This is a genomic window from Pseudomonas sp. NPDC078700 (assembly GCF_044542375.1).
Taxonomy (GTDB): Bacteria; Pseudomonadota; Gammaproteobacteria; order Pseudomonadales; family Pseudomonadaceae; genus Aquipseudomonas.
In genome coordinates this window covers 1-57,671 of record NZ_JBITUI010000008.1, presented here as the reverse complement: position 1 = coordinate 57,671, position 57,671 = coordinate 1, and the positions used below count along the sequence as shown (strand labels likewise).

Genomic DNA, 57,671 nt, shown 5'->3' with positions numbered 1-57,671 from the left:
GTTGTGCCTGAGGTGTAGATGATGGTTGCCAATTGGTCAGGCGCAGGGCTCGGGCTGTCCTGTATCGGCGTGCAGGCCTGCAAATTATTCCAGCTGAAGTCAAAACTACCTTGCGGATGCAGCGGCATTGCCACCGTCGGGATTGACTCGGGTATACCCGGCGCCATGCTCGGCCAGTTATCCAGCTTGCCAATAAATGCCAGCACCGACTCTGAGTGCTCAAGCACATGACTCATGGATTCGGCAGTCAGGTTGGGATAAAGCGGCACAGACACATGACCCGCCATCCATATAGCGAGGTCGCTGATAATCCAGTGTGCACAGTTTTTCGAGATGATTGCTATGTGGCTACCAGAAGGCAGCTCACGAGTTCGCAACCAATGCGCAGCGCGACGGGCCTGCTCCCCCACCTCTGCCCAGCTCAGGGACTCAACACCGCCATCAGGCAGGGGTTGAACGAGATAACGCTTATCGGGGTGCAACGCCTCTCGACGGTAGAACGCATCGAGGGGTAAACAAATCGCATCAGCCATACAGTTTCTTCCCTTGTTTTTGTTATCGGGGCCAAACCAAGCAATTGCTTGGTTTGAATATTTCATGCCCAAAGGCATCCCGCAAGAGAAGAAATGTTTCGTTGTGTAGTGCTATTTCAATTAATGATGAGCATGCACCACAGCCAATAAATCCATGGCCCCTGCAGCCACCATTGGCCCATCAAGCTCAGCCAGACTTGCGGTCATCATCGGCAAGGGTTGCTCTCGATGGCCATGAACTAGCAAGCCCACCAAATCACCGACCAGAGGCTGATGGGTAACCAGCAAGACCTCCTCATCCGCAAATACATCGAGTTGGCGAATCACATTGCGCGACTGGCTATCCGGCGTTAACCACGGCGCGGTAATGATCGGCGACTTATAACCCAACACTTCAGCCACCAAGGCCGCCGTTTGCTGGGTGCGCAAGTAGGGGCTGGCAATGATCTGGCGGATCGGCCGCCCCTCAAGTTGTAATGCTGCCTTGCGCACCTGATCCTGGCCATGGGCGGTTAATGGCCGCACAGCATCAGAGGCGGCGCTGGGCTGCGCCTCGCCGTGGCGTAACAACCATAAGCGCATTACAGTTTAGGTTCTTCGTCACGTACAGGATGCGGCGCAGGGGGCACTGAGTGCGCGGCTTCACCTTGAGGTGCTTGCGGCGTTGGCCAATCCGCGAAAGGCCATGGCTTGGCATCGGTATTAAAAGTACCAAAGCGGCCGATCTGCGCCAAATACTGGCTCAGGCTGTCGCCAAAAGACAGCAAGGTTTTGTTGGGGGCACCGTAGATCAAGCGGTAAACCAGTTGCACGACAACAGTCACGCCCAACACAACGACTATGGCTTGCCAGACGATACTAAACAGCACCATCCACAAGACTCTGAGCAACAACGACTCGCGCTCAATAACGGTATCTTTTTCAGCCATGTGATTCTCCCTGAATATTATCAACGCAGGCCCGTACAGCGCTGCCTCAAAAACCGGTGGTAGAAATAAAATCAACGTCTGTTTTGGGTTCGGCTTGCATCAACTTATCAATGACCTGACCCAAGGTTCGCCCGCCAAACAAAATGGCATACAAACCATTGACCAGAGGCATGTAAACCTCCATTTCATCTGCTTTAGCCTTAAGCACCTTGATTGTGTTGACCCCCTCCGCGACCTCACCCAAACGCGCCACAGCCTCTTCAAGACTCAGGCCTTCGCCCAATGCGAAACCGACTTGATAGTTACGACTCTTGGGGGATGAACACGTGACGATTAAGTCACCGACCCCGGCCAAACCGAGAAAGGTCATGGGGTTGGCCCCAAGCTGCACAGCAAAGCGGGTCATCTCGGCCAAGGCGCGGGTGATCAACATACTTTTGGTGTTTTCACCCATATCCAGCGCTGCGGCCATGCCGGCGATAATTGCGTAGACGTTTTTTAACGCCCCGCCCAGTTCAACACCGAAGCGGTCGTTACTGGCATAAACGCGAAAGGTCTTACCATGCAGAACCTCTTGCACGCGTTGGCACAACGCTTCGTCTTCACTGGCAACCACGGTTGCAGTTAAAGCGCCTGCAGCAATTTCTTTAGCCAGGTTTGGCCCTGAAATGACGCCGATGCGCGCTTTTGGTGCAATTTCCTCAACAATTTGGCTCATCAGTTTGAAGCTTTTAGCTTCAATGCCTTTAGTCGTGCTGACCAACATTTTGCCTTCAAGCAACGGAGCCACTGGCTCAAGCACTTGACGCAATGCGCTTGAGGGCAGCGCTACAAAAACCAACTCACAACGCTCAATCGCTGACGGCAAATCGCTCAGCGGCTCGACACCGCAATGAATCTTCATGCCTTTGAGGTAACGCGGGTTCTCACGCGTCTCCAATATAGCCTCGACCTGTGTCTCGTCACGCATCCAATGCAAAACCTGCTGACCATTTTCGGCCAACAGGTTTGCGATTGCAGTGCCGAAGCTGCCGCCACCCAAGACGGCGATAGGTTGTTGCTCTGTCATAAAAAATCCGTTGTGCGCCATTTATACTGGCATTGTGAACGCATTATACGGGCCAAAGACTCAGCGGCTAGCCCTCGCACAGCTAGAGTCATACGACGGGGCTGATCAGGCGCGGCCAAATAAGCCCGCAACGTGCCGCCAGCACAATAACCTAAGTGACCTATAGCAGCATGCAGTTACAGTTTGTCGGCCTTGATTGAAAGCCGTGCATTAAAGCGCAAGTATTTCTGCTAGGTTGAAAGCTGTAACCGGCGGCATATGGATTGCAGCATATGGATTGCAACTGAACGATTGGGTACCAAAGGCTTCAAAAACATATAGCCTGAGCTACTTGGGTCGCCCTACTCAGGCGTGACTAAAGTGCTACAGGCGGACGCTCAGCTAACAACTAAAATGTGCTTTCACGCTACAATTGACATGCAGAGTACAACTGTACACTGTAAGCTGTGACTTTCATGGCAACGCAGCAGTCTATTAGGGTAATAAAGCTGGCCTGCGCTCTGGTGCACAACAGCCCAGACGACTTGCCCAGCCATGAAGCATGGGATTATTGAGGAGCTCGCATGACCAAACAAAACGCCTTCACCTACGAAGATCTGTTGAGCTGCAGCCGCGGCGAACTGTTCGGCGAGGGTAATGCGCAACTGCCCGCCCCTAACATGCTGATGATGGACCGCATTGTTCATATCAGTGATGTCGGCGGCAAGTACGGTAAGGGCGAGATCATTGCTGAGCTCGATATCAACCCGGACCTGTGGTTCTTCGCATGCCACTTTGAAGGTGATCCGGTTATGCCAGGCTGCTTGGGCCTGGACGCCATGTGGCAACTGGTCGGCTTTTACCTGGGCTGGCAAGGTAACCCAGGCCGCGGCCGTGCCTTGGGTTCTGGCGAAGTAAAGTTTTTCGGCCAAGTGCTGCCGACCGCAAAAAAGGTCACTTACACGATTCACATTAAGCGCACCATCACTCGCTCGCTGATTCTGGCTATTGCAGATGGCACGGTTAGCGTTGATGGCCGCGAGATTTACAGTGCCGAAGGCTTACGCGTTGGCCTGTTCACCTCCACTGACAGTTTCTAAAGGATTTTTCCATGCGTCGCGTCGTAATTACCGGCCTCGGCATCGTTTCTTGCCTTGGCAATGACAAAGAAACAGTCTCCGCCAACCTGCGTGCGGGTCGTTCTGGTATTCGTTTCAATCCGCAATACGCCGAAATGGGCCTTCGCAGCCACGTTTCTGGGTCGATTGATCTGAATCTTGAAGAACTGATCGACCGCAAGCTCATCCGTTTTATGGGTGATGCGGCGGCCTACGCTTACTTGTCGATGGCTGAGGCGATCAAGGATTCTGGTCTGACTGAAGATCAGGTTTCCAACCCGCGTACCGGTCTTATCGCCGGTTCTGGTGGCGCCTCTACCGTTAACCAGATGGAAGCAATCGATACCCTGCGCGAAAAAGGCGTCAAGCGTATTGGCCCGTACCGTGTGACCCGTACCATGGGCAGCACCGTATCAGCGTGCTTGGCTACACCGTTCAAAATCAAGGGTGTCAACTTCTCGATCTCCTCTGCTTGCGCAACCAGTGCTCACTGCATTGGTCAGGCCATGGAGCAGATCCAGCTCGGCAAGCAAGACGTCGTCTTCGCCGGCGGTGGTGAAGAAGAGCACTACAGCCAGAGCTGCCTGTTTGACGCAATGGGCGCGCTGTCCACGCAATACAATGAAACGCCTGAAAAAGCCTCTCGTGCCTATGATGCCAAGCGCGACGGCTTCGTAATCGCAGGCGGTGGCGGCATGGTAGTGGTCGAAGAACTTGAGCACGCCCTCGCCCGCGGCGCAAAAATTTACGCTGAAGTCGTGGGTTACGGTGCAACCTCTGATGGTTATGACATGGTCGCCCCAAGTGGCGAAGGTGCTATCCGCTGCATGAAGCTGGCACTGTCCACGGTTGAGGATCCAATTGACTACCTCAACACCCACGGCACCTCGACACCTGTTGGTGACGTGGCTGAAATGCGTGGTGTGCGTGAAGTCTTTGCTGACAAAGCTCCGGCCATTAGCTCGACCAAGAGCCTCTCGGGCCACTCCCTTGGCGCTGCGGGCGTTCAAGAAGCCATCTATTGCATGTTGATGATGGAAGGTAACTTCATCGCTGGCTCTGCAAATATTGATGAGCTGGACCCGGAAGTTGCAGATATGCCAATTCTGCTCAAAACCCAAGAAAATGCTCAGATCAATACTGTGATGAGTAACAGCTTCGGTTTTGGCGGCACCAACGCAACACTGGTCATGAAGCGCTGGTCCGGCAAGTAAATCTGCCGCTGCTGCAACGAAAAAGGGAGCCTGATGGCTCCCTTTTTACTGCATGCGATTCAGTCAACGTACGGTAAATGTCTGCTCAGCCAGCTTACGATCTCCTTGAAAAACCATAAACTGCCACTGGCCGGGCACAATTTCGTAGGGCTCGGTAAATTCAAATGCCATGGTGTCCATCGGTGCACCGGGCACCATCTTTTGCGTGACCACAAACTTGTCATGTCGCAGGCCATCAGGGCTGTTAACGCCCGGGGTTAAATAGAGCAACGTCAGCGGCTCACCGTCAACCGTTTTACCCGCTAGATTGTAGCGCATTCCAAACTTGGTGCCCAGCTTAGCTGGGACCTTATCTGTGGTCTCGATCTCTTGGTTACTGCGCGTCAGCACTCGTTCGCCCGGTTTGAAGTCCTCATACTGAGTGGCAAATACGCCGTACTCAACCGGCCCTTCAACACGCACCTGGGCGTGCACCAGGCTCGCCATCATTGTCAGTGCAGCAGCAACTCCAATACGGGTGTAGTACATCTCGCGCTCCTTGTTTTCGATGGCGCGAGCTTATGACACCGGTATGACAAGACAATGACAGCTCAGCTGAACGACCTCACTCAGCGCTGGGCTCCTGCTCTTTCAACTCAGCTTGAACCTTGCGCGGTAACACCGACAGGAAGTTATCGCGGGCGACCTTTTGCGCAACATCTTCAGGCAGCGCATCGAGAAACGGCGCAAAGTCGCTCATGTAGTCTTTAAGGCTGTCAAACCGGCCTACGACATCAGAGCCCAACATAAAGCGCGCCGGATAGCTGCTGACCAGCTTGACCCAGTCAGGGTCCGGATTACCGTCTTTATCCAGCAGATACGGGTGCAACACCGTCCACGATAGGTCGATGTACAAATTAGGGTAGGTTTTCAGCATGCGCTCAAGCGTCGGCAAGAGAAAGTCCAACTTGGTCTGATGCCGGTGAATTTCCTTGCTGGTGCCTGCATGAGCCCAGATAAAGCGTACGCTTGGATGGTTGCGCAGCGGGTCTTCAACCTCCTGCAAGTAGAGCGGGTTGCGTTCACGTTTGGAGGTGATATTGGAGTGCAGCATCACCGGTAAATCGTATTCAGCTGCCAGATGATAAATCCGTGCCAATGCTTCGTTGTTGGCGCGCGGCGTGTCACCCTCAATAAGCGCAGTCAGGTCATCATGGCGGGTAAAAATCTCACCAATGCCCTGCCACAAGCCAGGGTCCAATTCGAGGGTTTTACGCACTAAGGCGTCGGCATTTTTATCATTGGGGTTGAAGCCTGATAAAAATGGATGAAAGCGGCGGCGCTGTTCGGCCGGCAGCTTGTTATAGGCATGGGCGATCAGGGTATCTGTAGCGCTGTACCAATAAGCGTTGGCATCGTCACCGGCGTAGTAACGCGGACGCTTGGGCTCGTTCTCGTGCCACTTTTTAGCGACAGGAATACCTGAAAGCATCACATGATCGATATTCGCGGCTGCCATATTGGCGATTAGTTCATCCAGCCCTGCGCTTTCCTGAAAGAAGTCGACAAAATGCAGGTGTGCATCGCTGTAACGATACTCACGCGCCTCCACATGGCTGGTGGTGGCAGCGGCGGCTAGTACAGCTAAACCCAGTCGAAATAATGACAAACGCAATTACTCCCGATAACGTGATTTACATAGAGTCAGTAAAGACCTAGCGAGTTCAGTCGGCAATCAGCGCCATTGTTACAAGAAGTCAGCCCCTTGATAGTTTTTCAATTCGCTTGAGCAGACCATACCTGCCCTGCCCGAGCATCGCTTGCAGTCATTTAGGAGAGCCTGTACATGAGTGAGCTCCAAGTCATAAAACCGCGCCAAGAGGATATTTCTGGCCAACCAATTCTGCGCCCCCTGCCCTCGGCAAAATGCCGCAGCGTCGGTCCCTTTGTGTTCTTCGACCACATGCTTGAGCACAGTTACTCAGCGGGTACGGGGATGAACATCAACCAGCACCCACACATTGGTCTATCAACCCTCACCTATCTATTTGAGGGCCAACTGCAACACAAAGACAGCATTGGCTCAGACCAACTGGTTCAACCGGGTGATGTCAGCTGGATGACTGCCGGCAAGCAGATCGCCCATGTCGAACGAACCCCAGACGCCGTGCTCAAATCGGGCTCGAACCTACATGGCCTGCAAGTCTGGCTGGCCCTGCCAGAGGCCAATCAACTCGACGACCCAAGCTACAGCCACCACCCAGCCAATGCTCTACCGCGTAGTGAAAGCATGGGGGTTGAGATATGCCTGATCGCCGGCAATGGTTTTTGCCTGGAGTCACCCGTACCGGTCAAATCACCAACTCTGTATGCCGAAGTTAAACTGGTAGCGGGTGCCAGCCTGGCAATACCCAACGAGCATCGCGAGCGGGCAATTTACCTTCTGGAAGGTGAAGCGCAACTGGGTTGTCACGATCTGACGGTGCGGGCACTGACACTTTTACCCGAATCCGAAGAACTGACGTTACTGGCGTGCTCAAGCTGCCATTTAGTGATCATCGGTGGCGAACCCCTTGGGCCCAGGCGCATCAACTGGAACTTCGTTTCAACCGATTCACAGTTGATCGACCAAGCCAGGCAATCGTGGGCAGCTCAAGACTGGCCACGTGTTCCGGGGGAGACTGAGCGAATAGAACTGCCGCGCTGAGGCACAGGCCAGTTTATGGTTAGCGCTATCATAACAACTGCAGGTAGAATCGCCGCCCACTGCCGCGAGCCAGAGCGGGGACCTATTAGGAATATTTATGCAGCAAAGCGTAGAAAAGCCGGTTAAGCACACCCGCGCCCTGATCGTACTGACCTCATTGTTTTTTATGTGGGGGCTGATTACCTCACTCAACGATATTTTAGTGCCGCACCTCAAGGCCGTCTTCACCTTGAGCTACGTGCAAGCCTCAATGATTCAGTTCAGCTTCTTTACTGCCTACTTCATCATGTCTTTCCCTGCTGGCCGTCTGGTTGAACGCATCGGCTATAAGAGCGGAATCATTGCCGGCCTGCTAACCGCCGGGGTCGGCTGTACTCTGTTCTATCCTGCGGCGTCGGCACACTCTTACCCCTTCTTTCTCGCGGCGCTGTTTATTCTGGCGTCTGGAATAACAGTCTTGCAGGTGGCGGCAAACCCTTACGTCAACGTACTTGGCGACCCTGCAACCGCAGCCAGCCGGCTAAATCTGACCCAGGCATTTAATGCCCTTGGCACCACAGTTGGTCCTTTGGTGGGCTCGGTAACCATACTCGCGATTGGCGTCGGCGCAGCCTCACAATTAGGTGATAGCAGCTCTGCGGCTGACTCAGTCAAAGTGCCATATTTGGTATTGGCAGCACTGCTCGGTGCAATTGCGGTGGCCATCGCCTTGTTTCGCTTGCCGACGATTTCACACCAAGCCCCGAAGGATGGCATCAGCAAGACCAATTCAATCTTTGCCCATCGCCACTTAGTGTTGGGAGTGATCGGTATCTTCGCCTATGTGGGCGCGGAGGTATCTATTGGCAGCTACCTTGTCAGCCTGATGGGACAACCTGATATCGCTGGCCTTTCCAGTCACGTAGCCGGTAAATACCTGGCTCTTTATTGGAGTGGTGCCATGATTGGTCGCTTCATCGGCAGCGCTCTGATGCAATACATCAGGCCGGGCCGCATGCTGGCCTTCAATGCCGTGGTCAATACCCTGCTGATTGCTGCAGCGATTACTCTGGGCGGGCACATTGCGATGTGGGCACTGATTCTGATGGGCCTGTTTAACTCCATCATGTTCCCGACCATTTTCTCGCTGGCCCTGGAGGGGCTTGGCAGCCACACAGGCAAGGGCTCCGGTCTCCTGTGCATGGGGATAGTCGGCGGCGCGATCGTGCCGTTAGTTCAAGGTTACTTTGCCGACAACATTGGCCTGCTTGCGTCGTTCGCAGTACCAATGGTCTGCTACCTGTATATCTTTTTTTACGGCGGCTGGGGCTCACGCGTAAACACCGCAGCGTCGCACAATAAAAAAGCTCACTAAGCTCTAGCGGTTTCTTCGCCATAAAAAACGCAGCCTACTGGCTGCGTTTTTTATGGCTGCATAAGCGTCTTGATTAGCCAGCAAAACGCTCATCAAGCAGGTTACGCATCGCAGTGAACGCACGGGCTGCAGTTTTTTCATCGTACTGCGCAGTGCCTGGCACGTTGGCGTGCGGGTCGGTGAAGGAATGCACCGCGCCGCCATAGGTTACAAGTTGCCAATCGACCTTGGCGTCCGTCATTTCCTTGGCAAACTCAGCTAACTGCTGACGCGGAACCAGCGGATCTGCGGCACCGTCCAGCACCAGCACAGAACCCTTGATGTTCTTCGCATCAGCAGGTGCAGGCGTATCAAGCGTGCCATGAAATGACACGGCAGCTTGCAAGGGTGCACCATCACGCGCCAGCTCAAGCGAGCAGCAGCCGCCGAAGCAGAAACCAAAGGTCGCCTGCTTGGAAGCATCCAACGCCACCTTGTCGGTCTGAGCCAGTAAGGTTTTCAGTGAGCCTTGCATACGCTTGCGCAGCAAGGCACGGTCGTCCTTGAGTGGCATCATTGCTGCACCCGCTTCATCTGCATTGCTTGGACGCAGGGTTTTGCCATAGAGATCGGCCACAAAGACTACATAGTCATCGCCAGCAACTTTGCGCGCGATATCAACCGCACCGTCAGAAACGCCCATCCAATTGGGGGCCATCAACAAGGCAGGACGTGGTGTTTTGATTGCGCTATTGAAGACCAATTGGCCTTCAAACTGCACGCCATCGACCTCGTATGCGATGGGTTGAACACTGATATTGCTCATGATTGCACTCCCGCTTTCAAGACTGAAAGATACAAAAAAGCCCGCATTCGCGGGCTTTCAGTTACCAATTTAAGCTGACATCTCGACTAACAGCTTGTTCAAACGCTGCACATAAGCGGCAGGGTCTTTGAGGCTATCACCTGCAGCCAGTGCCGCCTGGTCGAAGAGGATGTGCGTAAGATCGCCGAAACGGTCTTCATCCTGCTCCGCATCCAAACGCTCGATCAGCGGGTGAGCCGGGTTGAACTCGAAGATGGGCTTGGACTCCGGTACTTTCTGGCCGCTGGCTTCCAAAATCTGACGCATTTGCATGCCCAAATCCTGCTCGCCAATTGCCAGGATCGCTGGAGAGTCAGTAAGACGATGCGACACACGCACCTCCGCTACCTGTTCACCCAGCGCAGTTTTCAAGCGTTCAGCCAGGCCTTCTTTGGCTTTGGCAACTTCTTCCTGAGCCTTTTTGTCTTCATCAGTATCAAGGTTGCCAAGGTCCAGATCGCCACGGGCAACGTCGACGAATGACTTACCGTCGAACTCAGTCAGGTAGCTCATCAGCCACTCATCGATACGGTCGGTCAGCAGCAGCACTTCAATGCCTTTCTTACGGAAGACTTCGAGGTGCGGGCTGTTTTTGACCTGTGCGTATGAGTCGCCGGAGAGGTAGTAGATTTTGTCCTGACCTTCCTTCATGCGGGCAATGTAATCAGCTAAACCTACTTCTTGCTCGCCTTCACTGCCTGTGGTCGAGGCAAAACGCAGTAAGCCCGCGACCTTGTCTTTGTTGGCGAAATCTTCTGCCGGGCCTTCTTTAAGCACCTGACCAAAGTTTTTCCAGAACGTTTTGTACTGCTCAGCGTCGTTCTTCGCCAGTTTTTCCAACATATCCAGCACACGCTTGGTAAGCGCTGACTTCATTGAGTCGATCACTGGATCTTTTTGCAGAATTTCACGGGAGATGTTCAACGACAGGTCGTTGGAGTCCACCACACCTTTGATAAAGCGCAGATACAGCGGCAGGAACTCATCCGCCTGATCCATGATAAACACGCGCTGCACGTACAGCTTCAAGCCGCGTGGCGCTTCACGTTGATACAGATCAAAAGGCGCACGGCCCGGCACGTACAGCAGCGAGGTGTATTCCAGCTTACCTTCGACCTTGTTATGGCTCCAGCTCAGCGGGTTCTCGAAGTCATGACCGACGTGCTTGTAGAACTCTTGGTATTCCTCGTCTTTCACTTCGCTGCGTGGGCGTGTCCACAAGGCGCTGGCGCGGTTGACGGTTTCCCACTCTTGTTCGGCGGGCTGCTCTTCAGCCTCGTTGGCGGCCTCTTTAGGCAGCTCGATTGGCAGAGCAATGTGATCGGAATACTTTTTGATGATATTGCGCAGACGCCAGCCATCAGCGAACTCGTCTTCACCGTTTTTGAGGTGCAGGACAATACGCGTGCCGCGCTCGGCTTTATCAATGGTGGCGATTTCAAAGTCGCCTTCGCCTTGCGAAGACCAGTGAACGCCCTCGCCTGCGGCAAGGCCGGCACGACGGGTAAAGACTTCAACTTTGTCGGCAACGATAAAAGCCGAGTAGAAACCAACCCCGAACTGACCGATAAGGTGCGAATCCTTCTTCTGGTCGCCGGTCATGTTCTTGAGAAAATCAGAGGTGCCCGATTTGGCGATAGTACCCAGATGCGCGATGGCTTCATCGCGGCTCATGCCAATACCGTTATCTTCAAGGGTGACGGTTTTCGCTTCTTTATCGAAGCTCACCCGGATTTTCAGCTCAGCGCCACCTTCAAGCAACTCAGGCTTGGCCAGCGCTTCAAAACGCAGCTTGTCGACAGCATCCGAGGCATTGGAAATCAATTCACGCAGGAAGATTTCCTTGTTCGAATACAGCGAATGGATCATCAGATGAAGCAGTTGCTTCACCTCTGTCTGGAAGCCCAGGGTTTCTTTTTGAGTTTCCACACTCATGGTCGTTTAACTCCACATTTGTTGGCTAAGCCTTTTATAGGCGGTAGTCATTCAAATGGGGTCATCCACTGACATTTCAAGTGCTTAGTCAAATTCGAAGCGTTTTTTAGCTCAGGGCTCAAGCAACTCAATGGTTTTAATCTGCGTCGGATCGAGGGTGAAGCTGGCCTCTCCCGCACCATTTCGAATCTGGCGTAAAACGATCCGCCCCTCGTTATCTATGGCACGAAACCGCCCCTCAACCTGACTTCCACGCTCGGTTACAGCGTGCATCGCTAAGCCATAGTAGCGTTCAGGGCTGCGTAGCAAACCCTGCAACGAAAACCGCTGCCGACGATCGAGCTGCCGCGTAGCGACCTCTGGCACCACCGCCTTTTGCGGCGCACTGGTAGGGGTTTGCAGGTCTTTTGCCAATTTGGGGTAGCGATCACCCTTAACGGTCCAGCCAGCATTGGCTGACTTCACCAGCTGTAAGGGGACCTGTTGCAGTTCACCGTTGATACGGGCCTCCACAACCAGATCAATAGTGCTCGATGAAAATGCGACCATAGGCATAGGACTTAACTGCACAACCCGGGTAATAAAGCGTCGCTGCAGATAGTCCTCGATGATAAAGGCCAGGGTGTCGCGTGAATCAACACTTCGATCAATCTTGCCGTCAACGTAGCGCAAACCATTGCTGAACAACTCGACCTTGCCGCTTAGGGTGGTCTTGAACTGCGGGGGTAGAACCAAATGAAAGTCGCCTTCCAGTTTGTTCGGCGCCAAGGGCGTTAATGCCAAGTGCAAGGTATAACCGTGACGCACGCGACGGGCTTCAGGCAACTCTTGCTCGGGCAATAGCCAATTAATTTCAATTTCAGGCAAACGCCCGGTATCTTCGGGTAAAACATCTATGTTGACTGCGCCACTGACCGGCTGGGGCAGACGAATCAAGACCTCACGGCGCGCAAAAAAGTCCTGCCCCTCACGCAGCGTCAGCACCCCATCAAGCAACTCACCCTGCTGCGGATTGAATGGCTGGCCATTGAGTTCACCGTGCAACGCAAAATTGAGCGCGGCTGGCGCTGAAGCCTCAGGCTTCAACCATTTCAAGCTGATGATCTCTACCAAACGCTGATTATCCTGACTGGCGAGCATCGTCAGGCCAACCACCAACGGAATCACACCCAAGGCACACAGGCCAATTGGCTGCTTGGCAGACTTCCAGTGACGAAACAGATAACCCAATGTCAGCGGCGGCAGCAAGCTTGCCCAGCCCCACAAAAGGCTAGTGCCAAAAGCACGCATTACTAACCAGACCAGCCCTGCCAGAATCAGCAGTAAGCCACCGAGGATCAACAGCGAATCCATGCAACTTCCTTAAACAAAATACCTGAGGCCCATGCTTACGGCTCGTCGACTTTGAAGTGTGCGCGAGCCGTGGCAATTGGTTCGGTCTGATTGGTTTGCCAAGCGGTGATCGCAACATTGGCAACGCGACGGCCCTGACGCCACACCTGGCAACGAACGAAGGTGTCACGATAATGACCTGCGCGCAGGTAATCTATCGAGAAGTCGATGATTTTGGGTAAATGTGGAATTTCCATAAACATCAGCAAGTGCAACATTGCCGAATGTTCCATAAACCCGGCGATAACGCCCCCATGAATCGCGGGTAGCACCGGATTGCCGATGTTGTCTTTGTTCGCTGGCAGGCGGAAAACCATATCATCGCCTAAGCGCAAACATTCAATGCCGAGCAGTTTTGCGTAGGGAAACATGCTGATCAGATTGTCGTAATCATTACTCTGATGCGCATCGCGCACACATTGGTTGAGGTCGAGACGGTTCACTTTGCGCCCCCTTGGATGTCTTTCTTCAGGTTTGCAGCGCCCTGCACCGCTTTGCCCATACGCATAAAGGTTCCAACCACATGGGCAATCGGCTGTTGAGGGTCATCTTGGTAGGCGTAGCCACGGGTAAATATAATGTTCGGCGTCACCCGGTAGCATTCAGCGAACCCATAAACATCCTTGTGCGGCTGCGCAGGGTGCATGTAGTCAATACGCAGGTCCAGCGTCGGGCAAATTTCGAACTCAGGCAGCACACAAACGGTTGAAATACCGCAGGTGGTGTCCATCAAGGTGGTAATAGCCCCGCCGTGGATCACGCCCGTTTCTGGATTGCCAACAATCTGCGCGCTATAGGGCAAGCGCAACGTCAACCCCTCTGGGGAAGCCTCATGGACATCAAGCCCTAGCACCTGACAATGCCGCAAGGCGCTTAAAAAGCGCTGCGCCCGCTCCAGAATATCCTTGTCACTCATACCTAGCCTCAAGCCCGACTGCAAAAGCCAGCATAATAACGCCTGAACTGGCGCATGTGAGCAGTATGCATGGGACTCAGGAGTATGAGTTGGCAACAAAGCCCCCCATTAACCAAGTACTTAGGCAAGCCCACAATGGGCAAAACTGAACTAATGTATTGATTGCGTGTTCAAAGGGACATGCCTAGGGGAAACCCGGCAATAACGATACTTACAAGGAGTACTTTACCGTGCAAAAGCCATTTACTTATGCCCTGATTCTTGCCTCGATGCTTGCATTGTCTGCTTGCGAAAAAACCCCAGAAGATAAAATGGAATCTGCTAAAGAGTCTGTTTCTGAAGCCGCCGAATCGATGAGTGATGCGACCAAAGAAGCGGGTTCCGCGATCAAGCAAAAGGCTAACGAAGCGGTCGGCAATGAGCCAACCACGGGCGAGAAAGTTGAAAACGCCATGGATAATGCTTCTGACGCTGTAGAAGATGCTGGCGACGAAACCAAAGACGCGATTGACGGCAACAACTAAGTTCTCGCGCTGTAAAAGAAGCCCCGCATTTTGCGGGGCTTTTTTGTGGCTGATATTTAGTGTGGGCGCATCAGGTTCATCAACTGCTTGATCAATGCCCTGCCGCTTCGGGCCCTGCTTTGGCGGTAAAGGGTGGCTTGGCCAGCCAGACCAACAATATAAGCCCCATAAAGATCCAGCCCATCAGGGTGAAATAATCCACGGTCGATATCATATAGGACTGACTGGTCAGGGTTTGCTCAAGCTGTGCATAGGACTGCGGATTGGCACCGCCAAGCTGCTCCAACGCCTGACGGGTTATCGGGTCGTAAGTGCTGATGTGTTCGCTCAAGTAGGCATGGTGCACTTCTGAACGACGTATCCAGATCCATGTGGTGAGCGAGGCAGCAAAACTCCCCCCCAGGGTCCGCAGGAATGTTGCCAAACCCGAACCATCGGCAATCTGATCGGGTGGCAAATCTGACAGCAAGATACTCAATGTCGGCATAAAAAACAGCGCGACACCAAAGCCCATGAACATCTGGACCAAGGCGATATGCTGAAAATCGACTTCAGTGTTGAAGCCTGCACGCATAAAGCAACTCATCCCAATCGCCAAGAACGCCAAGCCAGCAAGAAGCCGCAAATCAAACTTGTGGGCGTAGGTGCCGACAAACGGAGACATCAACACCGGCAAAATACCGATGGGCGCTACCGCCAAACCAGCCCAGGTTGCGGTGTAGCCCATCTGCGTTTGCAGCCACTGCGGCAGAATCAGGTTGATGCCGAAAAAGCCCGCATACCCCCCCACCAACACGATTGTACCGAACGTAAAGTTTCGGTGAGCAAAGAGCCGCAAATTAACGATCGGGTGGCGGTCCGTCAGCTCCCAAATAATAAATACCGTCAGCGAGACAGCCGATACAATCGCGCCGATGACGATAAAGCTCGACTCAAACCAGTCCAGATCATTGCCTTTGTCGAGGATGATTTGTAGCGCTGCAACCCCCACAATCAGGGTCAACAAACCAATGTAATCGATCGGTTGATGGCTGATCGCCACGGGCCGTTTGCGCATCTGCTGGGTCACGACAAAGCCTGCAAACAAACCAATAGGCACATTGATAAAGAAGATCCATGGCCAGCTGTAACTGTCGGTAATCCAACCGCCGAGAATCGGCCCGGCAATCGGTGCGACAACTGTCACCATCGCCAGCAGTGCCAAGGCCAACCCCCTTTTGGCCGGGGGGTACACTGCAATCAAGAGGGTCTGAGCCATCGGATACAGAGGCCCGGCAACCAAGCCTTGCAGCACACGAAAACCAATAAGTTCTGGCATTGAACGTGAAATGCCACAGAGGAACGAAGCCAATACGAACAGCAATGTGGCCCAGACAAATAACTTAACTTCACCAAAACGACGACTCAGCCAACCGGTAAGCGGCAAAGCGATTGCGTTACTGACGGCAAACGAGGTAATGACCCAAGTGCCCTGCTCCGAACTGACCCCAAGGTTGCCGGCAATGGTCGGCAACGCCACGTTGGCGATCGTGGTGTCGAGTACCTGCATAAAGGTCGCCAATGACAAACCAATGGTGCAAAGCAACAAGCTGGGCGGTGTGAAAGAAGCTTGAGAGCTCATCACCACTCCTTAAAGCGCAGATGTTTTTACAAAAAATGGCCCACATGAGCTGGGCCAAGAGAGTTATCGCGTTGCAGTAGCCGTTGCATCCGTGGGGCTGTTGTCCTCAATCAACTTGTTGATCAGGGTTTGCGCCTCAGCCAGCTGCTGCTTGTACACATTTGTGGTGTACGACGCCTGAACCGGCGGCTGTTGAGCCAATACTGGCCCACTTTGATCATGCAAATTGACATCAACGACCGTGGATAGACCAATGCGTAATGGATGCTTGGTCAGTTCATCTGGATTGACATGTATGCGCACGGGCACGCGCTGAACGATCTTGATCCAGTTACCCGTGGCGTTTTGTGCAGGCAGCAATGCAAAGGCGCTGCCGGTACCTGCACCGAGGCTGTCGACAGTACCGTGGAAGGTCACGTCATCGCCGTATAGGTCACTGCTGATTTCGACTGACTGGCCAATACGCATCTTGCTCAGCTGTGTTTCTTTGAAGTTGGCGTCGATCCACAATTGATTCAGCGGTACAACAGCCATCATCGGCGTTCCGGGCTGTACCCGTTGGCCCAGTTGTACGGTGCGCTTGGCAACATAACCGGTAACCGGTGCAATCAAGGCGCTGCGCGCATTATTGAGGTACGCCTGACGCACGTCAGCCGCCGCGGCCAGCACATCAGGGTGTGAAGCAATCACAGTCCCATCGACCAAGGCTTGGGTACTGTTGAGCTGTTGTTGCGCATTATTCAATGCGCTTTGCGCCGATGTCAGTGCGTCACTTGCATGGGACAGCTCTTCACGTGAAATCGCGCCGCCCGAAGCCAGGCTTTGCCGACGCTGGTAATCTTTCTTGGCCTTTTGCACAGCCACTTTCTGCGCCTGCACTTGAGCCTGCATCGCATCAACATTGCTGTACAAGCCGCGAACCTGGCGTACTGTGCGAGCCAAATTGGCTTCAGCGCTTTGCAGACCGACCAAAGTATCGCTCGGATCAAAGTTAATCAGTACCTGGCCTTCATGCACCAAATCACCGTCGTCGGCACCAATGCTGACAACAGTGCCGGTGACCAACGGGGTAATCTCGACCACGTTACCGTTTACATAGGCGTCATCCGTATTTTCATTCCAGCGCCCGTAAAACTCGTACCAGGCCCAAAAGCCCAAGCCACCAGCGATTACAACGAGCAAGAGGATTAACAACCACTTTTTGCGCTTACGCTTATTGCCCGCATCAGTCGCGTCTTGATTTTCAGCAGATTCAGCATGATTGGCTGTAGCCATGGCAAGTTACCCCTCGTTATTCAGTTTGCGCCGCAGTGGCGGACGCGTTTGTCGTATCAGCGTTGAGGGGCGTGGTGTCTGGTTGAAAACCACCACCAAGCGCCTCCATCAGCAGGATCGACAAGTTAATTTGTTCGGCATTGAGATTGGCCAGTTGGCGTTGAGCGCCCAACAACTGCTGCTCAATACTCAAGACATCGAGATAATTACCAATCCCTGAGCCAAACCGGTCGGCAACGGTGTCGTAAGAGCTTTGGGCAATCTCGGCAGCGCGGGTTTGCTCACGGATCTGTTGACCAATCGCACGTAACTGATTGATGGTGTCACTGACCTGCCCCAGTGCCTGCACCAGACTTTTGTTGTACTGCGCGACCGCAAGGTCGTAATCCGCATCACGTGCGTCAAGGTCTGCACGCAGACGGCCGCCATCAAACAGCGGCAGCGATACAGTCGGAGCTATTGAGAAGAAACGGCTGGCATTGCCAAACATGGCATCGCCCAACAGCGATTGCACGCCACCAGAAGCACTCAGATTTAGGTTGGGGTAGAAGCGGGTTTTGCTCGCATCAATGTTTTTGCTGGCAGCCTCAACTCGCCAACGCGCAGCAACGATGTCGGGGCGGCGACCAAGCAACTCAGCCGGTAACTGGCTTGGCAGTGCGACGGCACTGGCTTGCAACGTCGCGGGTCTGGCGATTTGCTGGCCACGATCCGGGCCTTTGCCAAGCACCACGGCCAAGGCAATTTTGGCGCTTTGCAGGTCCTTTTCTGACGCTAACAACTGCTCTTTTGAGCTAGCGGCAAGGCTTTCGGATTGTTGGTACTGATAAATACTGTCGATACCCGCATCCATACGCCGCTTGCTGAGACTGACCATTTGCGAGGTGCGCTTTAGGTCTTCAACAGCCAGATCATGCACCGCATGGGCTGCACCAAGGTTGTTATAGGCCCGTGCAACGTCGGCGGCGACAGTTAACTGCGCCGCTTTTTGGTCGACTTCGGCAGCGCGGGCCTGGCCCAATGCGGCCTCCCAGGCAGCACGTTGCCCACCCCATAAGTCGAAGTTGTAGTTGAAATCGATAGCGGCAGTGCGCAAGGTGCTGTAACGGCCACCTTCACCCAGCGGGTCTTGGTCACGGGCCAGGCGTGCACGTTCAACCCCAGCCTGGGCATTAATTTCTGGCATCCGCGAGGCGTCAACGGCGTAGGCAGCAGCACTTGCCTGATGCGCACGCGCCTGTGCCAGTTGTAGGTCCGGGCTGTCTTTTAGGGCCTCATCGATCAGGCCATTAAGCTGTGCATCACCCAAACTTTTCCACCAGTCAGGCTTAGGCCAGGCGACGGCTGAAACCTTGACATCGTTAAACGACTTTTGTGCTTGCAACTCATTGGCATCGATGCCAGTTGCAGAAGTATTCAAACCTGAATAATTGGCACAGCCAGCGACACTCAGCGCCAGCAGAGCAATAGCAAATTGCTGTTTTATGGCGCGACTCATTGCGGGTCACCTAGACGTTGCATAGTGATGGTGTCTCCTGCAGCAAACAGTATTTTCTTCAGAAGCTTCTCGAGCATGGCCAGCTCTTCAGGGGCCAAAACGCCAAGCAACTCATCCATCGCATCCGCACCAATTTTCGGTAACCGGTCCGCCAGCGCCTGACCCTCTGCTGGCAGTGCTAAACGCACTTGCCTACGGTCGGTGGCGCAGCGACGGCGAATAATCAGGTTCTTTTGCTCCAGTCGATCGAGCATCCGAGTCATCGCGCCACTGTCCAGAGACAGCTGGCGGCACAGCTCAGCTGGGGTGTCCATGCCAAAATGGGCAATCATGATCAGCACCTTGAACTGTGCTGCTGTGACCGAATAAGGCACCAGGTTGCGGTCCAGAATATGGTCTTTCAGCAATGCTGTACGACCGATCAACAGACCCATGACTGAAAAAGGAAATAGAGATTGAGTTTGCTTGCTCATTGCGCACCTAAAAAGCTGCCTAGGCAGAGAGTGCGTCAGATATTACTGCCTAGGCAGCTAAATTTCAAAACATTTTGTAGCATTTAACCGAATCCGGTCTGACTCCAAACAAAGTCGACGCCACAAGGCCGTGTGGAAAGGAGAATATGGCTAACGGGTAATCAGGCCTGTCACAAGCGCGCAAGGACGCAGTGTTGCCTTTCTAGCCCAATGAGCAAAAACACCGGCATTAGCCGGTGTTCTTCAGGGTCGCGAGGGTTCTATCTTCTTACTTGGATCCAACCGGAAAGTTGTCCTTAGTAAGCAAATCGGTCACATACATGACGACAGGATGGTCTGTTTCGTTGACGGCCCAGTGCTGCTTGCCATGGCCTGATTGATATACCTCACCCTCCTGCATGGTATAGCCCACCGTGCAATCGAGTTCATAGATGGTCAAACCACCGTGTTTCATCATTACTGTCTCAGGGCGCTCATTGTGAGAGTGCAAAGGAATGACTGTACCGGCACCGATCGTCACTGTGCGCGCGCGGAACTGCCAGCCTGGACTGTTAATAGCTTCAAGCCCAAGATCCATTTCTGATTCGAGGTGTACATCTAAATCCCCGACTTGTTTGGTCAAGGGCGTCTTCGGTTGCTTACCTTCCTTGCCCGCAGGACAACCGCCATTTGCCGCCAGTGCAGAGAACGACAACATGGATAACGCGATTAGAAGCGCTGGAGATTTCAAGTCTTTATGCATGAGATTTAAGTCCATTTAAAAAGTGCGGCATCATTATGCTATTTGAACATTACAAAACCAATATGCAATGCAGAACAACGCATGGACGGCAAAAGCACGATTAATCAGGCGCAGTCTTAAGCAGCAAAATTAATTGCCAGGCATTCTCACCAACGAACTTCTGCCAGGGCAGATTCCACCAGCCATACATTTCAAGGCGCAAGATTAGCCAGTGAGCACTTCGCTCGGTCAGAAGCCGGCTGGCACGCCGCTGTGAAAACGAAACTCGGTGTCGGGGCTCGCGATCAAATCCTGCTCAATGGCCCTCACCCGCTCGATGGTCTTTTCAACATCAGCCGCTTCACCAAACTGATAGGCGAATTTCAGATAGTGCTGGTAATGGCGCGCTTCAGACTTCAATAAACCAAAGTAAAACTTGCCAAGTTCTTCGTCTAAGTGCGGATATATCTTGGCAAAACGCTCGCAACTACGGGCCTCGATAAAAGCCCCTACAACCAGCGTATCAACCATTTTCACCGGCTCATGGTTACGCACCCCAGCGCGCAGTGCTGAAGCATAACGGCCAGCCGAGAGCGGTCGCAGTTCGATTTTGCGTTTCTTGATGATGCGCAAAACCTGCTCGTGATGCACCAACTCTTCGCGTGCCAGACGCGACATGTAAACGATCAAGTCTGCCTGATTGTTGTACTTGGCAATCAGGCTCAGCGCGGTAGACGCGGCCTTGAATTCACAGTTTTTGTGATCCAGTAGCATCACGTCTTGCTGGGTAAGTGCCGCATCAATCCAGCCTTGCGGGGTTTCGCTGCCAAGAAAATCATTGATTTCAGTTAACACGGGCACGCCCCCAAGCAATACATGGAAACCACAAAGACAGCCCAATGGCTGGCACTAGATGCGTGCAAGGACGCGATAAACAAGCAATTTTGGCAAGGGGCAGCATAGGCTCACAACAATCAAAGGCGAAACGGCGGCACATTATACGAATGGCACGCAGAACAGCCAGCCCAGCAGATTGATCTGCATCAACTACACAGTCCAGCGGTTGCATCTATAGTTGATACAGATGTGCAGACTCATTGGGAGATAGCCATGCAAGCAATCCGAAGCATTCTCGTTGTAGTCGCCCCCGAACTGCCGGAAGGTTTGGCCCTAAAACGTGCAAAACTGATTGCCGGCGTAACGGGATCCCACCTGCACCTGCTGGTTTGCAGCAATAAAGGCGACCACTCAGGGCTGCTTGAAGACCTCCGTGGTGTACTGGCAAATGAAGGGTTCAGCGTCAGCCACAAGCAAGCGTGGCGCACAACCCTGCACAACACCATTATCACTGAACAGCAGGCCGAAGGCTGTGGACTGGTAATCAAGCAGCACCTGCCAGATAACCCACTCAAACGTGCATTACTCACCCCGGATGACTGGAAGTTACTGCGCTATTGCCCAAGCCCTGTGCTAATGGTTAAGACTGAGCGCCCCTGGACCAACGGCGTGGTTCTGGCAGCTGTTGATGTCGGCAATGCGGATTACGAGCATAAAGCCCTGCACGCTGGAATCATCAGCCATGGTTTCGATATTGCCGGGCTTGCGAATGCGAAGTTGCACGTCATCAGCTCCCACCCAGCACCCATGCTTTCAGCCCCTGACCCGACATTTCAACTCAAGGAAACCATCGAGGCGCGCTATCGAGAGGCATGTAAAGAATTCCAGGCTGAATACGATATCAGTGAGGACCGTCTTCATATTGCCGAAGGGCCAGCCGACTCGTTGATCCCGCTAACGGCGCACAACCTGGGCGCAGCAGTGACGGTTATAGGTACCGTTGCGCGCACCGGCATTTCAGGTGCATTGATCGGCAACACAGCCGAGGTGATTCTTGATGCCCTTGAGAGCGATGTTTTAGTGTTGAAACCAGACGATATTATCGACCACCTTGAAACACTTGTGGTGCAAGCCTAAGTCCCTCCTCTTGGACCCGCTAAGCTGCAGCGCGGCTCTGCACCGCGTTGCAGTCAATTTCCCGTATCCACCCTTGCCGCAATGCATGGCTCAGAACCTGCGACAAATGTTCGCTCGATATAAAAGCGTGCATGGCATCCGGTGAGTCCCAGGTTGCACTGAGCAACCAACTGGCGCTGTACGGTACTTCTGCTTCTATAGCAAAAGCCCTGCAACCCACCATGGACGAAGCATCGGCGAAGGCCTCGCATAAATATGCCCCTAGCGCTTCATCACAACCATTGTTTGCCCGGATAAGGGCGCGCTGATAAGTCGTCATTTCGTTCTCCATTCGCTGAATATCCGCTGTCGCGCAACGGCATTGGCCAAGCCCATATCAATTGACAAAACAATCGGCGAGCTACCGATCTGAGCAATCTGTAAATGAATTTGTGATTGGCCACTCTAATGACCCTGAAACAGAGCCCGGTTCAGCACTGATTTCAAATCGGCTGAAATTTTGCGCCAGCGTTGCACTGCGCTCGGTTAATCGAACATTAACCAGTGACTAAAGAATACCCATCCAGCCGCTAATTGCGTTAGCCAATTACTGGGGCTTTATTGCCTAAAACTACGAGATCAGATTAAAGCACCTCGTCTACATAGCAGCACAAATAGCTTAAACCGGTGGCACACTAGCGACAGTTGCCTGTTAAAAGCCAATTTTTGCCTATTCCTGCATTCGTTAGCACCCAGTCACCAATTGCCTGATCTACCGAGCTAAGCTCTGACGACTGACCGAGAGACATGCGCATGACAAGCTCTGAACAAACCTCCCTGCTACTTGCTCAACGCCAAGCTGAGCTCGCAACGCTTATAAGCCGCTTGATACCGGCCGATGGTGTGGCCGAAACGGCGATAAAAGGTGTATTTCTCGCCCGTGCAAATCAGCCGTCGAAGCCAATGCCGGTGCTGTACAAACCCAGCCTTTGCATCATCGCCCAAGGCCGTAAAGAAGTACGCCTGGCAGATGAGGTGTACCAGTACGACCCACTCAATTACTTGGTCGCATCCGTTCCCCTGCCGGTCAGCGGCCATGTCACGCAAGCCACGCCGCACAATCCTTATCTCTGCCTGCGCCTCGATATTGACCCTGCATTGGTCAGCAGTCTCATAGCCGACACAGGGCCCATCGGCGTACCGAACGGCGGACCGCGGCGTGGACTGTACCTCGACCGGGTTGATCTGCCCCTGCTCGATGCAGTTATTCGGCTGGTGCAATTGCTGGAGACGCCGCGAGATATCACTATTCTTGCGCCTATGGTGCTGCGTGAAATCTTCTACAGATTGCTGCACAGTGACCAAGGCCATCACCTGCATGCGATTGTGATTAACGACAGTCAAAGCCACCGTATTGCACGGGCAATCGATTGGCTCAATTGCAACTACGCTGAACCCCTGCGGATTGAAGACCTAGCCCGCGAGGTTAATCTCAGCCAGTCCACCCTGCACCACCGCTTCAAAGCCGTCACAGCACTTAGCCCGCTGCAATACCAAAAACAGCTGCGCCTACAGGAAGCACGCCGTTTGATGCTCAGCGAAGGTCTAGAAGCGGCGGCTGCCAGCTACAAGGTTGGCTACGAGAGCCCATCCCAGTTCAGCCGGGAATACAGCCGACTGTTTGGCGCACCACCCTTACGTGACTTAGCCCGCCTGCGCAGCGCCAGCTAAGGGAACGCCAACCGTTTTGTATGACGTGGCTGGGCAGCGTTACAAGCCCATTTGCTTGCTGATGATCTCATTCATGATCTCACGAGAGCCACCGCCAATAGACAGAATCCGGTTGTCGCGATACAAGCGCTCAACCAGACTTTCACGCATGTAACCCATGCCGCCGAGTATCTGCACTGCGTCATAGGTGATTTTGTCTGCAATGTCGGTGGCGAAGTTTTTGGCCATGGAAACTTCCTTGATCACACTTTTACCCGCCGCCATCTGCGCAGCCTGTCGATAGGTGAATTCACGGGAGGCTTCGAGCTGTGTAGCCATTTCTGCCAGGCGGTGTTTAAGCACTTGAAATTTACCAATAGGCTTGCCGAATGCGTGTCGCTCCCGCGCCCACTGCAACGACTCTTCAAGCGCTAACTGCGCCGTCATATTGGCCATGATTGCAAGGGACAGGCGCTCGCTCTGGAAATTGGCCATGATGCAGGCAAAGCCCATATTTTCTGAGCCGATCAAGTTCTCGACTGGCACTTTGCAGTCGTCAAAAAACAGCTCGGCGGTGTCCGATGCCCACCAGCCCATTTTCTTTAATTTACGGCCGACGCTGAATCCGGGCGTGCCCTTCTCAATCAACAACAAGCTGACACCACCGAAGCCGTCGCCGCCGGTACGCACTGCAACCGTGTAGTAATCGGCGCGCACACCACTGGTGATAAAGGTCTTACTGCCGGTTACACGGTAGAAATCACCTTCACGCACAGCGCGAGTCTTCAAACTCGCAACATCAGAACCTCCCGAGGACTCGGTAATCGCCAGCGCCATGATCTTCTCGCCAGCCAGCACCTGCGGCACGATGAGATCGCGCAACGCCGGTTTGGCCCACTTGACCACTGGCGGCAAACCAATATCCAACGAGCCTAAGCCGGCGACCAAACCACCGGAGCCCGAGCGCATCAGTTCTTCGCTGGCAGCCACTTTGGCAAAGACATCGCCTTCATGACTGCCACCCAAATGCTCTGGGTAACCAATACCCAGAACGCCTGCTGCGCCAGCCTTTTGATAGAGCTCGCGGGGAAACTCGCCTGCCTCCTCCCACTCATCAATGTATGGCAGGATCTCGCGCTCAACGAAGCGCCGGACAGCGTCGCGAACCAAGCTGTGAGAGTCATCAAAATAGAGAGGCATGGCAGGCATGGCGAGCACTCGTTGTTTTTCTCGACCATACCAAGCGCTTGCTAGGTATTCAAGATGGCATACCCGCCATAAGCCCCACTAAAGCACCGCGATCACCCAAAGCTGCACACGGATTTTATTCAGAAAACCACGCCAGGGCATTGAGCCCCGGCGTTTGCTAAGCAAGATCAGAAGCTGTAACTAACCGTCGCAGTGACGTTGCGCTCTTCACCGAAGTAGCAATAGTCGAGGCTACCGCAAGAAGCGACATACTTTTCGTTGGTCAGGTTATTGGCATTCAGGCGGACATCCACGCCCTGCAAGCCAACCTTGCCTAAGTCATACCCCACCGAGGCATCAACCAAGGTATACGAAGGTACCTTTAAGGTGTTTTCCGCATCGGCCCAGCTATCGCCGACATAACGTACGCCGGTACCGACCTTCAGGCCATCAAGGCTGCCGCCAAGAAAGCTGTAGTCGAGCCATACCGAAGCCATATGCTCAGCGGCCTGAGTGGGCGAATTGCCTTTATTGTCGAGGGTTGGGTCAACGGTACTGATGATTGATTTGGAGTATTCAATATCGGTGTAGGTGTAGCTACTCAACATGCGCAAGGCATCAGTCAACTGCAGGCGCGCCTCAAGCTCAAGGCCTTGGGAACGCACGGCACCCACTGGGCGATAGAAATCTTCATCGGCCGCTTTGGTTGCAAGGTTTTCTTGATCGATATGAAACAGCGATGCAGTGTAGAGGTCATCCGTACCAACAGGCTGGAACTTCAAACCGAACTCCCACTGCTTGCCTTCGGTAGGTGCCAGTGGATTGCCGTCTTGGTCTGCATAGGCGTTCGGGTTGAAGGACTCCGAGTAGCTCATGTAAGGCGCTACACCATTATCAAACAGATAGAGCACACCAGCCCGGCCGGTGAACTTGCTGGGCTCATCCTTGCTGGTGCCGCCGTAGATTTCATCTTCGGACTCGACCTTGACCCAGTCCTGGCGCATGCCCAGCGAGAAGCGCCAGTTATCCAAGGCAATCAAATCCTGCAGGTACACCCCGGTTTGCTCAAGCCGCCGCGTGGCGCTGCTTGACCAGGCTGGATTGATGGTCACAGTGCCGCCGTAGACCGGGTTGAAAGCATCGATATTACTGGCCGTGCCAGCGGTGTAATCAACGCGGGTTTTACGCCGCTGATAGTCAAAGCCACCGACCACAGTATGCTGCGCAGCCCCGGTGTTAAATTCGGCTTGGAGCATGTTGTCGATGATCCAGGCATGCAGCTTTTCATCGGCGCCGGTGTAGGCACGATAGAGCTCGGTGTCGTTGGCCCAGCCTGCGGCATAAACCTGCTCAGCGCTGACATCCGAGGTTTGGTAGCGAAAATTCTGCCGCGCCGACCAAATATCGTTGAAGCGATGCTCGAACTGATAGCCAATCATCTGCTGCTCGCGTTCAAAACTGTCTTGATCAGGTTCGCCCTCGAAGAAATGTTCCGAGATATAGCGCCCGGCATGACGGTTGATGGTGCCGTCAGCTGGCAGGCCACCGTGATAGCCGCTGTTTGGATCTTTCTGCAGGTATGCCTGCACCGTCAGGTTGGTGTCTTCGCTGAAATCGATAGAAACACTGGGGGCCAAGGCGTAACGTTCTTCATCGGCATAATCGAACTGGGTGTCAGCGCTGTCGACTAAACCGGTCAGGCGATAGGCAATGCGCTGCTCATCATCCAGTGGCCCGGTAAAGTCAAAACCAATGCCTTTCTTATTGTTGCTACCCACCACGGCTTGAATTTGTCCTGAGGACTGAAACTCTGGCTTTTTAGTGGTCATCGCCGCGAGGCCGCCCGGCAAACTGCGACCATAAAGCACCGAAGATGGGCCTTTGAGAATATCGATACGCTCAAGGAAATAAGGATCAATCTGCAGACTGCTGTATGTACCGCTATCCCCCATCATTTTCAGGCCATCGAGGAACAGGTTGTCCACCGAGCCGTCATTGAAACCGCGCATTGCCACATAGTCGTAGCGATGAGTTGCGCCATACGGGCTGGTCATGACACCCGGGGTATAGCGCATCGCTTCGGCAACGGTCTGCGCGCCTTGATCATCCATCTGCTCACGGGTCACCACCGACACCGACTGCGAGGTTTCGAGCAGCGGCAAACTGGTTTTGGTGGCCACGCTGCTATGGGTCGCGTTGTAGCCTTCCATGCTGCCCAGCGCATTACCTAAGGCAAAGCCTTTGACCGTTGTCGCAGGCAACTGGGTGACATCACCAGCATCTTGACCGTGCAAGGTATAACCTCCTTGAGCATCCTGACTGATGCTCAGACCACTGCCTTCAAGCAAACGGTTAAAGCCTTCCCGAACGCTGAACTCACCGTTTAGCCCTTGGGTGCGCTTGCCTTCAGTCAGGCGTGCATCAACCGACAGAATTACACCCGCCTCTCCGGCAAAACGGCTCAAGGCAGATGACAAGCTACCGGGGGCAATAGTGTATTGGCGCACTTGCTGGCTCGCAGTTTCGGCTTCTGCGGCGAAGGAAAGCTGAGGAGCCCACGCAAGCGGTAACATCAATGCAGCGCAGCGGACAGCCTGGCGCAAGCGAGCTGGACGAGATGGCAAGTGGGTGGTGGAGCGCATAAGATGACCCTTTGGCAGATGGTTATATTGACTAGGCCAAATGAGTCACAAAAAAGGGAACTAATTAATTCTCATTCGCTGAAAATAAAGCGTATTTCTCGCCTCAACTAGGCCGGGGCTCCAGCGTTACCCACCATGGCCAGCGCCTATTGACCCGTATGGGCAGGCTTGCTTCAAGGGCGACGTAGATTCGCTCAGGGTCCTGCAGTGGGAACGCACCGACAATTCGCAAGTCGGCTATTCGTGGATCAACAGCCAGATGGCCGGGCACATGCTCAGCCAACTCGCCAATGACATCGCCAAGGGAACGATCATCTGCCAGCAATATGCCGCGTTGCCACGCATTACGTGCGGGTGACGCCTGGCTTAACGGGCCAATTTGCAGCTGATCAAACAATGCCTGCTCTCCAGCAGTCACAACCTGAGTTGCACCACTGGCGCAACTGATGCGTACAGCACCGTCAAAGACGCTTAGCAGGGTTCCACTTGGCTGTTTGCGCACACTGAAACGGGTGCCCAACGCTTGCAGTAAGCCATCACTTGTCTCAACACACAGCGGCCGTGGAGGCTGCTGCGTATCAGGTGCGCTTTGGACCAGAAGCTCACCCTGCCAGAGGCGCAACAGCCGCCTCTGTGATCCGTAGTCAATGTCAACTGAGCTGTTGCTGTTGAGCCATAACTGGCCACCATCCGCTAAGTGCAGGTGCTTCACTTGGCCGGTTACACTGCGCTGATCCGCCAGCCATGCCTGCACAGGTTTACGCGAAACAGCCAAGCCCAAAACGGCACCGCCGCCCAACAGCAACAGGCTGGCAAGCACTTGGCGTCGGGTCCGCCCCCCTGCTTGCAGGGCATTACGCGCAGGCTCGCGCTGAGACACAGGCACGGCATGGAACTGACCGCTGATTTTCTCAACACGTTGCCAGGCTGCTCGATGCGCCGGATTACTGGTCAACCACTGCTGCCACGCTCTGCGCTGTTGGTCGCTAACGTGCTCACTGGCCAGCAAGGCAAACCATTGCGCCGCCTGCTCCAACACTTGGAAATCTGGTTGGCTATCCACGCTACTCCTGCACCAGCAGCAGGCAATGCAACATGGCTTGGGCCATATATTTTTTAACCATGCGCTCAGACACGCCCAAGCGCTGGGCGATGACCCCGTAGGTCAATCCATCCAGTTGCGATAATACAAATGCCTGGCGAACCTTGCTCGGCAGGCGCAGCAGCATCGCGTCGATGGCCAGCAAGGTTTCAACAATGATTTCGCGCTCTTCTGGTGAAGGCGCCAGTGCTTCGGGCTGCGCGGCAAGTGCATCAAGATAAGCACGCTCCACCGCCTGACGACGCCAATAATTGACCATCAGCCCATGGGCGATTGTTGAAAGATAAGCACGCGGCTGACGCAGCGTTGCCAAGTTGTCTGAGGAGTTGAGCAAGCGGACGAAGGTGTCCTGAGCGAGGTCTGCGGCGTTGTGTGCACAGCCAAGACGCTGACGCAGCCAACCATTGAGCCAACCATTATGGTCAATGTAGAGACGTTGTACGTACTGCTGGGAAGACAACTCCACCAACGACATTGAGGGCACTCACAGGCATCTTTAACCGGAAGACGCTAATGGTAATGCTTCTCAACTACAAATATCCAGTAATTAACAACAATCCGCACCGACCTGGCTAGACCGCGATGGGGCGGCGACCTGCTAAGGCGTGCGCCAAAGTGCCACCATCGACCAGCTCCAACTCACCACCCAGTGGCATACCGTGAGCAATGCGCGAAGCAACCAGCCCCTTGTTGCTTAATATCTGGGCGATGTAATGGGCAGTTGCCTCCCCTTCTACCGTCGGGTTGGTTGCCAGGATCACCTCAGTGAAAGTGCCCTGTTGCTCGATACGGGTGAGTAATTGCGGGATGCCGATTGCTTCTGGCCCTAATCCATCAAGAGGCGACAAATGGCCCTTGAGGACAAAATAGCGGCCCCGAAAACCAGTCTGCTCGACAGCATAGACATCCATCGGCCCTTCAACGACACAGAGCAAAGTATCGTCTCGACGTGGGTCTTGGCAGATGTGACAAATATCTTCTTCACTGAGCGTACGGCACTGCTGACAATGGCCAACACCTTCCATTGCCTGGGTCAGGGTCTGAGCTAATCGCAATGCACCACTGCGGTCGCGTTCGAGCAACTGCAAAGCCATGCGCTGAGCAGTCTTCTGCCCCACGCCCGGCAATACGCGCAGGGAATCGATTAACTGACGAATCAATGGGCTAAAGCTCATGGCGATACTCGTGTGGGCAAGAAAGCAAAGGATGTGAGGATCATCCACGGGGCAGGATGAAATACGTCCGGGCTGGATTTTAACCTCAACCCAGACGTAGAGGCAGCCATAAAAGTTGACTGCTGGCAGTGCTTAGAATGGCATTTTGAAACCTGGCGGCAACTGCATGCCATCCGTCATACCAGACATCTTGCTTTGGCTGTTTTGCTCGATCTTACGCACAGCATCATTGACCGCAGCAGCGATGAGGTCTTCAAGGATTTCCTTGTCTTCCTGCATCAAACTGTCATCCAAGCTGATGCGCTTGACGTCGTGGCGACCCGTCATGACCACACTCACCAAGCCAGCACCGGATTGGCCGGTCACTTCTGCGTTGGCCAACTCTTCCTGCATTTTCTGCATTTTTTCTTGCATCTGCTGCGCCTGCTTCATCAAGCCGGCCATGCCGCCACCTTTCATCATGGTGTTGTCCTCGGTATTCAGGGGTTAACTGGGGTATCAATAGGTTCAATGCTTTCCGCGCGAATTACCGCGGTGAACTGCTGGATCATTTGCTGCACATAAGGATCGCTGTTGATCGACTCCTCAGCCTCACGCTGGCGATTGGCTCGTTTGCGTGCTGCGGCCTGTGCAGGGGTTTCCTGCTCAGGTGTAATCAGTTCAATCTTCAAATCGATGCTGCGGCCTTGCTGCGCATTGAGTGCATCATTGAGACGCCGCTGCTGGGTCGCATTGAACAACGCACTGTGGCCTGGATCAAGGTGCAGCAACCAACTGTCGCCCTCCACCGAGATAAGCGTGCAGTTAGCCGCAATACTACCCGTCATGCCTGACAGGCCAAGCTCTGGAAACAATGCCAACCAATCAGCGGCTAAGCCTGTCGCTGGCTGCATGGCCGGTTGCGGTTCAACCTCCGCGGGGGCTGAGGGCTCAACCGAATCAAAGTCGTAATCAATGGAGTCAGCATCCATCTCTACATAATCATAATCCAGAGGCGGCTCGTCATCATCCGCTTCGTCGGCTTCTGGCTCTGCTACAGCAATAACCTGAGCGCCCTGTTCAATGGCTTCAAGAATTTCTGCTGGCGGGTTAACCAATTCAGCGGCAGCCTCAGCCCCAACAAGCGGCTCTGTAGCTTGCTCTTCCCAAGGCAGGTTCGTGACCGCAGGTACGACAGTCGGCTCCGGCTTTGCTAGAACCGTTTGCGCCGGAGCGGGTGAAGTTTCAGCAATCGCTACAGGAGCAACGGGTTCAACAGCCACCTTTGCAGCCGCTTGTGCTGGCTCGGCCACAACCGTTGCAGGTGCATCGAGCACCACCGGCGGTGGCGCTGGCGGTGCTTCGTTAACAGGCGCGACTGCCACTGCCGGCGGAGTTGGCGACTCAACAGCTGAGGGGCTAACCGGGGATGAAATAGCTGCCGGAGCCGCGTGTGCAGCGCCAGCCACTGATTCAGGTTGGGGATTAGCAGTGGCTTGGCTAATCCCGACTGGCTTTAGCGCCACCCTCGGCGCATCGTCGGTATCGGCAGGCCTGAACGCCAACATGCGCAACAGCACCATCTCGAAGCCACTGCGTGGGTCCGGCGCCAGCGGTAAATCGCGCCGACCAATTAAACCCATCTGGTAGTAAAACTGGATGTCTTCGGCTGGCAACGCTTGAGCCAACGCCATGACGCGCTCACGATCACCCTGGCCATTATCAACCGCATCCGGCAGGGCTTGAGCAATGGCAACGCGGTGCAGCACATTTAGGATTTCAGCCAACACACCTGCCCAATCAGGGCCTTGCTCGGCAAGATGACGGACAGCATCAATCACGCCGCGCGCATCCCCCTCAAGCAGCGCATGCAGCACGCCGTAGACCTGACCATGATCAAGCGTACCGAGCATCGCCCGTACGTCAGCGGCAAGCACTTTGCCTTCGCCAAATGAAATCGCCTGATCGGTCAGGCTCATGGCATCACGCATTGAGCCATCAGCCGCACGGCCGAGGAGCCACAGCGCATCGTCTTCAAACGGAATCTGCTCAACACCCAGCACATGAGTCAGGTGCTCAACCACTCGCTCAGGCGGCATGTTTTTCAGGGAAAACTGCAGGCAGCGTGAAAGGATCGTCACCGGCAACTTTTGCGGGTCAGTGGTGGCCAGCAGAAACTTGACGTGCGGTGGTGGTTCTTCCAGTGTTTTCAGCAATGCATTGAACGAGTGCGAAGACAACATGTGCACTTCGTCGATCAGATAAACCTTGAAGCGCCCGCGGCTTGGCGAGTACTGCACGTTGTCGAGCAATTCACGGGTATCTTCAACCTTGGTGCGGCTCGCAGCGTCGACTTCGATGAGGTCAACAAAACGGCCCTCATCAATCTCTTTGCAGATCGAGCACGTGCCGCAAGGCGTCGAACTGATGCCGGTTTCGCAGTTAAGGCACTTGGCAATAATTCGTGCAATCGTGGTTTTACCCACGCCCCGGGTGCCCGTAAACAGATACGCATGGTGTAAGCGTTGGCTGTCCAGAGCATTGATCAGCGCTTTGAGTACGTGGGTTTGCCCCACCATTTCGCTGAATGTGCGCGGACGCCATTTACGTGCAAGAACCTGATAACTCATCGAAACCCGTCGCGTGAGGAAGCAAAAGTGAGCTAATCCTAACGGAGCACCGGGTAAATTGCATCCGCTGTCCGGTGCTATAAATGTGCACTCACTCACCCACCAACAAAAGCGCTGGCTATTTTTTGATCAAACAGATATGATTTGCACTGTTCGTACCAAGCTGTAAGTCAAACAAGCCTTCTGTCCTTCAGACTTAAAGTCCAAAGACACAAAGGCCCCCTCGTTGGAATTCAGGTTTAAAGCGCACCCGTATAAACATTACGACACAGCTTTTAACCAAGACCCACCCTGCTGACTGATCAGGCTGCCACGCTTAAGCGATGACGCTCGCCTGCCTCCGAAGTACAGACCCGATTAAACCACTGCCTGGATACCTGAGTGGAACTTAATCGCGCAACTTCGCTCCGATTTAATCAAGACCGCCAGCCCAAACCGGGCCGGATGTTGGAGCTTTACCCGCGCAATGATGCGCATGCAGTTTTAGGAAACACCCAAAAAAATGAATACACATACTCAAATTCAGGATGCTATTCGCACCCTATCCAGCGCATTTGCGCCGCTTGACTGCCGCATTCTTGCCACACGCAAAGGCAGCTTCAGCTTCACCCTTGTCAACCAGGCTGGCATAGCCAAGCACAGCCAGCGCCTGTACCCAGGCCAATACAATGGTGAGCGCTTGCAGCAAGTGATTGAGCGTACGCGCGAATCGCTGGTCGCTTAAGACGCCGACCCAGGCAGCTTTGAGCACTGCACAGCAGGCAGTTTTATTATCGATAGATGCGTCTAGCCCAGCCTTTGGGCTATGCTCTTGCGCGCATCTGAAGCGAAATGGCCGCAACTTAACCGACAACGTGCGAACTTTGGCGGTTAGATTGCGTCCAACTGAATCACCACACAGGATGGAATATAGTAATGGATAACACTATTCAGTCGAACGTCGAGAACCTGTTTGCTCCGCTGCGTACTACTTTCAGCTCGCCGCGCCCGGATGGCAGCATCGTTCTTTCGCTGGTTGATGAAACTGAAACCACGGTCTACAGCCGCGTGCTTTCAGCAGAGCAACTCAATAACACCGAGAGTTTCGCGCAAAGCTTGGAAGAGATCCGCCTAGAACTGGCTGTACGCGCCGGTTCGATTCCTGCAGAAATGCGCAAAGCGCTAAAAGAACAGGACAGCGTTCTTAACTATCGCATCGCCTGATGCTCACTAAACAGAAGCCCTGCAATTGTTGCGGGGCTTTTTTATGGGCGGCTGTTTTAATATTTTGCACAACCGCCAGCACCCTCAAAATATGGCTAACCCTGCATAGGTTTCAGCCCGTCCTATGACCTATCCCAATCACCGGGGATAGCGCCCGAATATGGCCAAGGCTTGAGTGAGCCGGACACGGCTTTAGCTACAAGGATAAAAAGAGCACTGAACAGGCGAAGGAGTTGTATGCGGGAATCTGTCGATTGCAGCGAACGCTGCTGCGCCACGGCACTTATGCCTGATTAAACCCCTGAGAATTCAAGGACTTAGAAATTGGAGGCAGTCCCACCAGCCACACCCCGGCACACAATGTTCCCGCTGTGGCTGCTTCCTTCCGGATCTGACCAGGTTCACGGGTAATCGTTGCGGGGGGACCGGCAGGACCACCATCACGCATGCCCGCCAGAAGCGAGCCGCGCCATTGTACCGGCTTGAGTTAAAGTTACAACCGGTTCAAGCACTTAGCGATGAAAATAGCCTGCCGTCGAGCGAAAACCCAGCGACTGCAATGGCCAGATCAAATACGACTAAGAAGCCGAATCACGCAAGATTCATTGCCGCAAAGTTGATATAAGTCACGACTCAACCTGAGCAAAAAGCCGATGCTTAATTTGGCCAGCAGCGCGCCACAAATCTATGCGCCATGCCAAGACGGACTTATTTGTCGGTAGAAGCGCATCGGCCATTGGCTAAACACGCTCGCTGGGAATGTTATTAATCAGGCAAATGCATGTTTAACGGAATTTCTTGTCGAACCATGAGTCTGAAACAGGTCGCTATCTTTAACACTACCTGCGACTCAAAACGCACTCACCTGCGTGGGCACGACAAGCGCCCTCAATCAATTAAGGAGCTACAACATGGCTATGACCAAAGACCAATTGATCAGTGATATCGCCGAAGCCATCGACACCCCTAAGACCACCGTACGCGCCGCGCTTGACCAGCTCAGCGAGATCGTTAGCGACGCATTGGAAAATGATGACGAAATCACTCTTCCTGGCATTGGTAAGCTGAAAGTAACTGCACGCCCTGCGCGCACCGGACGCAACCCGCAAACGGGTAAAGCCATCGAAATCGCCGCTAAGAAAGTCGTCAAATACGTGCCGGCCAAGGCACTGACTGACGCCATCAACTAAGCGTCACAGAGAGTCGGCGTGGCCCCATCAAGCTGTTGGCCCGCGCGATGTACCGCTCAAGTTGATTCATCTGAATACTTGAGCGGTTACTCTTCCTAGGCGGTTATACCGTACCCGGCCAGCACCGCCAAAAATGCGTCTTCATCCAGCACTTTCAAGCCCAACTCATTGGCCTTTGCCAGCTTTGAACCTGCGCCGGGCCCGGCCACTACGCAACTGGTTTTAGCCGAAACAGAGCCTGCGACTTTAGCACCCAGTGATTCGAGCTTATCTTTGGCAATATCACGACTCATAATCTCAAGACTGCCGGTTAACACCCAGGTTTGACCTGCCAACGGCAAGCCTTCCAGCTGCTTTTTCTCACACTCCCAGTGCATGCCAAACTCACGCAACTGCGCCTCAATATCCAGGGCACGCTGCGCGTTTTGCGGATTATCAAAGAACTCACGCAGTGATTTAGCCGCCTTTTCGCTAAGGCGCTCGACTTGCCGCACATCGAGCCAGTCGGCATCAATGATGCCCTGCACAGAGCCAAATTTACTGGCGAGCCGTTCGGCACCTGTCGCCGCAATAGAGGCGATATTTAACTTGGTGACAAATCCGGCAAGGGTCGTGCTTGCAGCAAACTCTGGATGCACATCACCTTGGTCTTGTAGCTCAATACCGCGCTCAAGCAGTCGGCTGATTACCGTTTGATTATGCTCATCGGCAAAGAAACTGTGGATCTCATGAGCCACTTCCAGCCCAACATCGGGCAAATAGGTCAGCACTTCTGGCAACGCCTGCATGATACGAGTCAGCGAACCCAGCGCACGCGCCAACAGCTTGGCCGTCTCCTCGCCGACATCTGGAATGCCCAGCGCATAGATAAACCGTGCCAGCGTTGGCTGGCGGCTTTGCTTGATCGCCTCAAGCAAATTATTGCTCGACAGCTCAGCAAAACCTTCCAACCCAACCACTTGATCAAAGGTCAGGGTGTAGAGATCTGCGGGCGAATTGACCAAACCTTCATCTACAAGCTGCTCAACACTCTTCTCGCCCAAACCTTCGATATCCATGGCCCGGCGCGAGACAAAGTGGATAATTGCCTGCTTGAGCTGCGCGCCACAAGCCAGACGCCCCACACAACGGTATATTGAGCCATCAACAAAGGACTCCTTGCCCTTGCTGCGCTTAACCAACTGGGTGCGCTCAACTGCAGAGCCGCATACAGGGCAATGCTCCGGCACGAGCACCCTGCGCTGCTCAAGCTCCTCACTGCTCCAATCTGGTCGCCGCTCGGTAACCACCTGAACCACCTGCGGGATAACATCGCCGGCGCGGCGGATAATCACACTGTCGCCAATCATCAGGCCAAGCCGAGCGACCTCGTCCATATTGTGCAGCGTCGCGTTAGACACTGTAACGCCTGCAACCTTTACCGGCTTTAACCGTGCAACTGGAGTGACAGCGCCAGTACGTCCGACCTGAAACTCCACAGCAAGCAACTCGGTAAGCTCCTCAAGGGCAGGAAACTTATGGGCGATGGCCCAACGCGGCTCACGCGCTCTGAAACCAAGTTCACGCTGCTGGGCCAAGCTGTTGACCTTGAACACAACGCCATCAATCTCGTAGGCCAAAGAGGCACGACGCTCGCCAATGTCTCGGTAGTAACCGAGGCAGGCCTGGACACCTTTGGCCAGCTTTAGCTCACGACTAATCGGCATACCCCAGCCTTTCAGCGCATGCAGAATGCCCACATGGGTTTCAGGCAAACTGCCTTGAACCTGACCAATGCCATAGCAGCAAAACTCCAGCGGCCGACTGGCCGTAATTTTCGAGTCCAGCTGACGCAGACTACCAGCCGCTGCGTTACGTGGGTTGGCGAAAATCTTACCACCCTGCTCTAACTGTCTAGCGTTAAGCGCCTCAAATCCGGCCTTGGACATAAACACTTCACCCCGCACCTCCAAGACCTGTGGCCAGCCGTCACCCTGTAGCTTGAGCGGCACATTACGGATGGTGCGTACGTTTACGCTGATATCTTCGCCGGTGCTGCCATCCCCACGGGTAGCGCCGCGCACCAAGATGCCGTTCTCATAAAGCAAACTCACTGCAAGGCCATCGAGCTTTGGCTCACAGCTGTACTCAACATCTTGGGCATCACTGAACAAGTCACCACCCGCCGCACCACCAACAGGAAGATCAAGGCCTTCACGAACGCGGCGATCAAAATCTTCCAAATCGGTTTCTTCAAAGGCGTTGCCCAGGCTGAGCATGGGCACTTCATGCTTAACCTCACCGAACGCCGACAGCGCCAAGCTACCCACTCTTTGAGTGGGTGAATCGGGGGTGATCAACTGTGGATTCTGTGCTTCGAGCGCCTTGAGCTCGTGGAACAGACGGTCGTATTCAGCATCAGGAATGCTTGGCTCATCGAGCACGTGATAACGATAGTTATGCTGATCCAGCTCGGCACGGAGCTGCAAGATACGTTGGGGGGCGTCAGTCATGTCGGTCTCTCAGAAACGCAGAAAGCAGCCAAACAGACCGAGTGAAAACTACTGCGCTCGGCAATACGGCGTTAAAAAAAGCGAAAAATGCTCATTTAGAACACCTAAAGTCGAGCGCGACCCCGGCCACTTCCCGCTTATTTTTGCCTTGCCTTCGCCGTGACGTTTTCACGCAGCCTGTAAGCTGCTTTCAGATAATCGTGGGCTTAACGCTTGGAGGTCAGCTGGCGACGTTCAAACTCGACAATCCGCTGACGGTAATGCTCGATGGTTTGCGCGGTCATCACACTGCGCTGATCATCTTTGAGTTCACCGTTAAGCTCATGGGCAAGTTTGCGTGCAGCAGCGACCATGACATCAAATGCTTGCTTGGGATGACGTGGTCCCGGCAGGCCGAGGAAGAAGCTTACAGCGCGGGTGCTGAAGCCCTCAATGTCATCAAGGTCAAAGGTGCCGGGCTTGAGTGCATTGGCCATCGAGAACAGCACTTCACCATTGCCTGCCATGCTCTCGTGACGATGGAAGATATCCATCTCACCGAAGCGCAGACCGCTCTCGAGAATATTTTGCAGCAACGCGGGGCCTTTAAAGCCGTTATCGTCACGGGAAATCACGTTGATGACCAATACTTCATCAACAGGCGCCTGCTCACCCCCATGGGTTTTATGTGCCTGAGCGGAGTTTGGCGCATCATCAACAGGGTTGAGCAGTGTCGGCACGGGCTCATCGGCGTCAAGATTCAAATCACCTTGTTGCGGCTCATTGTTACGACGACGAATCGGCTCACGGGCACTCATTGATGGCAAATCATGCTCATCAAGGGAAGGCTCTTGATGGGGCTTGTCCACCACGCGCGCAGGGCTCAATAACTCAGGGTCACCGTCTTCATCAGGCAAGTTAGAAAGGTTTCGGTCAAGCTTGAACTTCAATTTACCTTTACCACCGCGCATCCGACGCCAGCCATCGAACAAGATGCCAGTAATCACAATAATGCCGATAACAATCAGCCACTCACGTAGACCGAATTCCATGAAATACCTTAACCCCTACTGACAATTAATATACACAACGGAAGCATTCAGGCTCTTCCGATAACTCAAAAAACGTGGGGCCAACTCCCTGTTCGCACTGGCATTTTCCACGCCTAACAAAAGTGGGCATAAAGCTAGCACGACGAATGGTTACTTTACACTGCTGGCGAGTTTGAAAACACAGTACAACAGTAGGCTAAAACGATGAAAAGGTGAAAAAAACACCTTATATCAATCCCGCTGTAACATTTTGCTCAAAACTCAACCAACTGCGCTAGGCATCTACCATTGCCAACGCTTCTTCGACATCCACCGTAACCAAACGCGAACACCCCGGTTCATGCATGGTAACCCCCATCAATTGATCAGCCATTTCCATGGCAATCTTGTTGTGGGTGATATAAATAAACTGCACTTTCTCGGACATCTCTTTAACCAACCGGGCATACCGCCCAACGTTGGCATCATCCAACGGCGCATCCACTTCATCGAGCATACAAAAGGGTGCAGGATTAAGTTGAAAGATGGCAAAAACCAGCGCAAGCGCTGTCAAAGCCTTCTCGCCACCGGAGAGCAAATGAATGGTGCTGTTCTTCTTTCCAGGCGGCCTCGCCATGATTGTTACACCAGTATCGAGTAGATCTTCGCCTGTGAGTTCCAAATAAGCTGTGCCGCCACCGAAAACCTTTGGAAATAACGCCTGTAATCCAGCATTTATCTGATCGAATGTTTCCTTGAAACGATTACGCGTTTCACGGTCGATCTTGCGAATTACATTTTCCAGGGTGTCCAATGCTTCGACCAAATCGGCGTCCTGGGCATCCAGATAGCGTTTGCGCTCGGATTGCTGCTGATATTCATCGATTGCCGCAAGGTTGATCGGCCCGAGCCGCTGAATGCGCTGCGCCATGCGCTCCAACTCGGCTTCCCATGACTGCTCGCTGGACTCGCCCGGTAATGTCGCCAAAACGCCATGCAGGTCGTACTTGTCTTCGGCCAGCTGATCCTGCAATGCTTTACGCCGAACCGTCAGCGATTGCCACTCCATGCGCTGCTGCTCAAGCTGACCACGTAATAGCTGAGACTGTTGCTCGGCTTGAGTGCGGCGCTTCTCAGCATCGCGCAACTGCCGATCAGCATCCTCAAGGGTCAAGCGTGCCAGTTTCAACTCATCCTCGACCCCCATGCGCCGGTCGAGTAACTCTTCGAGTTTGATCCGTAACTCTTCGAGCGGTGCAGCGCCCTCCTCAAGGTTGAGGTTCAGTTGCTCGCGCCTTTCATGCAGGCGCTCAGACTGTTGCTGCAAGCGCTCAAGGGCCTGGCGAGTTGAGTCATATTGCGCGCGCAGTGAACCCAAACGCACCGCGAGCTGATGCGCATGGTCTTTGTGTTGACGAGCATCATGACGAACCCGGTCAAGCTGCTCGCGCAACTGATCACGGCTGGCGAGCAAGGACTCGCGCTGCTCGTTGTCCTGCGCCATGCTATCCAGCGCATCTTGCAATTGCAGGCGCGACTCGCCGAGTTGCTCCTGCTCAAGCTGACGCTGGCCAGACAGCTCGGTTAATTCGCTGTCCAGACGCTGGCGTCGCAGTAGCAACTGCTCAACCTTGGCCTGACTCGCCGACAATTGTGCCTTGAGCTCACCTAAACGCCGAGACTGATCCTGCAACTGACGGCGCTGCTGTTCGCGCTGATCTTCTTGTTCGCGCTGTTGCTCACGCAGGCTCAACAGGCGCTCTTCAAGCAAGCCCAGTGCAGCCACACGTTCCTCACATTCGTGACCGAGCTGCTCCAACTCCTGGCCACGCGCCAACACGCCGCTTTCGGCCTCACTGGCACGACGCACGCGCAAGAAATGTTTGCCAACCCAGTAGCCGTCACGACTACTCAAGCTTTCATCACGACCAAGAGCGCCGCGCAACGCCAGTGCTTGATCAAGCGTTTCCACCGGGCGAACATTGCCCAGCCATGGCGATAAATCGAGTGCAGACTCAACCTTATCAAGCAAGCTTCCAGCAATTCGCTGGCCATTGGCAGCCGGACTCAGCAGACGTAAATCGCCCTGCTCGAAACCGGAAAAGTCCAGCTGATCAAGGCTAACCCCGTCATCCAGCAGTACCGCTTGCAGATCGGCACCGAGCACAGCTTCGACTGCCAGTTCCCAACCGCTTTCAACCCTGAGCCCTTCGGCCAGACGTGGACGATTGCGTAACTGCTGCTGATCGAGCCACTGGGCCGCGCCCTGCCCGGGTTCTAACGCGGCTTGCTGTAAAGCCTCCAGCGAAGCCAGACGCCCCTGCAAGCGCTGTAACTCACCTTGAGCCTGTTGTTGCACCTGGCCTGCTCGCTCCAGCTCACCACGCAACTGCTGTAAGCGCTCGCCTTGTTGCGCTTCGCTGGCCTGGAGTTCTTCGATGCTTAGCTCGCTGACTGCAACCTGCTCGCCCAACTCCAATATCGCGGCATCTTCCGGGTCAGCTGCAAGTTGCTGTAACTCGTCGCTTAGACGCCGCTGGCGCTCCGCTAAACGCTCAAGGCTCTGCTCCAACTGCTGAATACGTGACTGTTGTACCTCGGCCTGGCGACGCGGCTCCGCCGAACGCTGGTTGAATCCATCCCACTGTTCTTGCCAGCTGTGCATTGCTGCTTCAGCCAACTCAAGTGCAGCGGCTGACTCTTCAGCCGCTGCAGCCGTCAGCTCTTGTTCAGGCTCAAGTTGCGCCAACTCTTCACCGAGAGTCGCTGCCAACGTGCTGTCATGGCCCAAATGGGACTCGGTCTCCTGACGTGAACGTTCAGCTTCGTTGAGATCATCCTGCAATTGCCGCACACGCTGCTGGCCATGCTGAATACTTTGCTCAACCCGAGCAATATCGCCGCCCACCGAGTAGAAACGGCCTTGCACCAAATTAAACTGTTCTGACAGCTCATGGTGACCGTCACGGTAGCGCTCAATGCTGGCATCCGCATTACGCTGCTCCGCAACCAAGGCTTCAAACCCTACTTCCTGATCACGAATAATCGACTCGCGCTGCCCGACCTGCTCATTCAGGGCTTGCCAGCGCAAGGCAGTCAATTGCGCTTTGAGTTGGCGCTCTTCAGCTTTGTATTCTTGATACTTCTCTGCAGCTTGGGCCTGACGGTGCAGGCGCTCCAGTTGACGCTCAAGCTCTTCGCGCAAGTCAGTCAGGCGGGCAAGGTTTTCGTGGGTGCGACGAATTCGATTTTCAGTCTCGCGGCGACGTTCTTTGTACTTTGAAATACCCGCCGCTTCCTCGATGAAATTGCGCAAGTCTTCGGGCTTGGCCTCAATCAGCTTGGAAATCATGCCCTGCTCGATAATCGAGTAGCTGCGCGGCCCCAAACCAGTACCTAGGAAAATATCGGTAATGTCACGGCGACGGCACTTAGTGCCGTTGAGAAAGTAGGTGTTCTGGCTGTCGCGGGTTACTCGGCGGCGTATGGATATCTCGGCATAACCTGCGTACTCCCCCACCAAGGTTGAGTCGGCATTATCGAAAATCAGCTCGATTGAGGCCTGCGTAACAGGTTTGCGGGTATTGGAGCCATTGAAGATGACGTCAGTCATCGACTCGCCACGCAAGTTCTTTGCCGAGCTTTCGCCCATTACCCAGCGAACGGCATCGATAATATTCGACTTGCCGCAACCATTGGGCCCTACAACCGCCGCCATATTGCTCGGAAAGGACACTGTGGTCGGGTCAACAAATGACTTGAAACCTGCAAGTTTGATCGACTTCAGACGCATGCAAAGCGTTCCTTAGCGTTCAGCTAATGCTGCCAGCACCAGTTTAGTATTATGGGCGCAATAGCCTTCAAGCACTTCGCGTGCCTGATTCTCGTCGCGTTCAATGATTGCTTGCAACAACGCAGTGAAGGTCGCGATGAATTGCCCCATTTCACTACGCCGCCGTTCAAAGGCTAAATAATAGGTGCGACTAATCGCTGGCAACAGGTTTTCTACCGTGTCTTGCAGGTACTGGTTATTCGAAAAGCCATAGGCGGCACGCATGATATCGAAACTATTATCGACAAAGCCGTTAATGTCACCCTGCTCGAAATTAGTGGCCAGGCGTTTCTGAATGTCCAGAAACGGTGCCAACTCGGCCAGATCCCGCCAGCCGCGAGCAACCGTACACGCCAGCAAGCCATAGAGCTCAACCACCAAGGCGTAAAGGCTTTTCACATTGTGCGCCGTAAGCTCAGTAACCTGCGCGCCACGTCGCGGCTGAATAACAATCAGATGCCGACGCTCAAGAATCAACAGTGCCTCACGAACAGACCCCCGGCTGACATTAAGTAGCTGGGTAACTTTCTGCTCCTGAATGCGTTCGCCCGCCCGCAATTCACCACGAATAATACGTTCTGATAAATGCAGCGCAATCTGCTCGCTTAGGCTATCTGGGGCCTTGAAGGTCATGCTTTTCCTTAAAACCTAAAGGTGCTTAGCAACAAAATTTCGACAGCCGCAGTTAAGGAGTCAGCTGCAAGGACTGTGGTTGAACAAAGCCCTCACAAGCCGCCATGTAGAGGCGCTAAGATTAATCTGCAGGTCGTTAAAGTGTAACACAGGGGCTGAACCGACTCAGTGCCCCGTCGCGGTTTACACAGTCACAAGTTGAACAATAATTACTTAAAACGCACCAATCCGAGGCGTTAAATCACTTGTGACAGCGGCTCTAAATCAGACACCACCCCAGTGCAGAGCGCGCATAAGGGTGCGGCATGAAAATTGATTGACTAATAGGTCAAATATTAGTTGACCCAAAAGTCAGAAATCACTAGATTTAGTACAAAGCGCGTCGCCCGGAATACGGCTGCACCTCATCGGTCAGCTTAAATCCGGAAACTTGCCGCTCATAGACAACAATAAAATGCCTGGAGGTCTTCCTTGATCCAGTTTTTACTCAACCGGGAGCTGCGCACTGAGCAGCAACTCGACCCCAACGTCACTGTGCTGAACTACTTGCGTGAGCACCTTGGCAAACCCGGTACCAAAGAAGGTTGTGCCTCTGGAGACTGTGGTGCATGCACTGTAGTCGTCGGCGAACTTGAGATGCGCGATGGCCGCGAGCGCATTCGTTATCGCACACTCAATTCCTGCCTGACCTTCGTGTCCTCGCTGCATGGTAAACAATTGATCAGCGTTGAAGACCTCAAACACCAAGGCCAACTGCACAGCGTGCAACAAGCCATGGTTGATTGCCATGGTTCACAGTGCGGCTTCTGCACCCCAGGTTTTGTCATGTCGTTATTTGCCCTGCAGAAAAACAGCAATGGCTATAGCAAGGCCGAGACCCTTGAAGCCCTTGCTGGCAATTTGTGCCGCTGCACCGGCTACCGTCCGATCATTGATGCAGCAGAACAAGCTTGCTGCCAGAAGCAACCCGACCAGTTCGACGCGGCTGAAGCGCAGACCGTTGCCCAGCTAAAAGCCATCGCCCCCAATGAAACCGCCGAGCTTAACAGTGGCGATAAGCGCTGCCTGTTACCCTTGACCGTCGCAGACCTGGCTGACATCTACGCCGCCAACCCTGAGGCGCGACTGCTCGCTGGTGGCACCGATCTGGCACTGGAAGTCACCCAGTTCCACCGTGAACTGCCGGTGATGATTTACGTCGGCCACATCGAGTCGATGAAGCGCATTGAAGTGACCGATGACACAATCGAGATTGGTGCTGCGACAGCGCTGAGCGATTGCTACTCGGCATTGGCCAAAGACTACCCGGACTTCGGTGAACTACTGCACCGCTTTGCCTCGTTGCAAATCCGCAACCAAGGCACCCTTGGCGGCAACATAGGTAACGCCTCTCCGATTGGTGACGCCCCGCCGCTGCTCATTGCTCTGGGTGCACAGATTGTACTGCGCAAGGGTAATGAATCGCGCACGCTGCCGCTCGAAGACTACTTCATTGATTACAAGGTAACCGCCCGCCAGGACGCCGAGTTTATCGAGAAGATTATTGTCCCACGCGCACAAGCCAACCGAGCATTCCGCGCTTATAAAGTGTCGAAGCGTTTAGACGATGATATTTCGGCTGTCTGCGCCGCCTTTAATATCGAGGTGGCGGACGGCGTGGTGCAAAACGCACGTATCGCTTTTGGCGGCATGGCCGCAATTCCGAAACGAGCCGCAGCTTGTGAAGCCGCACTGAACGGAGCAGCTTGGTATCCGGGTGTTATCGAGCAAGCCTGCACCGCGCTGGCTGAGGACTTCACCCCACTGAGCGATTTCCGCGCCAGTAAGGAATACCGTCTACTTATTGCACAAAACTTGCTGCGTAAGTTTTTCCTTGAAATGCAAGCTCCAGAAGTCGAGACACGGGTGACTGCATATGTCTAATCACATCGTTCAAAAAACCCAGGCAGAGCTGGCTGAGCTATTCCGCGCTGACCTCACCACTGGTGTGGGCCGTAGCGTCAAACACGAAAGCGCCGCCAAGCACGTATCCGGCGAAGCCACTTACGTTGACGATCGTTTGGAGTTTCCAAACCAGCTGCATATCTACGCACGCATGAGCGATCGAGCGCACGCGCGCATCGTCAAAATTGACACCTCTCCCTGCTATGAAATCCCCGGCGTTGCCATTGCCATTACCAGCAAGGATGTTCCTGGCCAGTTAGATATCGGTGCAGTAGCGCCCGGTGATCCATTACTGGCCGATGGCAAGGTGGAATTTGTCGGTCAAGTGGTGCTGGCCGTTGCTGCCAACAGTTTGGAAACGGCGCGCAAAGCAGCCATGGCTGCGGTGATCGAGTACGAAGACCTTGAGCCGGTGCTTGATGTAGTTGAGGCGCTGCGCAAGAAGCACTTTGTCCTCGACAGTCACCAGCATAAAATTGGCGACTCCGCTGCCGCGCTCGCCACTGCGCCGAACCGTTTGCAAGGCTCTCTGCATATCGGTGGCCAAGAGCACTTTTATCTGGAAACCCAAATTTCTTCAGTTATGCCCACTGAAGATGGCGGCATGATCGTCTACACCTCAACGCAAAACGCCACCGAAGTTCAAAAGCTGGTTGCTGAAGTGCTCGGCGTGGCGATGCATAAAGTTGTGATCGACATGCGCCGCATGGGCGGTGGCTTTGGTGGTAAAGAAACCCAGGCCGCAGGCCCCGCATGCCTGTGTGCGGTGGTTGCACACCTCACCGGTCGCCCGACCAAAATGCGTCTGCCGCGTGTTGAAGACATGCAGATGACCGGCAAGCGCCACCCCTTCTATGTTGAATACGATGTCGGTTATGACGACAACGGCTTGCTCCATGGCATCCAGCTTGAACTGGCTGGCAACTGTGGCTACTCGCCAGATTTGTCGGGTTCTATCGTCGACCGGGCGATGTTCCACTCAGATAACGCCTACTTCCTGGGTAACGCGACCATCAATGGTCACCGTTGCAAGACCAACACGGCCTCCAACACCGCTTATCGCGGCTTTGGCGGACCACAGGGCATGGTCGCGATTGAACAAGTGATGGATCACATTGCCCGTGCGCTGGGCAAAGACCCGCTTGAAGTGCGCAAGCTCAACTATTACGGCAAAGAAGATCGCAACTTTACTCACTACTACCAAACGGTCGAGCACAACATGCTGGCCGAGATGACCAGTGATCTTGAAGCCAGCAGCGACTACAGCAAACGCCGCGAAGAAATTCGCGCATTCAACGCCACAAGTCCGGTGCTGAAAAAAGGTTTGGCGCTCACCCCAGTGAAGTTTGGCATCAGCTTTACCGCCTCCTTCCTCAACCAAGCTGGCGCACTGGTGCACATTTACACCGACGGCAGTATCCATCTCAACCACGGCGGCACCGAGATGGGTCAAGGTCTGAATACCAAGGTCGCGCAAATTGTGGCGGAGGTTTTTCAGGTCGATATTTCGCGTATCCAGATCACCGCGACCAATACCGACAAAGTGCCTAACACTTCGCCTACGGCAGCCTCCAGCGGCACTGACCTAAATGGTAAAGCTGCACAAAATGCTGCTGAAACCATCAAGCAACGCTTGGTCGATTTCTTAGTGCGCGAGCACAAAGTCAGCCCAGAAGATATTGAGTTCCGCAGCGGCCAAGTGCGGGTCCGCGATCAATTCATTGATTTTGACCAGCTGATTCAACAGGCCTACTTTGCCCAAGTTTCGCTGTCTAGCACGGGCTTCTACCGTACACCGAAGATCTTCTATGATCGCTCTAAAGCTGCGGGCCGACCGTTCTACTACTTCGCATACGGTGCCGCGTGCTCTGAAGTGATAGTCGATACCCTGACTGGCGAGTATAAAATGCTGCGCAGTGACATCCTTCACGATGTCGGTGCATCACTGAACCCGGCAATCGATATTGGCCAGGTTGAGGGCGCATTCGTTCAGGGCTTGGGTTGGCTGACCATGGAAGAGCTGGTCTGGAACGGCAAAGGCAAGCTGATGACCAATGGTCCAGCCAGCTACAAGATCCCAGCTATCGCAGATATGCCGCTTGATCTACGGGTAAAACTGGTCGAGAACCGCAAAAACCCGGAAGACACCGTGTTCCACTCCAAAGCGGTGGGTGAGCCGCCGTTTATGTTGGGCATTGCCGTTTGGTGCGCGATTAAAGACGCCGTCGCCAGCCTGGCAGACTATCGCCAACAGCCTGATATCGATGCTCCGGCAACACCAGAGCGGGTGCTTTGGGGTGTTGAGCAGATGAAAAAACACCTGCAACCGGCCAAGTCAGCTGCTCGTGAGGCTGTAGAACCTGTCTAAGGGGCATGCCGAACGGTGCGCTGCTGCGCCGTTCGGTTTTCCCAATGGTGAACAATAATGACAAATCACACCGAGAATTTAACTGAAGCAGTCAAGGCCCCGCTGCATAAGGTGCCGCCACTGTTTGTGCTGGAGCCGACAACGGTGTCTGAGCAACCCAAAGTTGCCGATTGGTGTTTGTCGCGCCCGGCTAAACCTTTACACAGCTGGAGGCTGAGAAAATGAGTTGGATCAGCACCCTCGCCGAACTTCAAGAGCAAGGTCTGCCTTGCGTACTGGTCACAATCATCGATGAGCGTGGCTCTACGCCGCGCAATTCGGGCTCGAAAATGGTGGTCACTGCTGAACGTATTTACCAGACCATCGGTGGCGGTCATCTTGAATACAAAGCGATGGAAATGGCCCGTGAAATGCTCGAAAGTGGCACTCAGAACACCCGCTTGGAGCGCTTCAATCTAGGCGCAAGCCTGGGCCAATGTTGTGGTGGCGCGACGGTATTGCTGTTCGAACCCATGGGTCGCCCCCAAGCGCAAATCGCCGTGTTTGGTGCCGGCCATGTAGGGCGTGCGCTCGTACCACTGCTTGCCAGCTTGCCGTGCAAAGTCCGCTGGATTGACTCACGCGAAGCTGAGTTTCCAGAGCAGATTCCGAGCGGTGCAGAAAAAATCATCAATGATGAAGTGGTCGACGAAGTCGACAATATGCCTGCTGGCAGTTACTACATTGTCATGACTCACAACCATCAACTCGACCTAGAGCTGACCGCCGCGATTCTTAAGCGCGATGACTTTGCCTACTACGGCTTGATTGGCTCTAAAACCAAGCGGGCCAAATTTGAGCATCGCTTGCGCGACCGTGGCTTTGCCCCTGAAGTGGTTCAGCGTATGCGCTGTCCCATGGGTATAGGCGAAGTTAAAGGCAAGTTGCCAATTGAAATTGCGGTGTCGATTGCAGGCGAAATAATCGCCACCTATAACGCCAATTTTGGTGAGCAAAAACGCAGCAAATCAGCCGAGCCGATTGCTCAGCTGCTGCCAGCTTCACGTCGTACTCACGCTTAAAACCACTTAATTCCAACGCTATCTGCCCGCAACCCCGGTGGATAGCGGCTGACTAACAGACTGCCGAGAATATTATGTCCAGCCCTGCAAAAGCTTACCGTGCCTCCATACTTCACAGCCTTGCCGACCCTGCCGTGGTAGGTATTGAGCAATCTTATGAGTATTTTGAGGACGGTATCCTGGTCGTTGAAGGCGGCCGTGTTGTTAACGTCGGCCATGCAGCTGATTTACTTGGCTCACTCCACGGCGTTGAGATCACTCAATACCCAGATGCACTGATCACACCGGGTTTCATCGACACGCATATTCACTACCCGCAAACCGGCATGATCGCCTCATACGGTGAGCAATTGCTCGACTGGCTCAACACCTACACCTTCCCGACTGAAAAACAGTTTGAAGACAAAACCCACGCAGCGGACGTTGCCGGCATATTCCTCAAGGAACTGCTGCGCAACGGCACCACCACTGCTCTGGTGTTCGCAAGCGTGCACAAACAATCGGTCGATGCCTTGTTCGAAGCCAGTCAAGCCCTGAACCTGCGCATGATCGCCGGCAAGGTGCTGATGGACCGCAACGCACCTGACTACCTGACCGACACCGCTGAATCTGGCTACGCCGACAGCAAAGAGCTGATCCAGCGCTGGCACGGCAAAGGTCGCCTGCACTATGCTGTTACGCCTCGCTTTGCGCCGACCAGCACACCCGAACAGCTCGAGCTGGCGGGTAAGCTGTACCACGAGTTCCCAGACCTTTATATGCACACGCACCTGTCGGAAAACCTCAAGGAAATCGAGTGGGTCAAAGCGCTGTTCCCTGAGCGCAAAGGCTACCTGGACGTTTATGATCACTACAAGTTGATCGGCGCGCGCTCAGTCTTCGCCCACGGTGTGCACCTGTGTGACGATGAGTGCAAACGTTTGAGTGAAACAGGTTCGGCCATTGCGTTCTGCCCTACCTCGAACCTGTTCCTTGGTAGCGGTTTGTTTGACCTGAAGAAGCTTGAGCAACACGGCGTTCGCGTCGGTCTGGGCACTGACGTCGGCGGCGGGACCAGCTTCTCGCAACTGCAATCGCTGAATGAGGCGTATAAAGTCATGCAGTTGCAGGGCAACAAGCTTGATCCATTCAAGTCGCTGTATCTGGCCACCCTTGGCAGCGCCAATGCCCTGTATTTGGATGACAAAATAGGCAACTTCGAAAGCGGTAAGGACGCCGACTTTATCGTCCTCGACTACAAAGCAACGCCGCTGATTGATTACCGTATGCAGCAAGCCAAAAGCCTGGAAGAAAAACTCTTTGCCCTGACTATTCTCGGTGATGATCGGGCCGTTAAAGAAACCTTCGCCGCAGGACAGTCGGTACATCGTCGCGATTAACCGACGCGGGTATTCGCTGCTCGTCGTTTAGACGAGCAGCGCTTATTTCTGTCTATCCGCGACTGCCAGTTTTATCAGGCGCACCACTTCATCAACCTCGCCAGCGCTGTTAAAACGCAACTCAATATAGGCCGATGAAGCTGAGCGCTTAGGGTGTTTGATAGAGTTCGGTGGATGCTGCAAGCCTTGCTGCTTGATCAACGCCTTGCCCAGCGCCAGATCAAGCTCATTGTCATGATGAAAATGCGCAATTTCCGTGCTGCGATAGTTAAGCGTCGTAAAACCATCTGAGCGCTCGCGCCAAACCACAACCTCGACATCCGGCAAACTCTCGATAGCCGCCAGCAATTGCGCCTTCAATGGACCCATTGCGTCTTCACCCGCCCAGTCGCTATCAGCCTGACACGCCGCTGATCAGCACCGATGAAATTCAGACGGCACCGAGGTAATCCATCTTGCCAATTTTCACACCATTGTGGCGCAAGATCGCGTAGGTGGTACTGATGTGAAAGTAGAAGTTGGGTAAGGCAAAATGCAGCAAAAACATTTGCCCGCTAAAGCTCAACTCACGCGAAGGCAACTTGATATTGATGGTGTTCTCTTCGCTTCCATCTAATTGTTCAGGCTTGAATGACTGAACAAAGGCGGCGGTTTTGGCGATACGCGCCTTCAATTCAGCAATGCTTGCCTCGGTGTCAGCAAAGCTCGGCACATCAACGCCCGCAAGCCGAGCAACGCAGCCTTTAGCCGCATCTGTGGCAATTTGAATTTGTCGTGCCAATGGGTACATATCTGGCGCAAGACGGGCGTTAACCAATACGGCCGAGTCGAAACCTGTAGCCTCCGCGTGTGCCTGAGCTTTATCGAGAATTGCATCTAGGTTGCTCAACATGCGTGTAAAAACAGGGACACTTGCTTGGTACATAGACAGCAACATGGATATTGCTCCATAAAAGGCAGATTGATTATCTGATCACGCACATTACACCTGTGCCAAACGTTGTGCGACAGGGTTTGTTGCAACCCAATTGATAGCACCTGACTCATCACAATAATTTGATCAGTACCCAAAATATTCGTTAGCAGGCTTTGCTTTCAGTTGTATGATGAGTAATCAGAAAATCCTCCGCGCCATTGCCGATATGAGTTGACGAATGACGACCGCGCCAACTTCTGCAGACAACTCAACCCTGCAGATCCTGACTATTGTGTGTTTTACCTTTATCAGCTTCCTTTGTGTCGGTTTGCCACTTGCTGTACTACCCGGCTACGTCATTTATGACCTGGGTTATAGTTCGATCATCGCCGGCGTGGTGATTGGCACTCAGTATTTCTCAACCCTGCTAACACGCCCTATGTCTGGCTCGATCGCCGATCGCCTAGGCCCTAAGCAAGGCGTCATTTATGGCCTTATCGGCTGTTCAGTCAGTGGCGTTGTAACGCTCGCGGCCACATCCTTGGTTGCAGTCCCCTTGGCCAGCTTGACCTTGTTGTTGGTTGCCCGAGCAATTCTTGGCGTCTCTCAAGGCTTAGTCGGCACCGGTTCAATCAGTTGGGGCATCGGCAGAGTTGGCCCGGAAAATACGGCGCGGGTGATTTCCTGGAATGGTATTGCCTCTTACGGCGGCGTCGCCTTAGGAGCCCCAATGGGCGTGATGATGGCATCCCATATTGGCCTTTGGAGCATCGGCAGCTTAACCATGGTATTGGCAGGAGGGGCCTACTTTCTGGCGCGAACCAAAGCCCCTGCGCCGATTATTCAAGGGGCACGCTTGGCATTTCGCCGGGTATTCATGAAAGTTGCACCCAATGGTGTAGCGCTCGCTCTCGGATCAATTGGCTTCGGCACCCTGGCCACCTTTATCACCTTGTATTACGACAGCCGAGGCTGGGACAACGCCGCTTATTGCCTGAGTGCCTTCGGCACTGCGTTTATTCTGGCCCGATTGTTTTTTTCCAGTACGATTAAAAAACGCGGCGGTTATCGCGTTGCGACCATATGTTTACTGATCGAAAGCATTGGTTTACTACTCGTCTGGCTAGCGCCCACTCCGTGGATCACCTTATGCGGTTCCGCCCTCACCGGCTTTGGCTTGTCACTGGTATATCCCGCACTGGGAGTCGAGGTGATCTCGCGGATTCCACCCGCGAGTCGCAGCTCGGCACTTGGTGCTTATGCCGTGTTCTTTGATCTGTCTTTGGGCATCGCTGGGCCATTAATGGGCGCGATTGCAGGCTACTTCGGCTTTGGCCCAATATTTATGGTTGCCGCCTGCATGGCACTGATGGGTATGCTTATGACTTTGGTGTTGAAGCGCTTGGATAAACGCTCAAGCACCTAAAGCAGGTTCTGACACGGGAACAAGCCGATGACTCGCGAACAAATCGCCGCATTTTGCCTGCAATTGCCAGGCGCCCGTGAAGACTACAAATGGGGCGAAAATCAGGTGTTCTCGATTGCCGAGAATAAGATGTTTACGATCCTCAATTTTCTCGGCGGCAATCTTGCCTTCAAGGTCGATAAAGAGTTGTTTCTCGGTTTTGTCGACCGTCCTGGCATCCGCCCTGCGCCATACCTCGCCCGTGCAGGCTGGGTCAGCATGAGCTGTGATCAATTGCCCATCAGTGATAGCGAACTGCGTGAGCTGATCACCCGCTCCCATCAGCTAGTTGTTGGTAAGCTATCAAAGCGCAAGCAAATCGGGCTGCTTATTGACCCCAAGTACCCGGTGAATATGCCTGGATAAGATGGCCGAAATACTTGCCGTGCAACACAAACCAATCAAACCAAAACAGCTGATGAGCGATGACAATCAGCCAGAACACCGCCAGGAATGATCCCTTACGGGTTTTATGGCGAAAGCATTGCTGAGCGACTAAGGCACCAGGCCAGCCGCCAAACAATTCAAACAAATGCAGTGTGCCTTCAGGTATACGCCAAGCGCCGCTCATGGCTTTGGCCTTGTCACTCCAGTACTGCATAAAGCTGGCTAAACTCATCACCAGATAAGCCAACAGTACCCAGATAACACCCGACTTCAATAGCAGCTGTAACCCGCCGAATAGAGGCAATGCACAGAGTGCCGCGAAAATCAGGGTTTTAATTCCTAAGTGTTGAATGGGCACCGAGAGCTTTCGTCGCGTTTTTTTAGTCTGGGTTTTGCGCGCTTTTTGCTGCGGACTGGGCGTCACGATACGAGGCTTTCGGCGGATAGCAGGCTGATCAATTGATAACTCGCCGGCAAGCCGCAGGTGTTCGGCACGTAGGCGACCCTGGTCGTCCTTGCTGGCGATGTACATCACTTCATCACCCGCAACTGGACGGCGGTGACCGCGCATGGCCGAGATATGTGCGAATACCTCAGGGCCACCCGGCTCAGGGGAGATAAAACCAAAGCCTTTGTCATCATTCCAGCTTTTGATCGAGCCACGTACTTCCATGATTAAATCGCCATCCCACGTTAGCCGACAAGAATCCATGCACGCTGTGTTATGCGCTGTTAGCCACGCGTGCGTAACGCATTTTGTTGTTCCACGGGTAATTTCAAATACGCTTTCGGGGTAATCCCAATGTGTAAACGAAAACATTTGTAAAAGGCTGAAAGCGAATTAAATCCAGCGGCAAATACCAGGTCATCCACCTTCGCCGCCTGTTGAAACGGACTGATGGACACCAATAGATGTTTTAGTCGCTCGTGATTCACATAACGGTAAAAGCTCTGACCCAGCACTTGATTTAACAAATAGGAGATTTGATTGCGGCTGTAACCCGTTGCAGCCGCGACCTGCTGCAGGTTCAGCCCGGGGTCTAGATAGGGCTGAGCTGTAGCGAAATACTCTTGCAGATCCAGCGCTAAAATACCTAACTGGCGCGCCGACAAACCAAGCCGACTGGTGGCTGGGCGACTATCGATTTTACCCTGACTTTTCGGCTGTTCATGGATCAGCGAAGCATACTCATTGATCCGCCAAATCAGCCCATCACGAACCGTAATAGCCTCACTCGAACGAAACGACACCAAGCCTGGGCCGCCACGTAAGGTGATCCGGTATTGAATAAAAGCCGTGTCATCATCAAAGCGAATTCGATCAGTGTGCTCAAGCACTTCTTGCGGTTCGAGGGGCATTGAGCTACGAACATAATCACGCAACTGGGTAAGGTGAAAGAGCTTGTTCTGAAAGAAATCGTTGTATTCAACTTGCGGGTGATACAACGCCATTACCGCGTCAAGATCACAGGCTTTCCACGCGAGATGGTAGCGTTGCACCACCTCTGCGGTGGTGCAATTTGCGGAGTTGGATAACCCTTCACTGCTCATCGAAACAACTCGACTACTTGATGTTTATGCCTGTTTGCCCAGGCAAACTGGGACCATTAGCCTTGGGCGGTGCTCCAGTCGATCAAATGCAACTGCCAAGTTGCCAATATCAGCAACCCAAACCCAATACGATACCAAGCAAAGACAGCATAGCTGTGGTTACCAATAAACTTGAGCAAGGCACGAACTGCAATCATCGCGAAAATAAACGACGTTACGAAACCGATAGCAAACACAGGCAGATCGGCCGGCTGGAACAAGTCACGGTACTTATAGCCTGAGTAAACAGCGGCACCCACCATCGTCGGCATGGCCAGAAAGAATGAAAACTCAGTCGCTGCTTTTCGTGACAAGCCAAATAACAAACCGCCGATAATAGTCGCACCTGAGCGCGAGGTGCCTGGGATCATGGCCAAGCACTGTGCAAAGCCGATCTTCAGGGCATCTTTCCAGGTCATGTCGTCAACGGTCTCAGCATGCACTACGTGCTTGCGTCGCTCAGCCCAGAGCATGATGACCCCACCGATAACCAACGCTGCGGCGACAGTGATCGGATTGAACAAGTATTCATGGATCAAGTCGGCAAAACACACCCCCAAAATCACAGCAGGGAAGAATGCGATCAACAGGTTGCGGGTAAAAACCTGCGCTTCACGCTCTTTCGGCAGGCCCACCACTACATCGAGAATTTTTTTCCGATATTCCCAAACGACCGCGAGAATCGCACCAAGCTGGATGATGATATTGAACGCCATGGCCCGCTCACCGCCGAACCCAATAAGGTCCGCAACGATGATCTGGTGCCCGGTACTGGATACGGGTAAGAACTCGGTGATGCCTTCAACAACACCCAAAATCAATGCCTGCACGGCCAACCACACGTCCATCCGATCTCCCAAGTTGCGCGGGTTTAATAACCGCACAAAACTTATTAAATGAAGCATTTCTGCTGTTGTTTAACTGAAGTTGCGCATCCCTAACGCAAGAGAACGGACAAATTATCCATGCACCCTCAGGTTTCTGCGTTTCAGGCCGAAATGCTAACAGAGAATTAGCATTTTATAGCCGGTTACTTGATGTTTACTCGGTCTGTTTCTGTGCCCTCGGGCATTCACGGCATAGGGAAGTGCCCAAGACAAGTCAGCCGCTGACGACCAGCTCCCATAATAAGAACCTGGAGTTTCCCTATGAACAGCTTACGTAGCCTACCAATCAGCCGGCGTCTGTGGCTGATACTTATTGTCGCAATCGTCATGTTAATGACCTTGGGTGGCGTATTACTCAAGCAAATTCATAGCGACTTGTATGCAGGCAAAGCTGAGAAGACCGAGCACTTAGTACAAAGCGCAAGCGGTATTCTCAAACACTTCTATGCACTCGAAAGCGCAGGCACGCTCAAGCGAGACGATGCGCAAAAGCAAGCATTGGAAATAATCCGCGGCCTGCGTTATGACACCAGCGAATACTTCTGGGTTAATGACTTAACCCCGACCATGGTGATGCATCCAATCAATCCTAAGCTTGAAGGTCAGAACCTATCGACCTTCAAAGACCCTGATGGCAAAGCATTGTTCAATGAAATGGTGAGCATTGCTAAAGCCAAAGGTGCAGGTCAGGTCGACTACCGCTGGCCCAAGCCGGGTGCAAGCGACCCAGTCCCAAAGATTTCTTACGTGGAGCTTTTCCAACCCTGGGGGTGGATCATTGGCTCCGGTGTCTATGTCGATGATCTGCAGAGTGAATTTACAACTCAAGCCACGCGCGTCGTCATCATCAGCCTGACCCTGATGTTGCTGATGACACTGGTGGTCATTCTTATAGCCCGTAGTATCTCCAAACCGCTGAATCAGGCAGTCAGCGCCATGGCCAATATTGCCAGCGGTGAAGGTGATCTGACGCGTAGCCTGGATACCCAGGGCAATGATGAGCTGACCGCATTAGCCCGCCACTTCAATGCATTTACCGATAAATTGCGCCAAGTCATCAGCCAATCCCTTGGCTCTGCCTCAGCGTTGACTCAAGCAGCACAATCCCTGGATGGGGTTGCCACAGACGCCCATACCCATAGCCAGCAGCAATCACAACAAATGGAGCTGGTTGCCACTGCGATTAACCAGGTTACCTACGCGGTACAGGACGTGGCAAAGAATGCTGAACATGCTTCCAATGAAGTTCTGGCGGCCGAACAACAAGCCGCGCAGGGGCAGAACAACATCCAATCAAGCCTGCAGCAAATCGAACAGTTGTCAGCAATGATCGACAATGCGGTCACCGTGATGAACACCCTGGCGGAAGAAAGCACCCAGATCGGCAGTGTGCTTGAGGTGATTCGCTCAATCGCGGAGCAAACCAACTTACTGGCCCTCAACGCCGCCATTGAGGCGGCCCGAGCAGGTGAACAAGGCCGTGGTTTTGCGGTTGTGGCTGATGAAGTACGCTTACTGGCTCAACGCACACAGAAATCCACCGCAGAAATTCAAACCATGACTGAGCGCTTGCAGACTAACTCGCAAGCAGCCGTGAAGGTCATCAATGAAAGCAGCCAGGCCTCACAACTGACCATCGAACAAGCCAACCTGGCTGGTGGCAGCCTTGACCAAATCGCCCACGCATTGAAAAACATAACAGGACTGAACGCATCGATCGCCAGCGCAACGCTAGAGCAGTCCCATGTGGTTGAAGACATCAACCAGAATGTCACGCAGGCTGCGGGCCTGGCCCATGAAAATGCGTTAACCGCGCAACAATCCAACAAAGCCAGTGAGCATGTCGGCCAGTTAGCTATGCAACTTGGCACGCTGCTAGGACAGTTCCGCGTATAAGCGGCATTGCGGGACCATGCAGTCGCTGCATGATCCCGCAATACCCGTCCCCCTACTCCGTCGGGTCCCTGAGCGGATTATTTAATGCGCTGGCAGCCACACACCTTTGTTTCCGCCCAGCGAGCAACGACCAGTCGCTCGCTACACGCCCTAGAACAGACTCAAACTGTTAAGATGCATCAATATGCGGCACTAATCAGTGAGCCGTTCATGTATAGATAGCGATGTCCTGTAGAGAGTAGTTCTGTGGAATTGTTTAAAGAGTTCATGTTTGAAGCGGCACACCGCCTTCCTCACGTCCCTGACGGCCATAAATGCGGACGCCTGCATGGGCACTCGTTTAAGGTGGCGGTTTACATTGAAGGTGAGGTTGATCCCCATACCGGTTGGATTCGCGACTTCTCAGAGATTAAAGCCATTTTTAAGCCGCTTTATGAGCAACTCGACCACAACTACCTCAATGATATTGCAGGCCTTGAAAATCCAACCAGTGAAGTGCTGGCCAAGTGGATCTGGCAACAACTAAAGCCCCTGCTTCCTGAGTTATCGCGTATTCGTATTCACGAGACCTGTACCAGTGGCTGCGAATACCGCGGTGACTAAAAGCTGCAGACTTAACCTATAAAAACCACCGCAAGGTGGTTTTTTATTGCTTTGGATTTAATGTTCGACGCTGCCCTGAACAGCCACAACAACTGGCAAGCTCTTCACACCTCGTTTGATAGGGTGGGTGACGCTTTTCCACCCACCATGGCGCTCGTGAATATTCAGACTATTAGGCGGGCAAGCTGGGGCTAGGCCACCACAAGGCCACAATCCGGATGATCACCGCCTCACCTGTCCGCCATCGCGCTAAAGCATGCCCCCGTTAAAGCTGAACTTTTCCGTGGCCCAAAGTAAAACCCCAGATCATTTACATGATCTGGGGTTTTGGTATAGGCGCTTGACGATGACCTAC

At 53.7% G+C, this 57,671-nt stretch carries 52 protein-coding genes, 1 other RNA gene and 1 pseudogene (1 of these 54 running past the window's edge); 19 read left to right on the top strand and 35 right to left on the bottom strand.

The genetic code is table 11. The annotated features are described in order from the left end of the window. The 4 genes from ACIGCM_RS21610 to ACIGCM_RS21595 form a co-directional block, all read right to left on the bottom strand. On the bottom strand, positions 1–533 hold the start of the coding sequence (locus ACIGCM_RS21610) for an AMP-binding protein (RefSeq protein ID WP_397504122.1). Its footprint begins 1,135 nt before the window's first position; 533 of the gene's 1,668 nt are visible here — the first part of the coding sequence; it begins with the start codon at positions 531–533; the stop codon falls past the left edge of the window. A 120-nt stretch (positions 534–653) separates the two neighbouring features. Continuing rightward, positions 654–1,115 (bottom strand): phosphohistidine phosphatase SixA, encoded by a 462-nt coding sequence (gene sixA / locus ACIGCM_RS21605; protein WP_397504121.1) that lies wholly within the window; start codon positions 1,113–1,115, stop codon positions 654–656. Further along, complete coding sequence (locus ACIGCM_RS21600) at positions 1,115–1,462, bottom strand: DUF4389 domain-containing protein (RefSeq protein WP_397504120.1); 348 nt, start codon at positions 1,460–1,462, stop codon at positions 1,115–1,117. The genes sixA and ACIGCM_RS21600 overlap by 1 nt, the downstream gene beginning before the upstream one ends. A 46-nt stretch (positions 1,463–1,508) precedes the next feature. Further along, entirely contained in the window at positions 1,509–2,531 is a 1,023-nt protein-coding gene (locus ACIGCM_RS21595; RefSeq protein WP_397504119.1) for an NAD(P)H-dependent glycerol-3-phosphate dehydrogenase, read from the bottom strand. 563 nt (positions 2,532–3,094) lie between these two features. Here ACIGCM_RS21595 and fabA point away from each other — a divergent pair. Then, complete coding sequence (fabA, locus tag ACIGCM_RS21590) at positions 3,095–3,610, top strand: 3-hydroxyacyl-[acyl-carrier-protein] dehydratase FabA (RefSeq protein WP_397504118.1); 516 nt, start codon at positions 3,095–3,097, stop codon at positions 3,608–3,610. A gap of 11 nt (positions 3,611–3,621) precedes the next feature. Beyond that, positions 3,622–4,842, top strand: coding sequence for a beta-ketoacyl-ACP synthase I (gene fabB, locus ACIGCM_RS21585; protein WP_397504117.1), 1,221 nt, complete (start codon positions 3,622–3,624; stop codon positions 4,840–4,842). A gap of 63 nt (positions 4,843–4,905) precedes the next feature. Here fabB and ACIGCM_RS21580 read toward each other — a convergent pair whose 3' ends face one another. Together ACIGCM_RS21580 and ACIGCM_RS21575 are read right to left on the bottom strand one after the other, a co-directional pair. Continuing rightward, positions 4,906–5,370, bottom strand: a complete 465-nt coding sequence (locus tag ACIGCM_RS21580; protein ID WP_397504116.1) for a DUF3859 domain-containing protein — start codon at positions 5,368–5,370, stop codon at positions 4,906–4,908. Positions 5,371–5,446: 76 nt separating this feature from the next. After that, positions 5,447–6,490 (bottom strand): amidohydrolase family protein, encoded by a 1,044-nt coding sequence (locus tag ACIGCM_RS21575; protein WP_397504115.1) that lies wholly within the window; start codon positions 6,488–6,490, stop codon positions 5,447–5,449. Between the two features lie 177 nt (positions 6,491–6,667). On the opposite strand from ACIGCM_RS21575, the gene ACIGCM_RS21570 reads away from it, so the two are divergent. After that, complete coding sequence (locus ACIGCM_RS21570; protein WP_397504114.1) at positions 6,668–7,528, top strand: pirin family protein; 861 nt, start codon at positions 6,668–6,670, stop codon at positions 7,526–7,528. A 97-nt stretch (positions 7,529–7,625) separates the two neighbouring features. Then, on the top strand, positions 7,626–8,882 hold the full coding sequence (locus ACIGCM_RS21565) for a sugar MFS transporter (RefSeq protein ID WP_397504113.1): 1,257 nt from the start codon (positions 7,626–7,628) through the stop codon (positions 8,880–8,882). Between the two features lie 73 nt (positions 8,883–8,955). On the opposite strand, the gene ACIGCM_RS21560 is transcribed toward ACIGCM_RS21565, so the two are convergent. The 5 genes from ACIGCM_RS21560 to ACIGCM_RS21540 form a co-directional block, all read right to left on the bottom strand. Then, positions 8,956–9,687: a dienelactone hydrolase family protein gene (locus tag ACIGCM_RS21560; RefSeq protein WP_397504112.1), complete on the bottom strand. Its 732-nt coding sequence runs from the start codon at positions 9,685–9,687 to the stop codon at positions 8,956–8,958. Between the two features lie 69 nt (positions 9,688–9,756). Continuing rightward, positions 9,757–11,661: a molecular chaperone HtpG gene (gene htpG / locus ACIGCM_RS21555; RefSeq protein ID WP_397504111.1), complete on the bottom strand. Its 1,905-nt coding sequence runs from the start codon at positions 11,659–11,661 to the stop codon at positions 9,757–9,759. A gap of 111 nt (positions 11,662–11,772) precedes the next feature. Then, the gene (locus ACIGCM_RS21550) at positions 11,773–13,014 is read right to left on the bottom strand and encodes an MFS transporter (RefSeq protein ID WP_397504109.1); all 1,242 of its coding nucleotides are present in this window, start codon (positions 13,012–13,014) and stop codon (positions 11,773–11,775) included. A gap of 35 nt (positions 13,015–13,049) precedes the next feature. Continuing rightward, a complete protein-coding gene (locus tag ACIGCM_RS21545) occupies positions 13,050–13,496 on the bottom strand; it encodes a PaaI family thioesterase (RefSeq protein ID WP_397504108.1) in 447 nt (148 codons plus the stop codon). Then, positions 13,493–13,969 carry a PaaI family thioesterase gene (locus ACIGCM_RS21540; RefSeq protein WP_397504107.1) on the bottom strand — a complete coding sequence of 159 codons (477 nt, stop codon included), beginning with the start codon at positions 13,967–13,969 and terminating at the stop codon, positions 13,493–13,495. Before ACIGCM_RS21540 ends, ACIGCM_RS21545 begins: the two co-directional genes overlap by 4 nt. A gap of 230 nt (positions 13,970–14,199) precedes the next feature. On the opposite strand from ACIGCM_RS21540, the gene ACIGCM_RS21535 reads away from it, so the two are divergent. Next, a complete protein-coding gene (locus ACIGCM_RS21535; protein ID WP_397504106.1) occupies positions 14,200–14,493 on the top strand; it encodes a hypothetical protein in 294 nt (97 codons plus the stop codon). A 91-nt stretch (positions 14,494–14,584) separates the two neighbouring features. Here ACIGCM_RS21535 and ACIGCM_RS21530 read toward each other — a convergent pair whose 3' ends face one another. The 6 genes from ACIGCM_RS21530 to ACIGCM_RS21505 form a co-directional block, all read right to left on the bottom strand. Next, positions 14,585–16,114, bottom strand: a complete 1,530-nt coding sequence (locus ACIGCM_RS21530; protein WP_397504105.1) for a DHA2 family efflux MFS transporter permease subunit — start codon at positions 16,112–16,114, stop codon at positions 14,585–14,587. A 63-nt stretch (positions 16,115–16,177) separates the two neighbouring features. Next, complete coding sequence (locus ACIGCM_RS21525) at positions 16,178–17,389, bottom strand: efflux RND transporter periplasmic adaptor subunit (protein WP_397504104.1); 1,212 nt, start codon at positions 17,387–17,389, stop codon at positions 16,178–16,180. A 16-nt stretch (positions 17,390–17,405) separates the two neighbouring features. Then, positions 17,406–18,887, bottom strand: a complete 1,482-nt coding sequence (locus tag ACIGCM_RS21520; protein WP_397504103.1) for an efflux transporter outer membrane subunit — start codon at positions 18,885–18,887, stop codon at positions 17,406–17,408. Further along, on the bottom strand, positions 18,884–19,360 hold the full coding sequence (locus tag ACIGCM_RS21515) for a MarR family winged helix-turn-helix transcriptional regulator (protein WP_397504102.1): 477 nt from the start codon (positions 19,358–19,360) through the stop codon (positions 18,884–18,886). Before ACIGCM_RS21515 ends, ACIGCM_RS21520 begins: the two co-directional genes overlap by 4 nt. Before the next feature lie 268 nt (positions 19,361–19,628). Beyond that, entirely contained in the window at positions 19,629–20,102 is a 474-nt protein-coding gene (locus tag ACIGCM_RS21510) for a cupin domain-containing protein (RefSeq protein WP_397504101.1), read from the bottom strand. Between the two features lie 228 nt (positions 20,103–20,330). Further along, positions 20,331–20,936 carry a tRNA-(ms[2]io[6]A)-hydroxylase gene (locus ACIGCM_RS21505; protein ID WP_397504100.1) on the bottom strand — a complete coding sequence of 202 codons (606 nt, stop codon included), beginning with the start codon at positions 20,934–20,936 and terminating at the stop codon, positions 20,331–20,333. 255 nt (positions 20,937–21,191) lie between these two features. On the opposite strand from ACIGCM_RS21505, the gene ACIGCM_RS21500 reads away from it, so the two are divergent. Continuing rightward, positions 21,192–22,055 (top strand): universal stress protein, encoded by an 864-nt coding sequence (locus ACIGCM_RS21500; RefSeq protein WP_397504099.1) that lies wholly within the window; start codon positions 21,192–21,194, stop codon positions 22,053–22,055. A 19-nt stretch (positions 22,056–22,074) separates the two neighbouring features. Here ACIGCM_RS21500 and ACIGCM_RS21495 read toward each other — a convergent pair whose 3' ends face one another. Continuing rightward, positions 22,075–22,374, bottom strand: a complete 300-nt coding sequence (locus ACIGCM_RS21495; RefSeq protein WP_397504098.1) for a hypothetical protein — start codon at positions 22,372–22,374, stop codon at positions 22,075–22,077. A 473-nt stretch (positions 22,375–22,847) separates the two neighbouring features. Here ACIGCM_RS21495 and ACIGCM_RS21490 point away from each other — a divergent pair, with 473 nt between their 5' ends. Next, the gene (locus ACIGCM_RS21490; RefSeq protein ID WP_397504097.1) at positions 22,848–23,765 is read left to right on the top strand and encodes an AraC family transcriptional regulator N-terminal domain-containing protein; all 918 of its coding nucleotides are present in this window, start codon (positions 22,848–22,850) and stop codon (positions 23,763–23,765) included. Positions 23,766–23,804: 39 nt separating this feature from the next. Here the strand turns inward: ACIGCM_RS21490 and ACIGCM_RS21485 are convergent, their stop codons facing one another. The 7 genes from ACIGCM_RS21485 to dnaX all read right to left on the bottom strand — a co-directional run bounded on the left by ACIGCM_RS21485 (position 23,805) and on the right by dnaX (position 32,460). Next, positions 23,805–24,953, bottom strand: a complete 1,149-nt coding sequence (locus ACIGCM_RS21485; RefSeq protein ID WP_397504096.1) for an acyl-CoA dehydrogenase family protein — start codon at positions 24,951–24,953, stop codon at positions 23,805–23,807. Positions 24,954–25,120: 167 nt separating this feature from the next. Next, entirely contained in the window at positions 25,121–27,574 is a 2,454-nt protein-coding gene (locus tag ACIGCM_RS21480; RefSeq protein WP_397504095.1) for a TonB-dependent siderophore receptor, read from the bottom strand. Between the two features lie 103 nt (positions 27,575–27,677). Next, positions 27,678–28,637 (bottom strand): FecR domain-containing protein, encoded by a 960-nt coding sequence (locus ACIGCM_RS21475; protein WP_397504094.1) that lies wholly within the window; start codon positions 28,635–28,637, stop codon positions 27,678–27,680. A gap of 1 nt (position 28,638) precedes the next feature. Then, entirely contained in the window at positions 28,639–29,151 is a 513-nt protein-coding gene (locus ACIGCM_RS21470; protein WP_397504093.1) for a sigma-70 family RNA polymerase sigma factor, read from the bottom strand. A 97-nt stretch (positions 29,152–29,248) separates the two neighbouring features. Beyond that, complete coding sequence (gene recR / locus ACIGCM_RS21465; RefSeq protein WP_397504092.1) at positions 29,249–29,851, bottom strand: recombination mediator RecR; 603 nt, start codon at positions 29,849–29,851, stop codon at positions 29,249–29,251. A gap of 132 nt (positions 29,852–29,983) precedes the next feature. Continuing rightward, positions 29,984–30,310 carry a YbaB/EbfC family nucleoid-associated protein gene (locus ACIGCM_RS21460; RefSeq protein WP_397504265.1) on the bottom strand — a complete coding sequence of 109 codons (327 nt, stop codon included), beginning with the start codon at positions 30,308–30,310 and terminating at the stop codon, positions 29,984–29,986. A 20-nt stretch (positions 30,311–30,330) separates the two neighbouring features. Then, a complete protein-coding gene (gene dnaX, locus ACIGCM_RS21455) occupies positions 30,331–32,460 on the bottom strand; it encodes a DNA polymerase III subunit gamma/tau (RefSeq protein ID WP_397504091.1) in 2,130 nt (709 codons plus the stop codon). Positions 32,461–32,962: 502 nt separating this feature from the next. Here dnaX and ACIGCM_RS21450 point away from each other — a divergent pair. Then, positions 32,963–33,184, top strand: coding sequence for a hypothetical protein (locus ACIGCM_RS21450; protein WP_397504090.1), 222 nt, complete (start codon positions 32,963–32,965; stop codon positions 33,182–33,184). A gap of 191 nt (positions 33,185–33,375) precedes the next feature. Beyond that, on the top strand, positions 33,376–33,663 hold the full coding sequence (locus ACIGCM_RS21445) for a DUF3509 domain-containing protein (RefSeq protein ID WP_397504089.1): 288 nt from the start codon (positions 33,376–33,378) through the stop codon (positions 33,661–33,663). Between the two features lie 334 nt (positions 33,664–33,997). Here the strand turns inward: ACIGCM_RS21445 and ffs are convergent. Further along, an RNA gene (gene ffs, locus ACIGCM_RS21440) (signal recognition particle sRNA small type) lies at positions 33,998–34,094 on the bottom strand. Between the two features lie 480 nt (positions 34,095–34,574). Between ffs and ACIGCM_RS21435 the strand changes: the two genes are divergently transcribed. After that, on the top strand, positions 34,575–34,853 hold the full coding sequence (locus ACIGCM_RS21435) for an HU family DNA-binding protein (protein WP_397504088.1): 279 nt from the start codon (positions 34,575–34,577) through the stop codon (positions 34,851–34,853). Between the two features lie 95 nt (positions 34,854–34,948). Here ACIGCM_RS21435 and ligA read toward each other — a convergent pair whose 3' ends face one another. The 4 genes from ligA to ACIGCM_RS21415 all read right to left on the bottom strand — a co-directional run bounded on the left by ligA (position 34,949) and on the right by ACIGCM_RS21415 (position 42,820). Next, entirely contained in the window at positions 34,949–37,345 is a 2,397-nt protein-coding gene (gene ligA / locus ACIGCM_RS21430) for an NAD-dependent DNA ligase LigA (protein WP_397504087.1), read from the bottom strand. Positions 37,346–37,551: 206 nt separating this feature from the next. After that, entirely contained in the window at positions 37,552–38,376 is an 825-nt protein-coding gene (zipA, locus tag ACIGCM_RS21425) for a cell division protein ZipA (protein ID WP_397504086.1), read from the bottom strand. Between the two features lie 274 nt (positions 38,377–38,650). Then, complete coding sequence (gene smc / locus ACIGCM_RS21420) at positions 38,651–42,148, bottom strand: chromosome segregation protein SMC (RefSeq protein WP_397504085.1); 3,498 nt, start codon at positions 42,146–42,148, stop codon at positions 38,651–38,653. Positions 42,149–42,160: 12 nt separating this feature from the next. Beyond that, complete coding sequence (locus ACIGCM_RS21415) at positions 42,161–42,820, bottom strand: GntR family transcriptional regulator (protein ID WP_397504084.1); 660 nt, start codon at positions 42,818–42,820, stop codon at positions 42,161–42,163. Between the two features lie 471 nt (positions 42,821–43,291). Here ACIGCM_RS21415 and xdhA point away from each other — a divergent pair, with 471 nt between their 5' ends. The 4 genes from xdhA (at position 43,292) to guaD (ending at position 49,572) form a co-directional block, all read left to right on the top strand. Further along, positions 43,292–44,743 (top strand): xanthine dehydrogenase small subunit, encoded by a 1,452-nt coding sequence (gene xdhA / locus ACIGCM_RS21410; RefSeq protein WP_397504083.1) that lies wholly within the window; start codon positions 43,292–43,294, stop codon positions 44,741–44,743. Next, the gene (gene xdhB / locus ACIGCM_RS21405) at positions 44,736–47,132 is read left to right on the top strand and encodes a xanthine dehydrogenase molybdopterin binding subunit (protein ID WP_397504082.1); all 2,397 of its coding nucleotides are present in this window, start codon (positions 44,736–44,738) and stop codon (positions 47,130–47,132) included. The genes xdhA and xdhB overlap by 8 nt, the downstream gene beginning before the upstream one ends. Positions 47,133–47,353: 221 nt before the next feature. Next, positions 47,354–48,193: a xanthine dehydrogenase accessory protein XdhC gene (gene xdhC, locus ACIGCM_RS21400; RefSeq protein WP_397504081.1), complete on the top strand. Its 840-nt coding sequence runs from the start codon at positions 47,354–47,356 to the stop codon at positions 48,191–48,193. Between the two features lie 74 nt (positions 48,194–48,267). Then, the gene (gene guaD / locus ACIGCM_RS21395) at positions 48,268–49,572 is read left to right on the top strand and encodes a guanine deaminase (protein ID WP_397504079.1); all 1,305 of its coding nucleotides are present in this window, start codon (positions 48,268–48,270) and stop codon (positions 49,570–49,572) included. A 42-nt stretch (positions 49,573–49,614) separates the two neighbouring features. Here the strand turns inward: guaD and ACIGCM_RS21390 are convergent, their stop codons facing one another. Both ACIGCM_RS21390 and ACIGCM_RS21385 read right to left on the bottom strand, forming a co-directional pair. Further along, a complete protein-coding gene (locus ACIGCM_RS21390) occupies positions 49,615–49,941 on the bottom strand; it encodes a luciferase family protein (RefSeq protein WP_397504078.1) in 327 nt (108 codons plus the stop codon). Between the two features lie 61 nt (positions 49,942–50,002). Then, complete coding sequence (locus ACIGCM_RS21385) at positions 50,003–50,509, bottom strand: DUF1993 family protein (protein WP_397504077.1); 507 nt, start codon at positions 50,507–50,509, stop codon at positions 50,003–50,005. A 217-nt stretch (positions 50,510–50,726) separates the two neighbouring features. On the opposite strand from ACIGCM_RS21385, the gene ACIGCM_RS21380 reads away from it, so the two are divergent. Together ACIGCM_RS21380 and ACIGCM_RS21375 are read left to right on the top strand one after the other, a co-directional pair. Continuing rightward, positions 50,727–51,914: an MFS transporter gene (locus tag ACIGCM_RS21380; RefSeq protein WP_397504076.1), complete on the top strand. Its 1,188-nt coding sequence runs from the start codon at positions 50,727–50,729 to the stop codon at positions 51,912–51,914. A gap of 27 nt (positions 51,915–51,941) precedes the next feature. After that, positions 51,942–52,319, top strand: a complete 378-nt coding sequence (locus ACIGCM_RS21375; protein ID WP_397504075.1) for an MmcQ/YjbR family DNA-binding protein — start codon at positions 51,942–51,944, stop codon at positions 52,317–52,319. On the opposite strand, the gene ACIGCM_RS21370 is transcribed toward ACIGCM_RS21375, so the two are convergent. The 3 genes from ACIGCM_RS21370 to ACIGCM_RS21360 are packed head-to-tail and all read right to left on the bottom strand — an operon-like array spanning position 52,282 to position 54,778. Continuing rightward, on the bottom strand, positions 52,282–53,013 hold the full coding sequence (locus ACIGCM_RS21370) for a DUF1294 domain-containing protein (RefSeq protein ID WP_397504074.1): 732 nt from the start codon (positions 53,011–53,013) through the stop codon (positions 52,282–52,284). The two genes, ACIGCM_RS21375 and ACIGCM_RS21370, sit on opposite strands and share 38 nt — an antisense overlap. A 59-nt stretch (positions 53,014–53,072) precedes the next feature. Further along, the gene (locus ACIGCM_RS21365) at positions 53,073–53,891 is read right to left on the bottom strand and encodes a helix-turn-helix domain-containing protein (RefSeq protein ID WP_397504073.1); all 819 of its coding nucleotides are present in this window, start codon (positions 53,889–53,891) and stop codon (positions 53,073–53,075) included. A gap of 56 nt (positions 53,892–53,947) precedes the next feature. Next, positions 53,948–54,778, bottom strand: coding sequence for an undecaprenyl-diphosphate phosphatase (locus ACIGCM_RS21360; protein ID WP_397504072.1), 831 nt, complete (start codon positions 54,776–54,778; stop codon positions 53,948–53,950). 300 nt (positions 54,779–55,078) lie between these two features. Between ACIGCM_RS21360 and ACIGCM_RS21355 the strand changes: the two are divergent. The 3 genes and pseudogenes from ACIGCM_RS21355 to queD form a co-directional block, all read left to right on the top strand. After that, a pseudogene (locus tag ACIGCM_RS21355) lies at positions 55,079–55,858 on the top strand (cache domain-containing protein); the annotation flags it as partial. A gap of 120 nt (positions 55,859–55,978) precedes the next feature. Beyond that, the gene (locus ACIGCM_RS21350) at positions 55,979–56,713 is read left to right on the top strand and encodes a methyl-accepting chemotaxis protein (protein ID WP_397504264.1); all 735 of its coding nucleotides are present in this window, start codon (positions 55,979–55,981) and stop codon (positions 56,711–56,713) included. A 246-nt stretch (positions 56,714–56,959) separates the two neighbouring features. Beyond that, positions 56,960–57,316: a 6-carboxytetrahydropterin synthase QueD gene (queD, locus tag ACIGCM_RS21345; protein ID WP_397504071.1), complete on the top strand. Its 357-nt coding sequence runs from the start codon at positions 56,960–56,962 to the stop codon at positions 57,314–57,316. Positions 57,317–57,671: the final 355 nt, after the last annotated feature.

Bases quoted from the DNA above. Each gene is read 5' to 3' on its own strand.
- ACIGCM_RS21375 (WP_397504075.1), top strand. From the start codon at position 51,942: ATGACTCGCGAACAAATCGCCGCATTTTGCCTGCAATTGCCAGGCGCC.
- ACIGCM_RS21550 (WP_397504109.1), bottom strand. From the start codon at position 13,014: ATGGATTCGCTGTTGATCCTCGGTGGCTTACTGCTGATTCTGGCAGGG.
- ACIGCM_RS21560 (WP_397504112.1), bottom strand. From the start codon at position 9,687: ATGAGCAATATCAGTGTTCAACCCATCGCATACGAGGTCGATGGCGTG.
- ACIGCM_RS21510 (WP_397504101.1), bottom strand. From the start codon at position 20,102: ATGCATAAAGACTTGAAATCTCCAGCGCTTCTAATCGCGTTATCCATG.
- ACIGCM_RS21500 (WP_397504099.1), top strand. From the start codon at position 21,192: ATGCAAGCAATCCGAAGCATTCTCGTTGTAGTCGCCCCCGAACTGCCG.
- recR (WP_397504092.1), bottom strand. From the start codon at position 29,851: ATGAGCTTTAGCCCATTGATTCGTCAGTTAATCGATTCCCTGCGCGTA.
- ACIGCM_RS21595 (WP_397504119.1), bottom strand. From the start codon at position 2,531: ATGACAGAGCAACAACCTATCGCCGTCTTGGGTGGCGGCAGCTTCGGC.
- ACIGCM_RS21470 (WP_397504093.1), bottom strand. From the start codon at position 29,151: ATGTCGTTGGTGGAGTTGTCTTCCCAGCAGTACGTACAACGTCTCTAC.
- ACIGCM_RS21515 (WP_397504102.1), bottom strand. From the start codon at position 19,360: ATGAGCAAGCAAACTCAATCTCTATTTCCTTTTTCAGTCATGGGTCTG.
- ACIGCM_RS21450 (WP_397504090.1), top strand. From the start codon at position 32,963: ATGAATACACATACTCAAATTCAGGATGCTATTCGCACCCTATCCAGC.
- ACIGCM_RS21540 (WP_397504107.1), bottom strand. From the start codon at position 13,969: ATGAGTGACAAGGATATTCTGGAGCGGGCGCAGCGCTTTTTAAGCGCC.
- ACIGCM_RS21460 (WP_397504265.1), bottom strand. From the start codon at position 30,310: ATGAAAGGTGGCGGCATGGCCGGCTTGATGAAGCAGGCGCAGCAGATG.
- ACIGCM_RS21565 (WP_397504113.1), top strand. From the start codon at position 7,626: ATGCAGCAAAGCGTAGAAAAGCCGGTTAAGCACACCCGCGCCCTGATC.
- ACIGCM_RS21570 (WP_397504114.1), top strand. From the start codon at position 6,668: ATGAGTGAGCTCCAAGTCATAAAACCGCGCCAAGAGGATATTTCTGGC.
- ACIGCM_RS21495 (WP_397504098.1), bottom strand. From the start codon at position 22,374: ATGACGACTTATCAGCGCGCCCTTATCCGGGCAAACAATGGTTGTGAT.
- ACIGCM_RS21380 (WP_397504076.1), top strand. From the start codon at position 50,727: ATGACGACCGCGCCAACTTCTGCAGACAACTCAACCCTGCAGATCCTG.
- ACIGCM_RS21365 (WP_397504073.1), bottom strand. From the start codon at position 53,891: ATGAGCAGTGAAGGGTTATCCAACTCCGCAAATTGCACCACCGCAGAG.
- ACIGCM_RS21480 (WP_397504095.1), bottom strand. From the start codon at position 27,574: ATGCGCTCCACCACCCACTTGCCATCTCGTCCAGCTCGCTTGCGCCAG.
- ACIGCM_RS21580 (WP_397504116.1), bottom strand. From the start codon at position 5,370: ATGTACTACACCCGTATTGGAGTTGCTGCTGCACTGACAATGATGGCG.
- sixA (WP_397504121.1), bottom strand. From the start codon at position 1,115: ATGCGCTTATGGTTGTTACGCCACGGCGAGGCGCAGCCCAGCGCCGCC.
- dnaX (WP_397504091.1), bottom strand. From the start codon at position 32,460: ATGAGTTATCAGGTTCTTGCACGTAAATGGCGTCCGCGCACATTCAGC.
- ACIGCM_RS21360 (WP_397504072.1), bottom strand. From the start codon at position 54,778: ATGGACGTGTGGTTGGCCGTGCAGGCATTGATTTTGGGTGTTGTTGAA.
- smc (WP_397504085.1), bottom strand. From the start codon at position 42,148: ATGCGTCTGAAGTCGATCAAACTTGCAGGTTTCAAGTCATTTGTTGAC.
- ACIGCM_RS21485 (WP_397504096.1), bottom strand. From the start codon at position 24,953: ATGCCTGCCATGCCTCTCTATTTTGATGACTCTCACAGCTTGGTTCGC.
- ACIGCM_RS21525 (WP_397504104.1), bottom strand. From the start codon at position 17,389: ATGGCTACAGCCAATCATGCTGAATCTGCTGAAAATCAAGACGCGACT.
- ACIGCM_RS21490 (WP_397504097.1), top strand. From the start codon at position 22,848: ATGACAAGCTCTGAACAAACCTCCCTGCTACTTGCTCAACGCCAAGCT.
- ACIGCM_RS21600 (WP_397504120.1), bottom strand. From the start codon at position 1,462: ATGGCTGAAAAAGATACCGTTATTGAGCGCGAGTCGTTGTTGCTCAGA.
- guaD (WP_397504079.1), top strand. From the start codon at position 48,268: ATGTCCAGCCCTGCAAAAGCTTACCGTGCCTCCATACTTCACAGCCTT.
- ACIGCM_RS21520 (WP_397504103.1), bottom strand. From the start codon at position 18,887: ATGAGTCGCGCCATAAAACAGCAATTTGCTATTGCTCTGCTGGCGCTG.
- fabA (WP_397504118.1), top strand. From the start codon at position 3,095: ATGACCAAACAAAACGCCTTCACCTACGAAGATCTGTTGAGCTGCAGC.
- xdhC (WP_397504081.1), top strand. From the start codon at position 47,354: ATGAGTTGGATCAGCACCCTCGCCGAACTTCAAGAGCAAGGTCTGCCT.
- ACIGCM_RS21435 (WP_397504088.1), top strand. From the start codon at position 34,575: ATGGCTATGACCAAAGACCAATTGATCAGTGATATCGCCGAAGCCATC.
- ligA (WP_397504087.1), bottom strand. From the start codon at position 37,345: ATGACTGACGCCCCCCAACGTATCTTGCAGCTCCGTGCCGAGCTGGAT.
- xdhB (WP_397504082.1), top strand. From the start codon at position 44,736: ATGTCTAATCACATCGTTCAAAAAACCCAGGCAGAGCTGGCTGAGCTA.
- ACIGCM_RS21385 (WP_397504077.1), bottom strand. From the start codon at position 50,509: ATGTTGCTGTCTATGTACCAAGCAAGTGTCCCTGTTTTTACACGCATG.
- htpG (WP_397504111.1), bottom strand. From the start codon at position 11,661: ATGAGTGTGGAAACTCAAAAAGAAACCCTGGGCTTCCAGACAGAGGTG.
- ACIGCM_RS21350 (WP_397504264.1), top strand. From the start codon at position 55,979: ATGGAGCTGGTTGCCACTGCGATTAACCAGGTTACCTACGCGGTACAG.
- ACIGCM_RS21530 (WP_397504105.1), bottom strand. From the start codon at position 16,114: ATGAGCTCTCAAGCTTCTTTCACACCGCCCAGCTTGTTGCTTTGCACC.
- zipA (WP_397504086.1), bottom strand. From the start codon at position 38,376: ATGGAATTCGGTCTACGTGAGTGGCTGATTGTTATCGGCATTATTGTG.
- ACIGCM_RS21370 (WP_397504074.1), bottom strand. From the start codon at position 53,013: ATGGAAGTACGTGGCTCGATCAAAAGCTGGAATGATGACAAAGGCTTT.
- fabB (WP_397504117.1), top strand. From the start codon at position 3,622: ATGCGTCGCGTCGTAATTACCGGCCTCGGCATCGTTTCTTGCCTTGGC.
- ACIGCM_RS21415 (WP_397504084.1), bottom strand. From the start codon at position 42,820: ATGACCTTCAAGGCCCCAGATAGCCTAAGCGAGCAGATTGCGCTGCAT.
- ACIGCM_RS21390 (WP_397504078.1), bottom strand. From the start codon at position 49,941: ATGGGTCCATTGAAGGCGCAATTGCTGGCGGCTATCGAGAGTTTGCCG.
- ACIGCM_RS21445 (WP_397504089.1), top strand. From the start codon at position 33,376: ATGGATAACACTATTCAGTCGAACGTCGAGAACCTGTTTGCTCCGCTG.